We start from the raw sequence: 41,955 nt of genomic DNA, 5'->3' as shown, positions 1-41,955 counted from the left end.
TCACATTCAAACTGATTTGCGAATCCCAGATTCCGCTAAATCACAGCATGCTCTAAGCAACGCTTCCCCGCCCGCGACCGCTTCCAGGCACCCTCGTCGCCCGCATCTGCAGAGCTCGTCGCCGCCTACGGTGATATGTCCGATGTTTCCAGCAGCGCCCTGCGCTCCACGTATCACCCGAGCATCGCTGACGTTGCTTGCAGATGAACTCGTAGCGCGTGAGGCACTTGATTGTCTTCCATCTTCGTCCGAAGTTGTAGGCGTCGATAAAGTCAGTAAGGCGGGGCCTCCGCATAATTGTCCGTCGAGTGCGCTGCAATGAGCTCGGACATACTTTTCTATCGGTCCGAATGCCGACTCCGCGAAACGAGCACTCAATTGAACGGCCGGCCGGCTCCGGCAACGCTCGCATTGACGGGGATTTGACCGGTGCCGGCCATCAGATTCATCTTGTTGATGCCAAACCACTGCGCAGTGGTGACAAACATCTGCGAGCGCCCGCGCAATGCAGACGAAATCCAGACCTGTGCTGAAACGGCCGCACCTTTGCTGGCCACCTCGGGAGCCACGGTTCTCGCGGCCTACTGTCCTCAGGACGTTCTCGAAGGTGCCGCGCCTGAAGGCGTCGTGATAGTCACTATTCCGACCATGGAGGATGCCCGTGCGTTCTATGACGGCGCCGAATACCAAGCCGCCGTCCGATTGTCGAAACGATTGCTTTAGTCGTTCGTCTTCACCTGGGGGCTGTTCCTGTTGAAGGTGATCGAACCTCGCTTTCTTTAGGTGATTGGCCCCGGCCACTCCCACTCTGGGATCAGCTCACGAAGCGTCTTAGTCGTTCGCCATCACGGAGTAAGCGCTGTCCCTCTCTCGTGAGTGGCTGCGCCCGGAACCGCATCATCAAATAAAACTGTTATTTCCGCAGCTAGTCTTGCTCCCATTACCTGCGTGGGAGATGTTAGCGGCGCATCGAAGCGAGCTGAACGGTTGCAGCGGTGGCAGGTTGAGCCATTGCTCTCGCCATCGGGCGAAGAACTCCGGAATGGTTAGGAACGACATCATCGAGCTTGAACTTCCTGACAAGCTCGCGAAGCTTCTGGGCTTCCTGAGCGAGCGAGGCGGAGGCGGCAGTCGATTGTTCCACCATGGCTGCGTTCTGTTGCGTCGTCTGGTCCATCTGATTGACTGCAACGTTGACTTCGCTGAGGCCGACCGACTGCTCTTTGGCAGAGGTTGCGATCGCATCCATGTGGTGATTGATCTGTGCGATGAGACTGCCGATGGTCTTGAGAGCCTGGCCCGTATCACGCACGAGCTTCACTCCGCTCTCCACCTCTTTGGAGGAGTTCTGGATGAGGCCCTTGATCTCCTTGGCCGCGCTGGCTGAACGCTGCGCAAGTTCTCGCACCTCCTGAGCAACGACCGCGAAGCCCTTGCCGGCTTCACCGGCCCTGGCTGCTTCTACGCCCGCGTTCAGGGCAAGAAGGTTGGTCTGGAATGCGATTTCATCGATCACGCCGATGATGTTGGAAATCTGCTGCGACGAAGTCTCGATGCGTCCCATCGCCTCTTCTGCATGAGAAACGACATCGGCAGACATAGTAGCGCTTCGGTTTGCCTCGTTGGCAACTGCCCGGGTCTCCTCGGTGCGCTTGCTGGAATTCGCCACGTTTGCGGTGATCTCTTCCAATGCTGCTGCCGTCTCTTCAAGCGAGGCTGCCTGCTGTTCCGTGCGCTTTGAAAGATCACCCGCCCCCGACGAGATTTCCCGGGTGCCATCGTCGATCGTGGTGATGCTGCTGGAGATCGACATCAGCGTTCCACCAAGTTGGGCGACAGATTGATTGAAGTCATGGCGCAGGGCCTCGAAGTCGGGAGCAAATGCCTGATCGAGCTGGAAGGCGAGATCACCTGCAGCGAGCCGCTTCAAGCCGGCCGCGAGACCTGATGTAGCGACACGTAAACGCTCCGCGGCATCAGATTCTGCTTGCTGTTGCGCGGCGATGCGATCGACCTCCGCCTGTTTCCGACTTTCCGCCGCTTCCATCTCCATTCGCTTGTTTGCGATTGCGGCTTGGCGGAAGATTTCCACCGCGCCCGCCATGGAACCGATTTCGTCGGCCCGGCCGGCAAACGGGATACTGGAGTTGGTGTCGCCTTCGGCCAGTCGCCTCATTGAGGTTGTAATCTCGGTAATGGGATTGGCAATGCCTGTCAGCACGAACGCAATAGCGCCAGCGACCAGCAATCCCGCAAAACCGATCGCCGTAAACAGATAGAACTTGACGGACGCGTAGGTCGTCCTGCTCACCTCGGCAGCCTGTTTGCTGCCGCTGAGATTCAACTCCACCAGAGCCGTCGTTAGTTCCTTCAGCTTGTCTGAATAGGTTCGCATTCCCCCGCCAAGATATCGTCCGGCCTCTTCAGTCTTGTTCTCGCGGGAAAGAGCGAGAAGCTGAGGTTTGCTGGCGATATAACTCTCAACGTTTTCCTTTATTGCGCTGATCAACTGGCGTTCGCGGTCCGACGATGCCAGCGTCACATAGGCATCTACCGACTTGCGAACCGTGTCCTCGGCAACTGTAATAGCCTCTTCGCGCGTTTTCTTTTCGGGTTCCGACTGCGCGATGATGTGATCGCGATAAGCGACGCGCAAATTTGCCATGTTGAGATTGATCGTCCGGGATGCCTGTACGCTCGGCAACCAATTGTTCGCGATTTCTTCGGTGGAGCCGTTTGTCTTGCTAAGACCATCGATCGCGAGATACGCGACAATGCCGAAAAGAAGCGCTACGCCGCTGAAAATAAGGAGCAGGCTGGACTTTATGCTTGGACGACGCATTGAAGGACCCCTTGAGACGTTCGACCCTATGGCCGGCGGACAAGGAGTTTGTATCAAAAACATTTAATGTTTTACTCATATGTAAAGCATCGTTTGCCGAAGATTTCGAGCGACGATGCCGGTCGGCGACCCGACATCGATTCCAACGAAAGTTTCTCTTTAATCACCACGGCTCGTCCTTTTGTCATGAGGATCAGCTAGGCACGTCCGAGCAACTCTCGAAAATCAGTGTCGGGCCAGCCACCCAGTCTGCAAGAAGGACATACGATCTTCGATCCAGGCGTGCCAGGAATGTCAATTTCCGGCATGGCGCTCGCTCGGCTAGGCCAGGTCTATCCAATGCGGCCGATCATCCCACCAATGAACATGATCCGGCGCAGGAAAGGACGGATCGGCGAATGTGCCGCCCGCGATGACGACAGTGCCGGGAAAGTATGTTCCGGATTTCGAGAATCCGCCCCCAGCAAAAACAATGCGATGGTGATGAGATTCTATCGACGGCTTTTATCCACGTCCCACCAGCCGCTCGACGACGCTAATGAGCGGTGCGCGCGGCGTGCCAGCCCGACCATCGGAATGTCGGCATGCCTCCGGCCGAGCTTCGACGCCGCAGACGGCGCGCGGGAGAGCCGGAGCGGACCGTCGGCGGTTGCCGGCAACTTCCTGATTGTCCAAAGGCGTCAGTCACACTGGGTGAACTGGGGGAGCAACGGAGAGGACGAATGCTGCGAGTTCCCGGTTGGCATCGATATAAAAACCGCTTGCCGTCCATTTGCCGACCGTTGGGAGCGTATCGCCCCGCAGAGCGAAACACCGCCGGTGATCGAATCTGACAGCTCCGACCGGTGAAATGACGAAGACTTCTCAACTGCGAACGAAGGGGAATTATGACGCTTCACCATGCAGGCGTGGGCTCGCTTCCTTTCGAAACCAGGGCCGGCATAGGCCCAGCGCTGAACTATTACCGTGACGTATCTCCGGTCTCATCGTCTGCAATTTTACGAAGAAGATACAGGAGCGCAATTCTCTCCGCCGGATTGAGGGGAGAGACGGTCTTTTCGCTGATGAGATATGCGCGAGGATACATGTCCTGAAGCAGCGCCTCACCCTTCGGCAGGAGAGAAATGACGACCTTGCGGGCGTCGGCTTTGTCTTTGGACAGGTCGATCAATCCACGTGCTTTCAGACGCTCGACGATCCCGCGGATGGTCGCCTGATCGACCGAGGTGGCCTTCACCAGTTCGACCTGAGAGCTCGGGCCGAGATCGTGTAGCGCGCAGAGCGTGACGAACTGGACGGATGTCAGGTCTGGGTCACTGGCGTTGGCCTGGAAGATCGAGAGATGCCGCTGATAGGCTTTTCGCAGCAAGTGACCCACCTGCTCGGTAACATCATAGGCGGTTTCAGACACCGCGGCTTCACGTGGGCGTTCGATGTCTTTGACAGTCATGTTAGCGGGTCCATCGGTTGCGGCGTCTAGTGCGTCCATGCAGGAAACACCACAGCATGTTTCACCGGTCAAGGCATACGAGGCTCGGGCTGCTTGGCGTGTTTTCACGCCAAGCAGGTTGGTTGCGATTACGATTTGACGGTGTGCTTCATTTCCTTGACGACGATATCGCCGTTCAGGACCATCGGCTCATCGTCGAGAAAGAGCGAGCAATTGCGCATCGGGATATCGAGATGGCAGGCCGTGTCGTTCGGGCCGCCCAATTCATTGTTCGGGCCGGTCGAGAACATGACATTGCCGTAGAACGAGCGGGCCTCCATGCCCATGCCGCCCGGAAATTCGCCGGGCACCATGCGATGCCACTTGGCGTTCTGATTAAGACCCCAGCCAACATGGCTCATGCCCATGCCACGCGGATCATTGAAACCGTCCATGTAGGACTTGACCAGCTCGGCATCGAGGCCGCCGCGAATGTCGGTGATCCAACCGTTTTCAATGGTGTAGTAGATCGGATCGCGCACGTAGATGTTCTGCGGCAGCAGAATATCGCCCGGGGCAACGACGATCGTACCGTCGACGCCATCATCGTCACCGCCCGTGAAGACAAAGCCGGACGGCCAATGATCCCAGCGGCCCGGCTCGTCGGTGCACGCATATTCCGTGATGGCCGGATAGGTGTTGAGTTTGTAGGTGACATCGGTGCCATGTGCCGAGGTGATCCGCATCACCTTCGCTTTGGAGAGCAGCTCTCCGGCAAATTCGACGCGCTCGCGCAGTTCCTTTGTCGGCAACATGCGGGCGAGAATCTCCGGCGGTTCGACGGCGGTCAGGATACGTGTTCCGGCCGCCTGGATCGCCATCTGCTCCGGGCTGAAGAGCAGGAAGATGCAATCGATCAGCATATCGGCGGCCTTTAGGGCTTCGACCGCGTCAGGCATGGCTGCAAGTCCGGTCTGGCCGACGGCCCATGCACCTGCCGGCGGCACCGGTGGCAAACGCATGTGATACATCTTGGCCCCAAGACGCATGCCCGCCGCCATGAAGGCGTCGGCGTAATCGAGGCGCTCGTTGCCCTGGGTCAGGACGATGAGTTTTTCGCCCTCGTGGACGCCCGACATCTTCAACTGATGTAGGCAGATTTCGGTGAAGCTGAATTGATCCATGCTCGTTCCCCTATCTTACGTGAAGGCTTGGCTGTTTTTGTAAAGTTACAGACAGTCGGACTTGATCTTGGCGATTTCGGCGATGGCATCCTCCCTTGAAACGACATCGCCGTACTTGCTGTCGATGTCGAAGAGGTTGGCATTGTGCGGATCGGGGTGCCGGTCGCCGACGCAATCGCGCACGACGATGGTCCGGAACCCGTGCTGGACGGCATCCACCGCACTTGCGCGAATGCAGCCGCTTGTCGAGCATCCGGCAAGAACGACGGTGTCGATACCCTGCGTGTGAAGTAGAGAGGCGAGACTGGTGCCGAAAAAGGCGCTGGCATATTGCTTGACGATGACCAGCTCGCCCTTTTCCGGCTCGACGCCGTCGCAGAATTCGGCCAGCACGTTGCCCTCGACCATGGCCATCATGACCGGAGCCTTTTTCACCCACATGCCGCCATCGGCGCAGTTCTCGGCGAGATAGAGAATGCGGGTGTGGATGACGGGAATGCCTGCGGCGCGCGCGGCGACCAGAAGTGCCGGTGTTTGTGCCACGGCATCGACGACACCCGGCGCATAGAGCGGCGCGCCTTCCACCGTATAGGCTTTCAGGAAGTCGATCACCAGAAGGGCCGGCCGCTGGCCGAAACCGATGCGGTTGCCCCAAACGCCCTGATAGTTGGTTTCAGCACTCTGCATGGGGCACTCCTTGCTTTCCTCCGCCGCAATGCGGCCGGACACGACAAAAACGTCAGGTTCAATAAGCACCGGACAGAAGCGCACCGGCACCCGGCACGACGGCTTCCAGTCCCAGCGATTTCAGCATGCAATAGGTGGTCGCCACGGCGGCGGTGAGCACCGGTTTGCCGGTCATGGCCTCGACCTTGGCGATGACGGGCAGCGACGGCATCTGCACGCAGGCCGAAAGCACGATGACATCGACATCGGAAAGATCGAGCGTCTGGACGATGGCCGGCAGGTTTTCCGGATCGTGGCGGGCAACATCCAGATTGTCGGGAATTTCAAGCGCCCGCCAATCCATCACTTCGAAGCCTTCCTCGCGAATATAGTTCACGACGAGTTCGGTCAGCGGCTTCATATAGGGCGCGACGACGGCGATCTTCTTCGCCTTCATCACCTTCAGGCCCTCGATCAGCGCGCCGGCGCTGGTGACGACCGGGATGTTCGTGTCGTTTTCCTGCGTGCGGCCGGTCAGGCGCTTTTCCGACTGGCGATGGTAGCCGAGGCCCATCGCCATGATGGCGACGAGGCAGGCATATCCCAGCACGTCGACGCGGGCATCGGACAGTTCGATGGCGCACCGATCGGACTCGGCGTCCATGGCGGCCAGTTCTTCCTTGACCACCTTCTTCATGCGCATGCGGCTGGAATGGAAGGTGAAGCGCTCCGGGCGGATAAGCTGGCGGGCCATCAGCATCGCCGGAATTTCCGTCTCCATCGTCGTGTTGGAACTCGGCACGATCTGGCCGATACGATAGGGTTTCTGCACGGACGGCTCCTTTGATGAGTGAGCGGGCGCACATTGGGGCGCTCTCGCTGCGGCAATAAAAATGGCGGGCCAAAGACCCGCCATCAGAGTTTATCGGGAGAGGAAATCTCCAAGCGCTTCGAAGAAGCCGTCGAGATCGTCCCAAGGGATCATGTGACCGGCATTCGGGACGCGGCTGATCTCGATAGCGGGGTTGAGCCCACGGATTTCCGCTTCATCTTCCGGCGCGATCACGCCGCCACGTCCCGCGACCATCAGCATCGACGGCTGCTTCAGCGTGGCGAAATCCGGGAAGATGTCGTCCCGGTGGAAGTCCTCGAAGGCGGTGACGATGGCAGGCTCGAAGCAGGTGTGCAGCCATTCGGCGCGCAACCGCAGCTGGCTTTCCGACCATGTCGGGCAAAACGCCTTCATGCCCTCGGCATCAATGCCTGCCAGCGCGAGGCGGATGCTATCGACATACCAGGGCAACTTGCTCGGATAAGGCCGGCGGCCCGGCCCGGAGACCGGGGGATCGATAAGGGCGAGGCGGGAGAACTCGCCGCCGGTATTTGCCGCCCGCATGGCGATGCGCGCACCCATCGAATGGCCGAGCAGCGCAGGAGCGCCAACACCGAGCGCCTGGGCAAAGCTGATGACGTCGGCGGCCATGGCATCGAGACCGTAGTCGAGATCCGGACCGGTCGAGGACAGGCCGCGGCCCCGGACATCGAGAACGTAGACGTCATGGCGTTCGGCAAGGCGCTCGGCAACGAAGCCCCAGGTGATCGCCGGGCTGGTGATGCCGGGAATGAGGATGACCGGCCGACCCTTGCCGCCATAGCGCAGGTAATGCTGGCGAATGCCGTTGGCAGAGACATTCGCGCCGTAGAGAAGGCCCGCGCTCATGCGACGCTCTTGTCGAGGATAGGCTCGGCATAGACGTCGTAGCCATAGACCCATGAAGGATCTTCCTGCGTCTGCAGGAACGTATTGGCGTTGGACACGGTCTGGACCTGCGTCGCGCGATCGCGTCGGCTGGCCTCATAGAGGCGGAACGCGGTCGCGTAATCCTGCGATCCGGTTTCCTTCAGGCATCGCGCCAGCATGGCCGCATCCTCGATCGCCATGGCGGCACCCTGAGCCATATGCGGCTTCATCGGGTGGCAGGCATCGCCGAGCAGGACCATGCGGCCCTGGCTCCAGAGCGGTAGCGGGTTACGGTTGAACAGCGGCCACTTGGTGACGTCGTCGGTGGCTTCGATCAGCGCCTGGATGACCGGATGGTATTCGGCAAAGGCTTCCGACATTTCTTCACGGCTGCTCTGCACGAAAGCGCCGTCGAATTCCCAGGCGGGGTGCGGGACGCCGGTCACGTAGTAATATTCGTCGCGGCGGCTGGTGGTGTAGTAGACCATCATGTGGCGATCCGGCCCCCACCACTTGACGCAATCCTCGAAGGTCAGGTCGAACTTTTTCAGCTTTTCCGCCGAGATCATCGCGCGATGACCGACCCAGCCGCTATAGTTCGGCTTTTCGGCGCCCAGCAATGTTTCGCGAACGCGCGAGTTGATGCCGTCGGCACCGATCACGATCGAGGCGCGCGCCGAGGTGCCGTCCTGGAATTCGAGGTAGACATCCGAGCCATTGTCTTCGAGGAGGGTCAATCGCTTGTTGAACTGGACGGTGCCGGGAGTCATGGTGTCCATCTGCAAGGCAGAGAGATCGCCGCGATGGACGGTACAATAGGTCGCGCCATAACCTTCGAGCGGAATGCGGGAGAGATAGTCTCCCGTCAGGCCATCCCGGCTGAACCAATAGGCCGGCGTGCTGCTGATATCGACCAGCTTCTTGTCCATGCCGATGCGCTGGAAGATCTTCAGGACATTCGGTCCCATGTGGATACCGGCGCCGAGGCGGGAAAAGCTCGGGGCCTGTTCAAAGATCTGGACATTGAAGCCGGCATGCTGGAGCAGCGCCCCCGCTGCCGCGCCGCCGAGGCCGGCACCGATGATCGCGATTCTTTCATTTCCGGTAGACATGGCGACCCCTTTTTCCGTTTTTCAACGTATCGCGCTGGCGATAGGCGAATTGGCTTACTTATAGCGTATACGCTTTAAAATGCAATAGCGAGACAAGCATTCGTGGCGGCTGGTTTAGTTGGATATCCCAGCGTACCGCGTTTTTCGACGTTTGCAACAGCGAAATTCGACTTGCCAGCGCTCCATATGAAGCGTATACGCTATTTGTATAAAAAATGAGGGGCAGTAGATGCGTGATGTCGGGGACAGTCGCATCGTTATGATGCGCACGCGCCGCCAAGGCGCCCGCCGTATAGCGATCCGTCCAGTAGCAAAAGGCCTGGCTATTGGCGCGATGCTGGAGGAGCTCCCGTGAAGCCTCCCGTTTCCGTTTCACTGAATGTCAACGACGCTCTTTGGCGCGTTAGCGCGAAACCGGAAACACCGCTTCTCTACATCTTGCGTAACGACCTGTGCCTGAATGGACCGAAATATGGCTGTGGCCTCGGCGAATGCGGCGCCTGCGCGGTTCTGGTCGACGGCCGTCCGGTGCGGTCTTGTACTGTGCCGCTTGGCGCGATCGGCAAACGACGCGTGATCACGCTCGAGGGGCTGGCGGTGGACGGGCTTCTGCACCCGGTGCAGCAGGCTTTCATCGAAGAGGCGGCGGCGCAATGCGGGTATTGCCTCAACGGCATGATCATCGCCACGGTTGGACTGCTTCAGCGAAATACGGATCCCGACGAGGGCGATATTCGCGATGCTCTGCGGCACCATCTCTGCCGGTGCGGAACGCATGTTGAGATACTGGCCGCTGTGCGGCGCGCCGTAACCCTTACCAAAGCCGGCCGGCCAGTCGACTCGATGACCGACGACATGACGGAGGTTTCGCGATGAACCACCGCGAAGCACCCAAGTCCGCCTACATGACAGCCGCCAGCACGCTTCTCATTGTCAATGACGCGTCGATGGGCGACGCCGCCGAGCTTTATATCGCCGTGGGGGCCGATAGCCGGGTGACAGCGTTCAACGGCCACGTCGATCTCGGGACAGGCATCCGCACCTCGCTGGCGCAAATCGTCGCCGAGGAGCTTAGCGTGCCGTTCGAACAGGTGGACATGGTTCTCGGCACGACGACCGCCGCGCCCAACCAGGGTGCGACCATCGCAAGCGAAACCATCCAGATCACCGCAGTGCCGCTGCGCCAGGCCGCCGCGACCGCCCGCCGCCATCTTCTCGCCAAGGCCGCCGAGAAGGTCGGCGTGCCGATTGAGCGGCTGCGGCTGGAGGACGGCACTATCCGTACTGACGGCGGCGAGAACTGGCAGCTGAACTTCGGCGATGTTGTCGTCGGCAGCCATGTCAGGCTGTCGATCGACACCAATGCGGCACTGAAGCCGCCGTCGGACTATAAACTGGTTGGCTCGTCGCGCCCGCGCGTCGATATTCCCGAGAAGGCAACCGGGCGCTGGACCTATGTCCACGATGTGCGCGTGCCTGGCATGCTGCACGGCCGCGTTATTCGCCCGCCATATGCCGGATTCGATCACGGCGAGCATGTCGGAAACAGCCTGATCTCGATCGACGAGACCTCGGTCGCGCATATCGACGGGCTGGTCGGCGTCGTCGCCATCGGTGATTTCGTCGGTGTTGTCGCGACCCGTGAGGAAATCGCCATCGAGGCGTCGGGGAGCCTGAAGGTTGTGTGGCGCGCGCCGCCCGAGTGGCCGGATCTGAACATGCCGGAGAAGGCGCTGCGTGCCAATCCGTCGACGCCACGCAAGCTTGCCGATCGCGGCAATGTCGACATGGCGTTGGCCGGCAGCGCCCGGCCGATGAACCGCACCTATGTCTGGCCTTACCAGATGCACGGTTCGATCGGCCCGTCCTGCGCGGTGGCCGATTACAATGACGCCGGGCTGACCGTCTGGTCGGGAACCCAGAACCCTTATCCCATGCGCCGCGATCTGGCGCTGCTGCTCGACATGCCGGAAGAGCAGATTAGGGTGGAGCGGCTGGAGGCGGCCGGCTGTTACGGACGCAACTGCGCCGATGACGTAACAGCCGACGCGGCGCTGCTGTCGCGGGCCGTCAAGGCGCCCGTCCGGGTCCAGCTAACGCGCGAACAGGAACATGCCTGGGAGCCGAAGGGCGCCGCCCAGATCATGGATGTGCGCGGCGGTCTCGACCTGGAAGGAGGTCCGTCCGCCTATGATTTCCAAACGCGCTATCCCTCCAATCTGGCGCCAACCCTTCCCCTGATCCTCACCGGCAAGCTGCCGCCCGTTTCCGAGGTCGTGCAGATGGGCGATCGTACCGCCATCCCACCCTATGCCTACGGCAACCTGCGCGTAACCGTGCACGACATGCCGCCGATCGCACGCGCCTCCTGGTTCCGTGGCGTGTCGGCGATGCCGAATACATTCGCCCACGAATGCTACGTCGACGAGCTGGCAGCCGCCGCCGGCGTCGATCCGCTCGAGTACCGGCTCCGTTATCTCCACGATCCACGCGCCGTCGACCTGGTGCACGCGCTGGCCGAACGGGCGAAGTGGGTGCCGCATACGACATGGGGCACGCTCGGCGGCGAAGGTGATCTGCTCTACGGCCGTGGATTTGCCTATGCCGTCTACGTCCACGGGCCGTTTCCGGGTAAGGCCGCCGCCTGGGCGGCATGGGTTGCCGATGTCGCCGTCAACAAGAAGACCGGCGAGATCGCGGTCACCAAGGTGACCTGCGCGCAGGACTCGGGAATGATGATCAATCCCGACGGCGTGCGCCACCAGATCCACGGCAACATCATCCAGTCCACCAGCCGGGTTCTGAAGGAAAAGGTCGAATTCTCCTCGACCGCCGTGCAGTCGAAGGAATGGGGCGGCTACCCGCTGATCACCTTCCCGGAGGTGCCTGATATCGACGTGCTGATGGTGCCGCGCCAGGACGAGCCGCCGCTCGGCGTCGGAGAGTCCGCCTCAGTTCCCAGCGCCGCGGCCATCGCCAATGCCGTCTACGATGCCACCGGCATTCGTTTCCGCGAACTGCCGCTGACGCCGGAACTGGTCCTCGCAACTCTGAACGGCAAGACGAACGAAACGCCGGTCACTCCGGTCGCGAAGAGGCGGAAGTGGTGGACCATGGGTCTGTCAGCCGTCGGTGCCGTCGCGGCTCTGTCCGGTATCGTGACCATGGCATCGCCATGGCGCCCGGCGATCGGCACCATCCAGCGGCCGGACGCCAATGTCTACAGCGCCGCCACCATCGAGCGCGGCCGGCTGGCGGCGGCGGCCGGCGCCTGCAATGTCTGTCATGTCGGAAACGACGGAACACCCTTTGCCGGTGGCCGGCGCTTCGACACGCCGTTCGGCGCAGTTTATGCCACCAACATCACGCCCGATGTCCAAAACGGCATCGGCGCCTGGTCCTACCCGGCCTTCGAACGTGCCATGCGCGAGGGCATCAGCCGCGACGGCCATCACCTCTATCCCGCGCACCCCTACACCTCGTTTGCGGGCGCCGAGGATGCCGATCTTCAGGCCCTCTACGCCTACATGATGACGCAGGCGCCGGTCGCCGAAAGAGCGCCGGAGACGAAGCTCAAATTCCCCTACAGCATCCGCGCAATGATGGCGGGCTGGAACGCGCTGTTCCTGAAGGCGCAGCCGTTCAAATATGTCGAGACCCGCGATGCGCAGTGGAACAGGGGGGCCTATCTCGTCGAGACCCTGGGCCACTGTTCGGCCTGCCACACCGAGCGCAATGTGCTCGGCGCGGAAAAGAGCGGCAGCGCCCGGCTTGCCGGCGGCTTTGCCGATGGCTGGGAGGCGCCGGCCCTGAATGCGTTCGCCAACGGCCCGGTCGGCTGGACGGCAGACGCCTTCTATGACTACCTGCGCACCGGACATTCGCGCGATCACGGCAGTGCCGCCGGCCCGATGGCGCATGTCGTCGAGGTCATGCAGCCGCTGCCGGATAGCGATATCCGCGCCATGGCCACATATCTCGCAGGTCTCAACGAGGCTCCCGCCGATAGCAAGGCGCAGAGCCAGGCCGCCCTTGCCGCGAGCGAAGCGGCCAAGGCTTCCGCCGCGCTCATATCGCCGAAGGGCGAGCGCCTGTTCAACGGCGCCTGCGCCACATGCCACACTGGAAACACGATCCTGTCGTCGTTGGCGCTCAACAGCAACCTTCATGCGGCGACCCCGGACAATCTTATCCAGGCAATCCTGAAGGGTGTCGAGGCGCCGGCAATCCTGGCGCAGACCACCGGCCGCCAAGCCCCTGAGGTGATGTCGATGCCGGCTTTCCGCCAGACGCTGAACGACGGCCAGATCAAGGATCTCGCCGATTATCTGAGAGCGCGTTTCGCCCCCGACAAGCCAGCCTGGACGGAAACGACCAAAGCCATGCAACGTGTGACGGCGGCAAGCCACTAGGGAGAGACGAGTTGGAGCAGATCCGAACCGAGCAGGATATCGGCCGCCGCGACTTGTTCGAGAACCCGACAGCTGCGTTTCGCCCGTCGGCCTACTGGTTCTGGCATTCGATCCCGACAGAGGACGTTTGCCACGCGCAGCTCGCCGATTTCAAACAGAAGGGGATCGGCACGATCCTGATCCAGGCCCGTCTCGCAATGTCGCGCGATGACTACCTGTCGCCGCCCTTTCTGGACGCCTATCGTGTTGCGGCTGGGATTGCCGGCAAGCTGGGCCTGAAGCTCGGAATCTACGACGATTACAACTGGATTAGCGGTCACGCCGGCGGCCGGACGGTCGTGGACCGCGACGACCTGCGCGAGCGCCACCTGTTCTGGTCGTCCTTGGGAGAGGCGCGGGGCGAGATCAGCGGCATCCATCCGCCGTTCACCCGGACGATGGGCCCCGATATCGTCGCGTGGCAGTATGAGGGCAGCATCGTCGAGTGGTGCCAATGGACCGTCGAGGCAGCGCTGCTGCATCCGTCGGTCGGCATCGACAGCCTCGACCAGGTGGTCGACGTCACGGCGCGGACATTCGTGGTCGAAAGCGACCGAACGTCGTGCACCTACCTATTCGAGGGCGTGCCCGATGGGGGGCAGGTGCTCACGGTGTTCGTCAGCGCCCGGTCGAGGACCTCGCGGCTGATCAATTATCTCCTGTCGGAGGCTGCGGAGAGGTTCATCGAAGTCGGACTCGATCCGCTGATCGAGGCGCTTGGCGATCTCGTGCCCGACCCCGTCGGCTTCGTGTTCTACGACCAGCCGGCGGCGGGTTTCTACAAATGGGACCAATTATCAGGTCACCTCGGCAACAGCCTGCTCTATGCGCCGACCCTGCCGGACGCCGTGTCGCGCGGCACGGGAGAGACCTTCGCCAGGGCCCTGCTGGCGCTGGTGCGTGACGTCGGGTCCGAGACCCTGCGGCTGCGCGCCCAATTCTACGCCGCCTATTCGGCCCTGATGAACGAGGCCTTCTCCGGCACGTTGCGCCGATGGGCCGAGGGCAGGGGGATCGTCCTCACCGGGCACGAGATCCTGCCGCATGTCAGTTCCTGGTCGCTGAACGGCGGTTTTACCACTATCGACCCCAGGGTGGCGCTTGCAGTGGATTTCTTCGGCATCGATGCCTGCCGGCACGAGACGGCCGTTGATTCCAACAATTTCGTGGCGCAGCTGGCGCCGAAGCTCGGCGATTCCGTTGCCCGTTCGAATGGTCGCAGCCGATGCGTCGTCGAAACCTATGCCAGCGCCGAGCGAACGCCCGTGCGTGCCGCCGGGCAATGGGAACTGACCCTGGAGACGATGCGGGCGCAGGCCATCCGGCTTCACTGCCTCGGGAGCCGACAGTTCCTCTGGCACGGCGTCTACCAGACGGATGGGCGCGACGACGATCCGACGCCGTTTTCCAATCCACGTTTCGATTTCGGGCCGGGCATCAATTTCGAGCCGTGGTGGAGCTACCACGATCTGTTTGCCGAGGAGACGGCACGGATTTCCGCCTTCATCGAGGGGGCCACGCCCCGCACGCCGGTTGCTATCCTTTATCCTCTTCATACAGCCTTCGCAGAAGGGCCGCGCCACAGCCATGCAACCCATATCGGCGCCTGGTGCGAAGGGCTCCTAGCAGAAGGCTGCGACTTCATGTTCGTCAGCGAGGCCGATTTGGCAACAGCTACGATCGTGAATGGCCGCCTGCGCGCGTCCGGCCTTGTTTTCGATGCTGTCGTTCTGCCGTCCGTCACCGTGCTCGAGACGACGAAGACCTTGCACACGCTCGCCGTCTTCAAGGCGGCGGGTGGTGTTGTCTGGTCTTCAGGCGATAGCCTGTCCGCTGTTTGCGACGGTATAACACGCGAGGCTGTCGAGGTTTCGATGCATATCGAGAGGATGCCCGGTGACGGTGATGTGGGCGCTCTGTTGCGGTCGCTTCGATCGACCGGTCCCTATGTGGCCTGCCATTCGGTTGATAAGCCTTGGCAATGGATCGGATACGAAACTGATGGTTGGTGGCGGATCGTGTTGTTCAACGATGGCTCGACGGAACGCGTCAGCGAGATTTCCTTCGGAGATGGCTTCGAGTGCGAGGTCTGGTCGGCGACAACAGGCACGGTAAACGAGGTATTCGCCTTTGAGCATTTGACGGTCGTTCTTGGCCCGCAGGACGTGCGTTGCCTTCGATTGCGGCAGGTGCCGGAGACGGTAGCGCGGGAAGGTCATCTCTCGGATCAGCCTGTCGTCGACGATGGTCGTGCCGTGCCGCTTGTCGACGATTGGAGCTTCGCGCCGGGGCCTGATGCTGAATTCGTGCCGATCTCGGTCGAAACCGGTTGGGAAATGCAGGGCTTTGCCGATTTCTCCGGGACCGGCATCTACCGGTTGACGCTCGAAATTGGCGATGAGGCCGATTGGGTCCTCGAACTGCCCGCCGTCGATACGGTGGTTACTGTCCGGCTGGATGACAGGCAGATCGGTCGCCGCGGCTGGCGGCCCTACAATTTTGCTCTCGGCAGGTTGACCCCTGGCGTCCACAGCCTTGAACTGCACGTCGCTAACACGGCTGCAAATCGGTACTACAAGAATACACCCTACCTCGGCGACAGCCTCGACAAGAGTGGATTGGCCGCAGCACCGAAACTCATCCCGCTGACAAACTGACCGGAAGTCATAGAGCCATGCCACAACATTCGACGATCCCCCTGATGCGTGCCTGGAATAGCTGGTCCAACCGGCCGGCCGAAATGGTCTTCCTGCCGCTCGGCGTGCGGATTACGCCGATCCTTTATTCGACCCGCAGCAAGACAACCTCCGCCATCGAGCCGCGCCGCGATACCGTTCGGCTGGGACGCCATACGATCGACGGCTCGCTGATCGAGCTGGAGACAGATCACAGCGGCACGACCGTAGCCTTCTCGACGACGAAGACCGACCCTTTCGCCATTCGCGGCAGCTGGGACGGCAAGGTGTCAGCCGAATGGGGGCTGCGTTTCTGGCTGACGCTGGCGATCTCTTCTGATGGAGGTGAGGTGGCGGTCCATGACGCAGGACGAAACGTCACGCTCTTGAAGATCGGTACACGGTTCGTGGCGGTCGCGACCACCGAGGTGCCGGTGCATGTGACTGGCCACGAGACGATCGACGCCTTGCGCGCGGATTTCGAGGAAAACGGCTACTTCTATACGGCGACCCGCAAGAACGAAGCGCCGGTCATAGGCTTGCGCTTCAATCTTGAGATGATGCGCCAGGGGGCCTATGCCGCAGGCGTCGCCGATAGTGCCGAACTGGCGATCTCCAAGGCGCAGGCCTGCCTTGCCGCCGGCGCGCCAGCTGCGATCGCCGATGCGCAGACCGGCGTGTTCGAGGGCGCACTCGACGCGATGCGTGACGTCGTCGCCTGGAACACCATCTGGGACGAAATCAACGCGCGTTCCTACACGGCGGTCACCCGGATCTGGAACCTCGGGAAATTCGCCGTCTGGTTCAACGACCAGATTTTCGCTGCCCTTCTTGCGGGCGTGTTCGACGCCGATCTGGCGCGCGAGAACATGGCGACCGCGATGGCCGGCGCGACCCCGCAGGGCAATATCGCCTGCATCGTCACGTCCAACGATGCCTGGGTCGATCGCACCCAGCTGCCGTTCGGCGCGTTGGTCGTCTGGCAGCTCTACCAGCGGACGGGCGAACGATCGATAATTCAGGCAAGTTACGAGGCGCTGGTACGCAATCGGCGCTGGTGGCAGGACAACCGTGATCCTGATGGTACCGGCCTTTTGTCCTGCGGAACCTCCGACGTGGGCGAGGGCCTCTACAAGGGGACGGCCTTTGCCGCGCGCAATGAAACCGGCATGGACAATTCCGCGACCCATGACGAGGCCGTCTACGATCCCGTCACCCGGACGCTGTCGACCTTCGATCTCGGCGTCAACTGCGCGGCCGCTCTCGACGCCGAAATGCTTTCGAAAATGGCCGCCGTGCTCGGCAAGCATGACGATGCCCGCGAATTCGCCGCCTTGGCCGAACGTCAGCGGACGCTGATCTCGCAGACGCTCTGGGACGAGAGCCGCGGCATCTTCGCCAATCGCCAGCGGCGCGGCGGTTTCGTGTGCTCGCTGTCGCCGACCAGCTTCTACCCGCTGCTGTGCGGCGCCGCGACGCCGGCGCAGGCGGCACGTCTGCTCGAGCATCTGAGCGATGAGACGACCTTTGGCGGCGATTTCGTGCTGCCGAACGCAACGCGAGACGATCCGGCCTTCACCGACAACGTCTACTGGCGCGGGCGCATCTGGCCGAACGTCAACTATATGGTCTGGCTTGGCCTGCGGCGCTACGGTTTCGTGGCGGAGGCGAGCAAGCTGGCAAGCCAGAGCTACGACCTGTTCATGAAGAACTGGCGTTACGATCGCATCGCCGCTGAAAATTACAACGCGGTGACCGGCGAGGCAATGGATCAGGGCGATACCGATCCGTTCTACATCTGGGCCGCCATGTTGCCGCTGATGGCTGCCAGTGAGATCGTTGACTTCGATCCGTGGACCGGATGGACGATGCGCCATGCCGGCCGGGATGTGGTGCTCGGACCTATGGTCTCGCCGTCGGGAACGCTCGAGCTGGTCGTCAAATCCGGAACCCTGGTGATGACGTTGAACGGTCACGCAGCGCTGAAGACGGATCTGCGCACCACGCTGTCGCGCATCGTCTTTGCCAACGGGCGGGTGGCCTGCACGATTGCTCCGGTCTCCGAGGCTGGTTACATCGAGTTGCCAGGCTTGGCATTGGGCGATGTTCTTGCCGCCCGTATCAACGGGCAGGACATCAACTATGTGTCGGGCGGCGACGGAATACGCGTCATGATTGCTGGACACGCAGAGGATCGCCGGCTGGACGTCTATTTTACATCGTCAAGCGCTCACTAAAGCAAGGCAGTGCTTGACAGGTCTCGATTCCTCACCGATAGTTTGTGTACATATAAAATAAAAGACTGATGCTAAAGTCAGAGGGTTGAACGAACAGCTTGCAGGAGATCCGTGGATTCATGCCGGCCGCTCAATTAAGTGATGTGCTTTTCTTACAAAGTGGTGTGCCGCTGCGTCGCAGCGCGCGCTTCATTTCGCCGAGACGTCAGCGCCCACGGACAACGCTCATCTGCTTTTAGTATGTATACAAACGATTAAGCGCGCTTTGGCACGTCGTTTGTTTTCAAGCTAGCCGATCCGTTGAGGTCGATGACCGCGGGTCATGATGGTCCATAACTGTGTATCTTCAAGAGGGGTGCCACAATGACTGAACTCACCAGACGCAACACAATGAAGTTGATGTCCGCAGCACTGATTGCTGGCGTCAGCATCTCCACCTTGCCGCGCAAAGCCCTTTCGGCCGGATCCATCACGGTCCTCAACTGGCAGGGCTACGGAACCGACGAAGCCTGGTCGCTGAAGGCTTTCACCGAAAAGACGGGCATCACAGTCGTCCATGACTACTACAGCTCGGAATCGGAAATGCTGACCAAGATGCGCACGAATCCGGGCGCCTATGATCTTGTTATCCTCAACGCTGCGCGTTGCGCCCAGGCGGTTGCCGAAGACCTGCTGCAGCCGATCGATTTCAGCAAGGTTCCAAACGCGTCAACAGTCGACGAGACCCTGCGCGCCAACCCGAACTTCAGCAAGGACGGCAAGGGTTATGCCGTTCCGTGGGTCTGGGGCATGACCTCGCTTGCCATCCGTGAAGGCATGACCGTTCCCGACAGTTACGCGGTGCTCGCCGACCCGGCCTATAAGGGCCGTGTTGCCATGGACGACGACGCCATCATCAATGTCGGCGTTGGCGCGCTGATGAGCGGGCAGGACATCAACGATCCCAAGGATCTGGCTGCTGTTACGGCCGCGCTGAAATCGATCAAGCCGAACGTCAAGTTGCTGTGGTCGACGGAAGATCAGTGGAACAAGTCGTTCGCCGCCAAGGAATTCGACCTGTCGCTGTTCTGGTCGGGCGGCTCGGTGCGATCCAAGCGCGTTTCTAAACTTCCGGTTCAGTTCGTAGTGCCTAAGGAAGGCGGCGTCGGTTGGGTCGATGGTCTCGGTGTTCCGACATCGGCTCCGAATCCAGAAGGTGCTCTTGCGTTCGTCAACTGGATGATCGATCCGACATTCTATGTCGAATGGGCAACCAAGATCGGGGCCCCTGCTTCTTCAAATTCGGCAGCCCTTTCAGCACTTCCTGCCGACGATCTCACCCGCCTGGTCCACAAGACCGAATATTTGAAGACGACGTCCTTTGTCTCGGGCATTCCCGACGACCGGCGCGAAGCCTTCAACAATATCTGGCAGGAAGTGAAAGCCTTCTATGCAGAATGATCGTCTGACATCAGCGTCAGAGCGCGGACCTTCGGGTCCGCGCAGCCGGCGCCCACTCCCGCCATGGGTTTCGACGACGGCGTTGCTGCTGCCGACCTATGGTTGGCTGACACTTGCCGTCTTTCTGCCGCTGCTGACCATGTTCGTGTTTAGCTTCATGTCGGCGACACCGATGGGCAAGGCCCCGATCATCTTTACGCTGAAGCAGTACCGCGCGTTCATCGATCAACCCTATCTGGTCGGGATCGGCATCACGTCGCTGCTGATCGGCTTCTGGACGACGCTGTTCTGCGCGGTGCTTGGTTTCCTGGCGGCCGTGGCACTGGTCCGCTCGACCTTCGGCAAGACGCGAGAGATGTTGTTGATCCTCATTCTCCTGCCATTCTGGACCAACGGTCTTGTGCGCGTCTTTTCGTGGACCATGGTGCTGCGCGAAAACGGCTTTCTCGACAGTCTGCTGCATATGATTGCTCCGGACGCGGGTTCCATCGGCTTTCTCTACACGCGCTATGCCGTGGTGGTTGGTCTTGTTCACGGCTACCTGCCGTACATGATCCTGACCTGCTACATAGCGCTGGTGGCCATCGACGACGCGATCATTGAGGCCGCTTCAAGCCTCGGCGCACGCTGGTGGACCATCCTGTTCAAGATTTTGATGCCGCTTGCGGCCCCCGGGCTGATCTCCGGCGCCGTTTTGATCTTCATTCCGGTCATCGGTTCCTTCATGGAACCGCGCATTCTGGGCGGTCGTGTCGGCGTGACCATGGGAACGGTGATCGAGGATCAGTTCACCCAGGCCTTCAACTGGCCCTTGGGCGCATCCTTGTCCTTTACGCTGCTGGCTGTCGTGCTCGCAATTTTCGCAACCTTCTCCGGTGTCCTGCGCCGCGGAACGGTCGCTTGAGGAAGGGATCATGAAAACGCTCGGTCCAATCTATCTCATCGCCATCCTCATCTTCCTCTACACGCCCATTCTCGTGATGATGGCGATGGGGTTCAACGCTTCGCCACTTTACGAACTGCCGTTCCATTTCTCGCTGCAATGGTACGACGCGCTCTGGGACAACAGCATCCTTCTGACGGCGGGCCTGAACAGCCTGGTGATCGCGAGTATCACCGCGGTTCTGGCGACGGCTTTGGGTACCATGGCTTCCGTTGCGCTGTCGCGCCGGACCTTTCGCGGCAGAAGTCTCCTGCAACTGATGCTGCTGCCGCCGATTGCCATTCCCTGGCTGATCACCGGCACGGCCATGCTGATCTTCTTTTACTGGACCGGTATCGGGCGCGGCATGCACGCCCTGTTGATCGGCCACGTGGCGCTCGCCATCCCCTACGTTGTTCTGGTCGTCGGCACGGGCTTCAAGACAATCCGCGCCGACCTTGAAGAAGCCGCGATGAGCCTTGGTTCGACACCGGTTCACGCCTTCTTCTCGGTGACGCTACCGCTGCTTTATCCGAGCATCCTTGGCGCCGCGCTCTTCGCCTTCGCCGTGTCGCTCGACCAGTTCGTGATTTCCTACTTCCTCGCAACGCCCGGATACACCACCCTGCCGGTGCAGATCTACTCCTCGATCCGCAAGGGCTTCACCCCTGAAATCAACGCGATCTCCACCGTGCTTCTGCTCGGCTCGATGACGATCATCCTGATTTTTGCGCGCTTCGCCAAGCCCGGAGACACAAGTGACAAACGTTAAAGTCAATTCCGTTGCCAAGACCTACGGCACCACACCGGTCCTGTCCGATATCACCACCGAGTTCCCTGAAGGCTCTTTCACCAGCCTTCTCGGCCCATCCGGCTCCGGCAAGACCACACTGCTTCGCATCATCGCGGGCTTTATCAAGCCCGACCAGGGCGTCGTCACAATCGGCAACAATGATGTCACCGACATTCCGGTCTGGGGCCGTAACATCGGCATGATGTTCCAGTCTTACGCGCTGTTTCCGCATATGACGATTGCCCAGAACGTCGCCTTCGGTCTCGAACGCCGGGGCATCAAGGGCGCCGCCGCTCGCAAGGAAGTCGACCGTGCGCTGGAAATGGTGCATCTGCCTGGCTTTGCCGATCGCATGCCCAAGCAGTTGTCCGGGGGCCAGCAGCAGCGCGTTGCGCTTGCCCGCGCCATGGTCATCAAGCCGAGCGTGCTGCTCCTCGACGAGCCGCTGTCGGCGCTCGATCGGCGCCTGCGCCAGGAAATGCAGGTCGAACTGTTGCGCATCCAGCGCGAAAGCGGCCTGACGACGATCTTCGTCACCCACGACCAGGAAGAGGCGCTGACGCTGTCCGATAAGGTAGCGATCCTCGACAAGGGCCGCATCGTCCAGATCGGCGAGCCGGAAACCGTCTATGAGCGACCGCTGACGCGCTTTGCCGCCGAATTCCTCGGCGACTCCAACTTCCTCACAGGCACCGTGGAGAACGGCGCTGTGCGTCTCGCCGATGGGACGGTAGTTCAGACCACCGGCACGTTGCCCGCGAGCGGTTCGAATGTCACGCTCGCCGTGCGACCGGAGAAGATGTCGATCGCATCGGGTCCGACGGATGGCAACGGCCTGACCGCACGCATTACCACCGTCATCTATGCAGGTCCCGTGCTGTCCTATCTGCTGGAAACCGCAGACGGTCTGCCGCTGAAGCTGTTTGCACAGAACCGTGATGGCAAGGTCCTGAGTGATGGCGACACCATCACCCTGACCTGGGCCGCGGAACACACCGTCCCGGTGGCCGACTGATGATGGCACCCGCGCCACTCTCCAGGAATGCGTTGCATGTCGTCATCGACATGCAACGCCTCTTCGCTGAGCAAACGGCGTGGTATACGCCAGCGATCGAAGGCATCCTTCCCAATGTGGTGGCGCTCAGCAAAGCGCGGCCCGCTGAGACTGTCTTTGCTCGCTTCATGGTGCCCCAAAGTGCCGAAGATGCTACCGGTCGCTGGAAGACCTACTATCGTCGCTGGCCATCGGTGACGCTGGATGAGCTCGATGTCGCCATGCTGGATCTGGTGGCGCCGCTTACAGCGATCGCCGCTCCAGGCTCCATCGTCGACAAGGAGACCTACTCGGTCTTTGGCTCGCTCGGGTTTACTGCGCGTTTGCAAGGATCGGCAACCGACACGCTGATTTTCTCTGGCGTCGAGACCGACGTCTGCGTCTACGCCAGCGTTCTTGATGCGGTCGACGCCGGCTACCGGGTCATTCTGGCCAAGGATGCGGTGGCAAGCGGCGACATGAAGGCACATGCCATGGTCATCGAGATCCTGGCGCCAAGGCTTTCGGAGCAGATTGAAATCCTGACGACAGAAGCCATTCTGAATTTATGGCGAGAGTGAATTCGGCAGCGCCATTGCCGGTCATCACGAGGAACAGGCAGATTTGAGAGATCCGATGGACGTTCCGTTCAAAGAAAAAGACGGCCGACAAAAGACCGCAGCGACCGAGGCGCAGGGCCAGCAGGCCCAGTATACACTTGGCGAGCAGATCGGCTTCTACCTGCGCCAGGCCAACCAGCGGCACGTGGCGATCTTTGCGAGCCTGATGGCGGAAAAGCTGACCACCACCCAGTGGGCGGCGCTGGTCAGGCTGAAGGACCTGCAGCCCTGTTCGCAGGGCAATCTCGGCCGCGAGACCGCCATGGATATGGCGACGATCAAGGGCGTCGTCGATCGACTGGTGAAGCGTGGCCTCGTTCACACCGCCCCCGACGCGACCGACGCGCGCCGGCTGGTGCTGACGCTGACGCCGGAAGGCGAGGTGACAGTCGCCCGCAACCTGTCGGTCGCGCTGCAGATCTCGCAGGAAACGCTGAGCACGCTGACGCTTGCCGAGCGGATGATGCTGATGGAACTCCTTCAGAAGATCTGTTGACACACGCCTGATCCGCAGTACCGGAGACCAATCATGTTCCAGCCGAGCGACGCCGACATTCGAACGCTTGTCGATCAGATGACGGTGACCGAAAAGATCGAACTCCTGAGCGGGCGTGGCCTGTGGAAGACGGCATCGATCAAAAGGCTCGGTGTTCCTTCCATCGTCATGACCGATGGGGCCTATGGGGTGCGCTATTCGACCACCCAGATCGACGCCGGCGACAACGACGAAGACAGTCTGCAGGCGTTCCTCGATCTCGTCGGGCAACAGGGCGACGGATCGGGCGGCATGTTCGGTGCCACCCGTCCAGCCACGTGCTTTCCCAACGGCAATCTGCTGGGCTGTTCCTGGGATATTGATCTTGCCTATCGCATGGGCGCTGCGCTGGCGGCGGAGTGCCAGGATTTCGGGGTTCATCTGCTTTTGGGCCCCGGCATCAACATAAGGCGCACGCCGCTGGCCGGTCGGGCCTACGAGTATTATTCCGAGGATCCTGTCATTAGCGGCGACATGGCATCAGCCGTCATCTGCGGATTGCAGGATAACGGCGTCGGGGCGTCGCTCAAGCATTTCGCCTGCAATAATTCCGAAATCGAGCGAACCACGACCAGTTCCGATGTCGATGAGCGCGCCCTGCGCGAAATATACTTGGCAGGCTTCGAGCGGGCCATCGAAAAGAGCGCGCCGTGGACCGTGATGAGCGCTTATAATCCGCTGAATGGCATCCAGGCCGCCGAACATCATTGGCTGCTGCGCACGGTGCTGCGCGAGGAATGGGGCTTTGACGGGCTTGTCGTGTCCGATTGGCATGCGATCAAGGATCGTGGCGCAGCACTCGATGCCGGCACCGAACTCGACATGCCGGAAAGCAAGCCCCGCAAGGCGCGTCTCCATGCATCGATCAACGCCGGCGACGTGGCGCCCGAGGTGGTCGATGCCGCCTGCGCGAGAGTTCTGGCGTTGGTGCGCAAGTGCAAGTTGGGCGAGCGGCGCGGCACGCCGGCGGGTCTCGAGGCGCATCATGCGCTGGCGCGCGACATCGCGGCGGAATCGATCGTGCTGCTGCGCAACCAAGACCAGGCGCTGCCGCTCGATCCCGACCGGGCGGGTGAGCTTCTCATTGTCGGCGACGGCGCCGTCACCCCTGTAATCCAGGGCTCCGGTTCGGCGACTACCAATCCCTATCGCGTCGACAGTCCGTTCGTTCGGATCGCTGCGCGGGCAGGAGACAGCCTGAAAGTCCGGCATCTGCCCTTCTCGCCGGTCGCGCAGCCCGACGTGACGGCGTCGATCGAGGTGATCGTCGAAGCCGCGGAGCGTGCCGATGTCGTTGTCGTATTTGCGGAAAACGAGAAGAGCCGGCACGGCGAGGGCAACGACCGCGACACCCTGAAACTCGCTGCCAGCCACGATGCGCTCATCACGGCGTTGGCGGCGACAGGTCGCAAGCTCGTCGTCGTGCTCTCGATGCCAGACACGGTCGAGATGCCATGGATCGGGGATGTCGACGCCGTCCTGGCCAGTTTCTATGCCGGGCAGGGCGGTGGCGAAGCACTGGCCCGCATCCTGTTTGGCGAGCAGAACCCGTGCGGCAAGCTCTCCGCCAGCATGCCGGTTCGCATGCAGGATATTCCGGGCTGGCACACCTATCCGGGCGAGCATGGCCGGCATGTCTACAGCGAGGGCATTTTCGTCGGTTACCGGTTCTACGATCTGAAGGCGATGACGCCAGCCTTTCCGTTCGGACATGGGCTCAGCTACACCACGTTCGCCTATGAGGATCTCAGGCTCGATACGCAGGAGATCACGCCCGGCGCCGGCTGCACCGCCGCCCTTACCATCCGCAACACAGGTACGGTTGCCGGCAAGGAAATCGTGCAACTCTATGTCCGGCCGATTAAGCCGGGTCTCAAACGACCCCTCCGTGAGCTTAAGTCCTTCACCAAGCTTCATCTGGCGCCAGGAGAAGCGAAGACGGTAACGCTTGGGCTGGCGCAGCGCGATTTCCAGTATTTCGACACGTCGCGTTCGGCTTGGGTTCTCGATGCCGAGGCTTTTGTCATCGAAGCGGCTGCATCCTCCAGAGACATCCGCTTGTCGATCACCTTGCCATGCAGGTCGGAGGCTCCGGCCCTGCCGACGATTTCGGCCAACTCTCCGACAGCGCTTGTATTTGCCCACCCGAACACCGAGCCCGCTCTCGTTCGTTTCTTCGTCAGCAGGCTTTCGATCTCCGCTGCCGAAGCCATGGTCCTTCTTGCCAAGACAAAGGGCTCCTTTCTCGGCTTCTACGACACTTTGAGCTGGTATGTCGGAGACAGCGTCAAAGAGGCGGATATTGCCGAAGTCTTTTCAGAACTGAACCAACACTAGATTGAGGCCCGCGGGAATGACCATCCAGACGAACCTGACCGACCCGCTGCTGACGGCCGAGCTTTGGATGGAAGCGGGCCGAGCTGTTGCGATTGCGACGGTGATCGAGACGTGGGGTTCGGCGCCGCGTCCGGTTGGGAGTCATCTGGTGGTCGATGGTGATGGCAACTTCGAGGGTTCGGTTTCCGGTGGCTGCGTCGAGGGTGCGGTGGTTACCGCCGCTGCCGAAGTGATTGCCGCCGGCAAGGCGCAGATGCTGGAATTTGGCGTTGCGGACGAGACCGCCTGGCGCGCCGGGCTGTCGTGCGGCGGGCGCATCCGTGTCTTTGTCGAGAGGCTCGGCTGATGCGCCGCGACAGCCTGCAGCGTTTAAACGCCGCGCGCCGGAAACGTCTCGCCGTCGTGCTGCTGACAGATTTTCGGGGAGAAGAGCATGTCTTCCTGGAAGGGGATCCAGTCGAGCCGCCATTTGCCGCGCTCGTCGAAGGCGCCTTTCGGTCTGGCCGCTCGATGGCTTTCGACACGATAGATGCCAGCGGCTTCCTCAATGTCTACATACCTGCCCCGCGCATCGCCGTCATCGGCGCCGTCCATATCAGCCAGTATCTGACGCCGATGGCAAGGTTGGCCGGCTTCGATGTGCGCATCATCGATCCGCGCACAGCCTTTGCGACGCGTGATCGCTTTCCCGATGTGCAGATGTGCACCGATTGGCCCGTCGATGCATTGATGGCGGATCCACTCGACCGCTATACCGCCTTAGTCGCACTCACCCACGATCCCAAGATCGATGATTTTCCCCTGGCCGAGGCATTGCGCACCGGCTGCTTCTATATCGGCGCGCTCGGCAGCCGAAAGACCCACGCAGCGCGGAGGGGCCGCCTTGCCGCATACGGCTTCGGTGCCGATGCGCTTTCAACGATCCACGCGCCGATCGGGCTCGACATCGGCGCATCCAATCCAGCTGAGATCTCCGTAGCGATCCTTGCTCAGGTCATCAAAGCGCTTCGCACCTACGGAGAGGCTCACCCTCCGACGATGACGCAGATGGAAAATAGCTTGCCCAGACGCTAAGCTGCTGCAAGGCGTTGTTTCGAAAACGCATTGCTGCCGAGGTAAAAGCCGCTGCACGTTCGCGACCTCGCAACCGGGAGCTTGTCGACGGAGGACGCTGCGGCGTTGGTGGGAAGGAAAGAGATGGGAGCAAAGCCGAATGTATCAATCGTCGTACTGGCGGCTGGCTTGGCAACGCGCATGGGCTCGAATGGCGGGCACAAGCTGTTGGCCATGTTTGACGGAATGCCGCTCGTGCGTCGCTCGGCTTTGGTCGCCAACGCCAGTGCCGCCCTTTCCATCATCGTCGTCCTCGGCCATCGGCAGGACAATATCCGCGACGTTCTCACCGGCCTGCCCGTGCATATTATTGTCAATCCAGACTACCGAGCGGGCATGTCGAGTTCACTGGCGGCCGGATTTGCCGCTGCTGTAGCCGACGGCGCCGATGGTGTTCTGATTTTGCTTGCCGATATGCCAGGCATTTCCACGGACAATCTGAATCAACTGATTGACGCGTTCCAAGTCGCGGACGGCGCCGCAATCGTTTGCGCCGCTTCTGAGGGTATGCGAGGCAACCCGGTAATCTTGCCACGGTCCCTTCACGACAGCGTTCTCCGCTTGAGGGGCGATATCGGTGCCCGCGACCTGATCAGAACATCGGGGCTGCAGGTCATTGAGGTCGAGATAGGAACCGCGGCGCTAACCGATGTCGATACCGCCGAGGCGATCGTCGCTGCCGGTGGCATTCCTGTTGAGGACTGCTAAGCGATGCCGCCGCTCGACCCAGCGGGTTCTCACGGCGTTTGGACGCCTACGCTCATTGCAGCCAGCCTGCTTCTGAACAGCTCATCGAACCCCGTCTGGGACGGGTAGAAGCCTTTGCTCGCCGACGAATTGCCTTTATTGCGGACGGCGGCTACCAAGGACACATCGCGGATGATGGCTCGGATCGCTGAAGAGTCATTCCCTCAAAGCCCGCGATCCATTCTTGATCTTTCGAGCGATTATCCCTTTATCCCGGCGGAGAGCATGATGGCGCGCGTGATCTGCTTCTGGAAGAGGAGGTAGAGTATGGCGACGGGAAGGCCTGCCAATACCGCCGCAGCCATGTCCTTGGCAAAGCGCACGCCGAAAACGTCCTTCACCTGGGTGATGCCGACGGGAATGGTGATCGTGGCGTCCGAAGTCGCGACCAGGAACGGCCATAGGAAATTGTTCCATGCCGCGATAAAGGTCGTGATACCAAGCGCGATGATCACGCCCCAATTCATCGGCACATAGATCTTCCATAGCGTTCGCAAATGGCCCGCATTGTCGAGCATCGCCGCCTCGCGGAATTCCTTCGGGATCTGGTCGAAGAACTGTTTGAGGATGATAATGACCGATGGCACGACGAGTTGCGGCATGATGATGCCGCCCCAGCTATTGATCAGCCCGAATGAGTTCATCAGCACGAAATGGTTGATGATAAGCGCCTCCGCGGGGACCATCACCGAGGCAATCAGTGCGCCGTAGATCAGGCGGCGGCCGGGAAACTGAATTTGGCTCAAGGCATAGGCACAGCAGACGCTGGCTGCCAGCACCACCAACGCAATGATCGTCGATGTGCCGACCGAATTGATATACCATTGCACGATACTGGAGCGCTCGATCACGTAGAGATAGGGCTCGATCGTCGGTTCTTTAGGCAAGAACCCGGATGCCGGGCTCGCCACCTCAGTGTCGGATTTGAGCGAAGTCACGATCGCCCAGTAGAGCGGGAAGAACCAGATCAGCGCCCCGAGCACAGTCAGTGCGGTCAGCGCGCGGCTACTCCGACTGCTTGCGGCAATGCTACCGCTTGTCCGCGCCAGAGCCGCTTGTTGATCGGTTGCCAGTACGCTCACTTTTCACCTCGCGCGCGCAGGAATTGGTATTGGAAGACGGACGTAATCAGGATGATGATGAACAGTATGGTAGCGACGGCCGCACCTTCTCCACCCTTGTTCTGCTTGAAGGCGAGATCGTAGATGACGGTCATGACTACGGATTGCGCGTCAGCCGGCGTGTGGGCGAAATAGCCGAGCAGATACGGCTGCGAAAAGATCTTGAACTGCGCAATCAGCTGCAGCGTCAGTACCAATGCCGTGACCGGCCAGATCAGCGGCCAGGTTATTTTTGAGAACACGCGCCAGCGGCTAGCATTGTCGAGCGCCGCCGCTTCGTAGATGTCGGGCGAAATGCTGCGCAAGGCGGCAAGAAACAGAAGAATGTTGAAACCGATCGTCCACCAGATCGTGACGACGGCGACAGAGGGCATGAAATAGGTCGGCGAACGCAGCACCGGCAGCGGGCGGCCACCGGTAAACAGCCCGATGACATTCTGGATGACGCCATATTGCATGTTTGCGATCCAGGTCCAGATCTGGGTCACCACCGAAACCGGCAGAATGGAAGGCAGAAAAAAGCACGCCAGGACTAACATCTGTATGCGCCCGGTCAGACGATTGACCCCCATAGCAACGAACAGCGCCAGAGACGTGCCGGGAATGACGGTCAGAATGATGAAGTACAGCGTGTTCAGAAGCGCCTTCTGAAATTGAGGCGAAAAGAGTTGGCGCGCGTAATTGTCGAGGCCGACCCACTCGCCGGGACCGATCAGCGGCGCATTGGTGAAGCTCATCGCCACCATGCGCCACGTCGGATAGGCAAAGATCACCAGAAACGCGATGACGGCCGGTGCGACCAGCAGCGCTGCGATCAGGCTGTCCTGCTTCTTGTTGCTGACTGCAGCCATCTATCACCTGCCTCGGTTATGCGGTCCCGGGGCAGGAGCTGCCCCGGGTACTGTTGAAGGAAAACGTCACTGCGAGTTCATGTGATCGCGGAACGTCTCCAGTGTCTCCTTCAGTTCGCCGTCGCCGTTCAGCGGTCCGGACGCCATGTTCTGCCAGTCGTCGTCGAACTTGGACGCAGCGCCGGTGAGCGGCGTCTTCGGCATATAGAAGGCGTTGAGCGCCATGGCGGCATAGTCCGCTTGCGGCTTGAGTGCCTTATAGGCATCAGACGTGCTGACCGGCAAATAAGCCGGGATATGGCCGGCGCCGGCCCATTCCAGTGAGTTCACATTCATCCATCTGATGACTTCGAGAACTGCGGCACGCTTTTCCGGCGTCATGGTCACGCCGACATTGTTGGGCATGACAAACGAGTGCGAGTCCGCCCAGTTGGCGGGCTTGCCCATCCAAGCCGGAATGTTCACCATGCCGTAATCGAAGCCGCTGCCCTTGGCCACTTCGGTTTCCATGGTCGGCAGCTCCCAGTTGCCGTTCAGGAAGAAGGCGGATTGTCCGGCCAGGAAGGTCGGAGTGATGGTTTCAGGGTCGATATAGGGCTGCGCCCAGCCTTGCTTCACCCAATCGGTGACCTCGCCATAGGCTTTTTGTATCTTGTCGAAATTGTCGCCCTGCAAGAATTTGCCATCGGTGGTCAATTGACCGCCCAACTGGCCGAACAAGGTATAGATGTCGCGCAAATCGCCGCTGGACGACGCGATGACGACGCCGTTCTTGCCGGCTTCCTTGGCCTTGGCCAACAGCGCACGCCAGCCTTCCAGCGTATCGATGCCGGTCGGCTTGCCGTCCTTGCCCAGTGCTCCAAGTTCCTTCAGCACATTCTTGTTGTAGTAGAGCACCTCACCGTGCACGTCGAACGGTACGGCGTAGCGCAAGTTGTCGACCGTCGAGGCGGCAATTGCATTCGGCGGATAGTCGCTGTCCTTCAAACCGACAGCTTCAAGCTCCTTCGGATCGATTGGCGACACGGTCTTGGCCGAAACCGCACCGGCAAGGCGCGACAGGTGGTAGGTGGCGATGTCAGGTCCCTGGCCAACAGCAGTTGATGTCTGCAGCTTGGTGTAATACGGGATGCCCCATTCGAGGGTGGTGCCCTTGATTTGGATCTTGTCCTTATGTTCGTCGTTGAAGCGCTGGATCAGCGCCTTCATTCGCACGCCGTCGCCTCCCGACAGAAAGTCCCACCAGACGACATTTTCGGCTGCGAATGCCGGGAAGGCAATCATGACGGCGAGCGCCGCAATCGATGTTCTCAACAGGTTAGGCATTCTCACTCCTCCAGAATGATCAGTTTTCCTGCCGGGACCTCCTTCGGAGGGCGGCCTTACTGTTTTCCGCAGCCTAGCCGGCCGCGTGATACCCTTTGCCCATTTCATCAAATAGCATCGCCTTCGCTCCTTCGACGGCAAACGCGATTTCGGAACCACCACGGGCCGTGGTGATTGGGGCGTCAACGCCGATGACCTGCGTCCCGTCGGCGAGTTCGGCGTGGACGAGAGAGCGGTCGCCCATCTGCTCCACTGTGACGACTTTGCCCCTCAGCGTGCCGTGCGGCGAGACCGTCAGATTCTCCGGCCGCAAGCCAAGCGTGAGGTTGGCACCGGGTAACCTGTCGGACGGAACCGAGGTTTGAAGCCCGACGCCGCTGCCGGTTGTGACAATCGCGCCGTCCGGACCGCTCTCAATCCGTGCCACTGGCAGGAAATTCATCGGCGGCGAGCCGACGAACTGGGCGACGTAGCGTGTGCTTGGGCGGGCATAAATATCCATTGGCGCGCCGACCTGCTCGATCCGTCCTTTGTTCAGAAGAACAATCCGGGTCGCCAGCGTCATCGCCTCGATCTGATCATGGGTTACGAAAACCATCGTGGCGCCAAGACGATCATGCAGCTGTGACAGTTCGAAACGGGTGCGTGTACGCAGGCCGGCGTCCAGGTTCGACAGGGGTTCGTCAAAGAGGAAGACTTTTGGCTCGCGCACGATGGCGCGGCCAATCGCGACGCGTTGACGCTGGCCGCCGGACAGCTGCGCTGGCTTGCGGTCGAGGAGATGGTCCATCTCCAGCATCCTGGCCGCCGTCGCAACGCGGGTCGCAATCTCGGCTTTCGGCGTACCGACATTGACCAGTCCAAAGGCAAGATTTTCTCGCACGCTCATATGCGGATAGAGCGCATAGGACTGGAACACCATGGAAACGTCACGCTGGCCGGGGGCAAGCTGGTCGACACGGCGCCCGCCGATCCAGATTTCTCCGCCCGAAACCGTCTCCAGTCCGGCGATCATGCGCAGGAGGGTGGACTTGCCAGAGCCGGAAGCGCCCAGGAAGACGATGAACTCGCCGCTGTCTATCCCGAGCGAGATGTCGTTGAGCACTTCCACCGTCCCAAAGCTCTTGGCAACGTTGCGGATGCTCACGCCTGCGTCTGTCTTGGCCACTTAAACCTCCTCCCGGTCATGTGCGGCGGTTCAATTCTACAAACGGCCTATCCCGCGGCCGCCGTCTCGATGATGCAATCAAGCAAGGTCGCTGCGACCGGATCGGCGCCCGCGGGTTCGCGCATCAGGCCGAAGGTCGTGGCCACGATACGACCTGAGCCGACCCGCCGTTCGGCAATGGTCGCGCAGGGCTTGTGAATCCAGCCCGCCATCGTGCCGGCATGGACCAGCCCGTCGAAATGGATCGGCCGGAAGCCGGTGATGACGCGGTTGGGGTTGACGCCGACAAAGGATAGGTCGGTGAGCGGGCCGCCCGGCAGACGTTCAAATACCCCGGAACGCTTCACCCAGCTGAAGCCGGTGACCCAGTTGCCCTTCCAGATGGTGCCGTTGCGTTCGGTGACGCGCATCTGCGGCATGGGCTGCCCGCGATCGCCTCCTGTCGGATAATTCCAGTTTGGCTGGTCGTTGCGCAGATTGCCAAATGGCAGGGGCGCAACATCGGCCAGCGACACGTAATGGGCGCCATGCTCCATGGCATCGATATCGGCCTGGCTCAATGTCGACACAACCCGCACATGCGCCTTGTCGGCGTTTACGACCTCATAGCCGAGCGCGGCCAGATAACCTGCGATCTCAGGCTCTGCGGACGAAACCGAAAGCACAGGCTTGGGCCGGCGGGCATAGACGCTGATATCGAGGCTGTTGCGTGCCAGCTCCTTATCGCCGGCGGTCAGCGTGAATTGGACACTGACCTGATTGCCGGCTTTTTCTGCGGCGAAGGATAGTTCAATTGCCGGCAGGCGGCACACTGACGTTGCATCCACCGCTTCGACCGCCATCTTGCCGGCGGCTGTACCATCGACATTCCAGCTCAACTCGGCCGCTGGCAGCGCCTTGCCGCCCGTCGAGATTTCGAGCTCGATGCTGGCTGTGTCGCCCGCCCAGACCGCATAGCGCTGCATGCGCGGCACGATGACCACGTCGGTGTTAATCTCGTGGAAACGGTTGTGATAGGCGCGCGTATTGCGCTCCATGTCCATGAGGCCATTGGCTTCCCAGTGCAGATCGGTCAGCTCGGTGATGACATAGCCCTGGATCGAGGCATGGCGGCGCATTTCTTCGATCTCGAATTTGAGGGCATTGAACTGATGCCATTGCGTGTCCTCGATGAAGGAGCCGAAGGACGGAAAGACCTTGTCGAACTGAAAGGTGCGGAAGCGCTGCTCGACACCATGCGGATAGGTCGCACCTTCGCTGTCCCACTCCAGCCCGTTGATGAACCAGAACGGCTCCTTGCCGTCCTGCAGCAGCTTGTCTGGATGCGGCAGGCCCCAGACGCCGAACTCGGAGACGACGAGCGGCTCGTCGCCGCGCCGTTTTGCATCGCCGTTCGGCGAATAGGACCAGTCGGGCCGCTTGGCGAAGGCCGAAACCCAATCGGCCCACTCGCGCGCCATTTCCGGAACCGAGGCGTAATAGTGGTAATCGTCGATGTCGGAGACGACATGGAAGTTCGGAATGCAGGCGGAATTGTCCACCACCAGCCGTGTCGGATCCTTCTTTTTCAGCCAATGATAGGCGTTGTCCAGCCAGCTGCGCTGATCGGCACTTTCGACAAGACGCGTCCCCCAGTCTTCGTTGATGATGGTCCAGATCACGATAGAGGGATGGTTGCCGTCGCGGCGCAGGATCCCTTCCATCGTATCGAGCAGGCGCTGCGCCGACTTCTCGGTGAACGTCTGGACGTTGGGGATTTCCGTCCAGACCAGCAGGCCAAAGCGGTCAGCCACATCATAGTAGCGCGGATCAGGAACCTTGATATGGCAGCGCAGGAGGTTGAGGCCAAGCTCCTTCGATTTACGCGCCTGGTCTTCCAGAAATTCCAGTGACGGCGGGGTGTAAATGCCCTCGGGATAGTAATCCTGATCCAGCGCGCCGCGCATATAGAATGGCTGGCCGTTCAGGAAAAACTTTCCATCTCGCGCTTCAAACGTCCGAAAGCCGAAATCCTGGACGTCGGCATCGATGACGACGTCGCCCTGACACAGTTCGACGACAGCCCGGTAAAGCGCAGGATCATCGAGCGACCAGGCCTCGACCTTGGCGACCTTGAGCGCGACCGAGGCGTGTGCCGCGCCGTTGAGAGCAAGCTCGGCGGACGCCGCCACCGCGCCATTGCGGTCGAGAAGCCTAATGTTCAACGCACCAGTGAAGGCCGCGGCCAGTTCGACATCAACCGTCACGCCGCCGGTGGCGAGGTCGGCGCGAATGCCCTGGTGAGCGATATGGGCCTCAGAGCGGCACTCCAGCCAGACCGACTGCCAGATGCCGCCCAACATACCGTACCAGCTCTGCTTGCCGTGCGGGATTTCATCGAATGGAAAGTCGGGGAAAGCCCGTCCGTCAGAACTCGGCAGCGCGACCCGTACGTCAAGACGCATTTCACCGCCCAGCAGATCGGCGGGGATGACAAATTCAAACGGCAGATAGCCGCCTTCGTGAGAGCCGAGGCGCCTGCCATTGACCGACACTTCGGCGAAATAGTTCACCGCGCCGAAATGTACGATCACCTGGCGATCTTGCCACTTCTGCGGCACGGTAAGCGTGCGCGAATAAGTTGCCACGCCCGCGGCGGCGCGTAGATCCGGAAAGTGCGCCTGCCAAGGAGCGGGCACGGCAATCGTCGCGGGCTCGTGTCCCTCCAGCTGAAAGTCCCAGGTCCCGTCGAGAGACAGGCGCGCACGCGGCCCGGAATGGGTGTCGGCGAAACGGCGGGAGGCGATGGTCATGAGCCGCAAGCTTTCCAGTTGGATGTAGTCACAAAATAAGTTACAGATAGGTTTCGTAACTTAAAAATGTAACTCCCGCAAGCCCGCCGCTTCACATTGTCCGTTAGATTTTCTAACGTGCATGCCAACTGTTTGAGAGAGAAACTGCGTGAACGACAAAATAACGAAACGACCGACAATGTCCGACATCGCTGCAAAGGTCGGCGTTTCGCACGCGACGGTTTCACTGGTGCTGAACGAGGCGCCCGGCAAGCGCGTTTCCCAGAAGATGCGCACTCATGTGCTGGCTGTGGCCGAGGAGCTTGGCTATCAGAAGACCACGCCCGTCAATGGCCCGATCGGCGGCATCATCGTGCTTTTGATCGACGATCTGATGGCTTCGCATCACGCCGCGCCGCTGATTGAAGGCGTGCGTGAGGCAGCAGAAGAACGGGGCTTGGCGGCGATCACCGTCGTTACCGGCGGACAGGTCGAATTCGCAGAGGTCATTCTCGACTATCTGGGTCGGCGCCAGATCATCGGAGTGGTCTACGCCACCCTCATCACCCAGTTGGCGCCGGTGCTGCCCTCCAAACTTGCCAACTACCCGACCGTGCTCTTGAACTGCCATCAGCAAAGGGCCGAGTTCTCGTCGATCATTCCTGGCGATCTTGCCGGCGGTTTTGCGGCGACGGAGACACTGATCAAGGCCGGACATCGTCGCATAGCCATGATCGACGCAGGCAAGGAGCGGCTTGAAGCGTCCCGAGATCGTTTAAGCGGCTATCGCCAGGCGCTTACCACCTACGATATCGCTGTGGATCCGGAGCTGATTGTGTCCGGCGCATGGTCGCTCGATCTTGGGCGTGAGAAAATGTTGCAGCTGCTCGACCTGCCGTCCCCGCCGACAGGAGTGTTCTGTTTTTCAGACCGGGTGGCGATGGGCGCCTATGATGCAATCAGACTGCGTGGCTTGAAAATCCCCGAAGACATTTCTGTCGTTGGCTTCGATGATGACAGCCTTGCCCGAAAAATCCTGCCGCCACTCACCACGTTGAAACTGCCGCACGAGGACATGGGCCAATGGGCCGTGGCTGAGCTTCTAGAAAAGGTGGCGCAGCCGAAGAAGCCGCCAGTACGGTTAAAGATGGAATGCCCGTTAATCTTGCGCGCTTCCGTCGCCCGCCTCGTGAAGGCACGTGGGGATTCTTCGTGATTTGATACCTCTAAAGTTGTCCCGTCGAAGTTAACTGGGGCGACCCGCAGTGTTCTAAAAAGGTATGCAAACAGATCATAATCCATAATATGATCTGTAAATAGATCAATTGCCTTGACTACTTGAAGGAGTAGAGATATGTAAACGTAACATTCAATGGGCGATGATAGGTTTAGAGATCAAATGATTGCTGAGTCAGAGGCTTTGCTTGCGATCGGCCGGCTGTTGAAAACGGCACGTAAAAACTTGGGGCTCACTCAAGAGCAGGTCGCCGACTTGGCAGGCATATCGCGTCCTCGCTATCGCGAGATCGAGGCTGGAAGCGCCGCTGCTCGCACAACGACCTTGATCAACATTTCTCGGGCGCTCGGTCTTGAACTGATGCTCATCCCGCAGGCTATGATCCCGGCGGTTGATGCCCTGCTGCAGCCCGATGGTGCTGAAGACGACCTTCCGGCGTTCGTGGCCAGCGCCGATGGTGATGCAAATGCCTGAGGCTCCTCTCTATCCAAGATCCATATCGTTACTTGAAGTGCTGCTGAATGACCTGAAGGTTGGCACGATTGTCAGAACGCCCGGCGACTTCAACGCGTTCAGCTTCGAGGATAGCTATCGCGCAACGGGCGGCTTTCCGGTGCTCAGCCTGTCTTTCCGCGCAGCCACCGGCGGTCTGCGCAAAGACCCCAAGCCTGTTGCCAGAGCGTTGCCGGCGTTCTTTGCCAATCTTCTTCCCGAGGACAAGCTGCGTGAGGCGATGGAAAAGCACCACGCTGGCAGTGTTCGCGCCGGAAACGACTTTGATCTGCTGGTTGCACTCGGGTCGGATCTGCCGGGTGCCGTCCGCGTTGTGCCAAGCGAAGGAACGGTTGCTCGCGTCGACGATCCGTCACCTCTCAAATCAAAGGCCCGCTTTTCGCTCGCCGGCGTGCAGATGAAACTTTCCGTCATCAAGAACACGGGCAAGGGCGGCGGTCTGACGCTGCCACTGGGCGATGAGCAGGGATCCTATATTGCCAAATTTCCGTCGACGTCGTTTCCCGGCGTCTCGGAAAATGAATATGCCAATCTCGCTCTGGCTGAAGCGATCGGCATGGAAGTGCCGGAACGTGAACTCGTCGAGCAAGCAGAGTTCGAGGGCATCCCGGAGGAGTTCGAGACGTTGTCGGATGGAAAAGTCCTGCTCGTCAAACGTTTCGATCGTGGCGCTCGTGCCGAACGAATTCATATCGAGGATTTCGCTCAGGTGTTTGGCATCTATCCCTCACGCAAATACGAGGGCGCAGCCTATCACGATATTGCTGCTGCTCTCGGCATCGCCGTATCGTCGGCGGCGCCGATTGAATTTGTCCGTCGACTGGCGTTGGCCGCCATCACCGGCAATGGCGACATGCATCTCAAGAACTGGTCTCTGATCTATCCTGGCGCGTGCGATAAACCCGAGCTCGCTCCAATTTATGATGTGCTGTCGACCATTCCCTACATCCCCGCGGATGCCATGGCGCTGTCGCTCGCCGGCGAGCGTTCCTTCAAGGCGATGAATGCACAGCGATGGAAAGTCTTCGCCAATCGTGCACGTTTGCCGGAAGCGGCGGTGCTCAAAGCGGTGGTCGATACCGTTGAACGTGTCAACGAGCTTTGGTGGTTGCTGCCGGAGCGTGAGGTCGTTCCGGCAAAAGTACTTGAGCGGATCGATGCTCATGTGAAGTTGATGATACCAATCCTCAGCACGTGCGCGGATTAGCCTAACGGCGTCGTCTGTCCGAACGGCACAGGGCCCGCACTAGCCGGCACGCAAATTTTCCTGGCGCATTTTCACCCGTTGCCAAAGGGCATCGTCGACGATCCTGAGCGACCGGACTTTCCTGGATGACATGCAGCGCGGCGGCATTCTCTCGCGATAAGGCACGACGCGCTTGAAGGCGTGCATTGTGACCGATCTCCCTGTTTTGAATGGCGGTCACCATGGTAGAGATTGCACATGGGATTCGGGGTTTTCATTCACCGCACAGATTCGATCTACGACGACAGCCCGGCTGAACAATATCAGTTCCCGAGCCAATATCTCGGTCGCGTCCAAGCCTGTCTTAGCGACTGGGTCATCTACTACGAGCCCCGAAAAGTTGCAGCAACGAGAGGATATTTCGCGGTCGCTAAGGTCGCGCAGGTCATTTCAGACCCCAAGACACCTGGAATGTATTTGGCGTTGATCGAACCCGGCAGCTATCTCGATTTCGTCAATGCCGTTCCGTTCAATGGGCCAGACGGCGTCATCGAGCGAGGTGTGTTGAACGAGGAGGGTCGGATTTCAGGGCGGGCACAGGCGGCAGTGCGACCGGTATCGGCGGCAGATTTCAATCGCATCCTATCGCTAGGTCTGGCGGAAGATCAGCCTGAGTTACCCCGATCGGGCGAGCCGATAGAGACGCTATTGCCGAGTGGTTTCTCGGATAGAGTTCAGGTCCCCTTCATGGTCGAGCAGGAGAGGGATCGGGTTATGCAGCTTTCGTCGCGCATAGTTCGTAATCGTCTGTTTCGTCGTCTCGTCCTGCAAGCCTACGACAAGAGATGCGCGATTACGGGATTAAAGCTGATCAATGGTGGCGGTCGTGCTGAGGTGGATGCGGCCCATATCCGCCCAGTCGAGGCAAATGGCCCTGATATTCTCTCCAACGGGATAGCGTTGTCCGGGACCGCCCATTGGATGTTTGATCGAGGCCTCATCGGCCTGTCGGATGATCTCGAAATCCTGGTTTCGCGCCATGCAAACGATCGTAACAGCATACAGGGTCTTATCAACAAGACAGGAAGGGCGATCGTGCCGAGTGGAATTGTTGAGCGGCCGCATCCCCAGTTCATTCATTGGCATCGCGAGAATACCTTCAAGCACTGAAACGAGCGACAGGTTGTAATCGGCCTAAGGAATTGTCTCATGTCGCTCTCCAAGGCTTAGGATCTGATCAGGCTGGCGCGGCTAGCCACCACGCGGCGCACAGGGGTCAGCCTGGATGAAATCTGTGAGGAATTTGCGGTCTCGCATCGAACAGCACAGCGCATGACAGAAGCGCTGGAGACCGTTTTCACGAATGTCGAGGCGGTAGATGGTCCGGACCGCCGACGGCGCTGGCGCGTCGCCGACCCAATGCTCGACCGGCTGCAGATCCGTTAGGAAGCCGCGATCGCGGCCCTAGAGATCGCCAGCGGGACGGCGCGCGGCGATGACCGTTTGCGCCATGGTGCCGCGCTGGATGATCTGCGCGATGCTTTGTTGGCGCGCTTGACCCCTAAAGGTGCCTTGCGCACCGAGAGTAACCGCCCGATTGCTACCGCGGCGATTTTGCTTTGATGCGAGCGACGAGCAGCTCGTCGTCAACAAAGCTGTCGAGGAAGTCGTTCCATTCTTGGGATGTGCGGCGGGCATCTTTGAGCATCTGCTCCAATTCGTCCATGCCGTCGTCCGTCAGTGCGGTCACGGATTCGTCGTCTCCGGTGTACACGGAGATGATGCTGCCGTAGCTCAGATTATCATCGTTGGAGACGATTGCCTGAAGAAGTTCCGGGTCCTCTTCGAGAATTTCGGCAACAAATTTGATCGTACGGACGTAGGTGACTGTCGCCATCAGGCTGCCTTTGCGTCGATTGCGGTGATCGTCAACCAGTTCCACGGAAGGAGTTCGTCGAGTCGATTGATCTTGTGATCGTGGATGCGATCGAGCACGTCAGTCAGATAGGCTTGCGGGTCAAGACCATTCATCTTTGCCGTCTCGATGATCGTCATGGCGCGTGCCAAGGTCTCCGCTCCTGTATCGGCTCCTGCGAACAGCCAATTGCGTCTTCCGACGCCGATTGGGCGCAGTGCCCGTTCGGCAGCATTGTTGTCGATCGCGACACGGCCGTCTTCGAGGAACAGACAGAGTGAAGACCATCGGCTCAAACCGTAGCGGAAAGCTGTCGCCAGATCGCCTTTGCCCGGAATGCGCGTTAGTTGAGCTTCAGCCCAGTGGCGGAATGCATCGACCTTAGGCTTGCTCTGGGTCTGACGCGCGGCAAGCCGGATCTCAGGAGGCTGGCCGTTGATGCCTCGCTCGATGTCGTAAAGCGCTCCGATGCGATCGAGAGCCTCTCGCGCAATCTCGGACTTGTTTGATGTCCAGATATCGTGGAAGTCTCGTCGCCAATGAGCCCAGCAGGCGGCTTCCTTGAAGCGAGATTCTCCCTTTTCTCCAGGCGAGTATAGCTTGCCATATCCTTTGTAGCCGTCAGCCTGAAGGATGCCGCTTGATTGCTTGAGGTGGCGGTGGACGTGCTCTTCTTTCCAGTCAGGAGCAAAATAGTAGACTGCACCGGGCGGGGAACTGCCTGCCCATGGACGCTGATCGCGGACATACGTCCAGATCCTGCCCTTCTTCACACCCTTGCCCAACCCCTTGTCTCGCAGCGAGCGATCCAGCACCCTGATCGGGGTGTCGTCCGCATGAAGCAGGTCACTTGCCATGACCGCCGTTTCGATCCGCTCGATGAGAGGCTGCAGAACCTGCATGGCGCGACCACACCAATCAACCATCGTGCTGTCGGGAATGTCGGCGCCCATGCGGGCGAAGATCTCGTTCAGACGGTACAGTGGCAAATGGTCGTCGAACTTCGAGACCAGAATGTACGCCAAGAGGCCAGCGCCGGCCATGCTGCCCGGTATCGGGCGGCTGGGTGCTGCCACCTGCACCATTTTCTCGCAGCAGCGGCAGGACTTCTTCAGTCGAGCAACTTCGATGACTTTCATCTGCGCGGCGATCATGTCGAGGATTTCGCTGACGTCCTCACCGACAAGACGCAATTCACCTCCGCATTCCGGGCAGCAGGAGCCAGGATCGAGCTCTCGGCGCTCGCGAACCGCCTTGTCCGAGACGCGTGGGCGCCGGCGCATGATCTTTTCAGACGTATCCGCCAAGGGAACAACAGACGCCGCCTCATCAGGTTCATCGATTGGCGCCGTACTGCCTTCAGCGGCGGCGATCAACAGATCCTCAACCGCCAGTTCCAACTGCTCGATTTCACGCTCAATCTTTTCGGAGGACTTGCCGAAGACCTGTTTCTTCAGCTTGGCAATGCGCAGCCGCAGCGTTTGGATTAACTGATCATGCGCTTGCGTGCCACTGTCATTGTCTCCCTGTTCCACCATCAGCGATCGGCCCAGCGCCATCAGGACAATGACCGCACACGATCGCATGCGCAGATGCTGCAGCGATGGGTGCATGTCGGCTACTCGCAAATCTGCGCGTGGAAGCAACCGGGTGAACGGCTTACGAGGTCATCGGGAGATTGCCGCGTGCTCCCACCAGTGCCCGAAGGCGCGAAGCGACGAAGGCACAAGGGCGCACTTACGAGTTGCGGGGCAACTCAAAGCGCGGGCCGGCGGCCCGCTAACAAAGGGGAGGGCGATGGCGATCTATCATCTCAGCATGAAGCCGATCGCCCGCAGCGGTGGCCGCAGCGCCGTGGCGTCGGCCGCCTATCGTGCGGCCGAGCGGCTGACCAACGAGCGCGATGGGCTGACCCATGATTTTAGTAACCGGCAGGGTGTCGAGCATGCCGAGATCGTCTTGCCGGCTGGGTCTTCTGCTTATTGGGCGA

Annotated in this window: 34 protein-coding genes and 3 pseudogenes; 21 read left to right on the top strand and 16 right to left on the bottom strand. The window is 60.4% G+C overall.

Annotated elements, in window-relative coordinates:
- Positions 1-6: 6 nt before the first annotated feature.
- Together C3Y91_RS38205 and C3Y91_RS38785 are read right to left on the bottom strand one after the other, a co-directional pair.
- A pseudogene (locus C3Y91_RS38205) lies at positions 7-180 on the bottom strand (ROK family protein); the annotation flags it as partial.
- 13 nt (positions 181-193) lie between these two features.
- Positions 194-289, bottom strand: a pseudogene (locus C3Y91_RS38785) (IS481 family transposase); the annotation flags it as partial.
- Between the two features lie 140 nt (positions 290-429).
- Between C3Y91_RS38785 and C3Y91_RS29700 the strand changes: the two are divergent.
- Complete coding sequence (locus C3Y91_RS29700) at positions 430-723, top strand: DUF1330 domain-containing protein (RefSeq protein WP_245484694.1); 294 nt, start codon at positions 430-432, stop codon at positions 721-723.
- A 235-nt stretch (positions 724-958) separates the two neighbouring features.
- Here C3Y91_RS29700 and C3Y91_RS29695 read toward each other — a convergent pair whose 3' ends face one another.
- Complete coding sequence (locus tag C3Y91_RS29695; protein WP_168576129.1) at positions 959-2,842, bottom strand: HAMP domain-containing methyl-accepting chemotaxis protein; 1,884 nt, start codon at positions 2,840-2,842, stop codon at positions 959-961.
- A 291-nt stretch (positions 2,843-3,133) separates the two neighbouring features.
- Between C3Y91_RS29695 and C3Y91_RS37600 the strand changes: the two genes are divergently transcribed.
- On the top strand, positions 3,134-3,691 hold the full coding sequence (locus C3Y91_RS37600; protein ID WP_174827159.1) for a hypothetical protein: 558 nt from the start codon (positions 3,134-3,136) through the stop codon (positions 3,689-3,691).
- Positions 3,692-3,803: 112 nt separating this feature from the next.
- Here the strand turns inward: C3Y91_RS37600 and C3Y91_RS29685 are convergent, their stop codons facing one another.
- The 6 genes from C3Y91_RS29685 to C3Y91_RS29660 form a co-directional block, all read right to left on the bottom strand.
- Positions 3,804-4,292, bottom strand: coding sequence for a MarR family winged helix-turn-helix transcriptional regulator (locus tag C3Y91_RS29685; RefSeq protein WP_018483767.1), 489 nt, complete (start codon positions 4,290-4,292; stop codon positions 3,804-3,806).
- A gap of 128 nt (positions 4,293-4,420) precedes the next feature.
- Positions 4,421-5,455: a 2,5-dihydroxypyridine 5,6-dioxygenase NicX family protein gene (locus tag C3Y91_RS29680; protein ID WP_168576128.1), complete on the bottom strand. Its 1,035-nt coding sequence runs from the start codon at positions 5,453-5,455 to the stop codon at positions 4,421-4,423.
- A gap of 45 nt (positions 5,456-5,500) precedes the next feature.
- Complete coding sequence (locus C3Y91_RS29675) at positions 5,501-6,142, bottom strand: N-carbamoylsarcosine amidohydrolase (protein ID WP_018068298.1); 642 nt, start codon at positions 6,140-6,142, stop codon at positions 5,501-5,503.
- 58 nt (positions 6,143-6,200) lie between these two features.
- Positions 6,201-6,953, bottom strand: a complete 753-nt coding sequence (locus C3Y91_RS29670; RefSeq protein WP_003554953.1) for a maleate cis-trans isomerase family protein — start codon at positions 6,951-6,953, stop codon at positions 6,201-6,203.
- 90 nt (positions 6,954-7,043) lie between these two features.
- A complete protein-coding gene (locus C3Y91_RS29665; RefSeq protein ID WP_130772787.1) occupies positions 7,044-7,841 on the bottom strand; it encodes an alpha/beta fold hydrolase in 798 nt (265 codons plus the stop codon).
- Positions 7,838-8,974: an FAD-dependent monooxygenase gene (locus tag C3Y91_RS29660; protein WP_075226044.1), complete on the bottom strand. Its 1,137-nt coding sequence runs from the start codon at positions 8,972-8,974 to the stop codon at positions 7,838-7,840. Before C3Y91_RS29660 ends, C3Y91_RS29665 begins: the two co-directional genes overlap by 4 nt.
- Before the next feature lie 351 nt (positions 8,975-9,325).
- On the opposite strand from C3Y91_RS29660, the gene C3Y91_RS29655 reads away from it, so the two are divergent.
- The 14 genes from C3Y91_RS29655 to C3Y91_RS29590 all read left to right on the top strand — a co-directional run bounded on the left by C3Y91_RS29655 (position 9,326) and on the right by C3Y91_RS29590 (position 27,838).
- Entirely contained in the window at positions 9,326-9,850 is a 525-nt protein-coding gene (locus tag C3Y91_RS29655; protein WP_018068301.1) for a (2Fe-2S)-binding protein, read from the top strand.
- Positions 9,847-13,386, top strand: coding sequence for a molybdopterin cofactor-binding domain-containing protein (locus C3Y91_RS29650; RefSeq protein ID WP_131589426.1), 3,540 nt, complete (start codon positions 9,847-9,849; stop codon positions 13,384-13,386). Before C3Y91_RS29655 ends, C3Y91_RS29650 begins: the two co-directional genes overlap by 4 nt.
- Positions 13,387-13,397: 11 nt before the next feature.
- The gene (locus C3Y91_RS29645; RefSeq protein WP_168576127.1) at positions 13,398-16,082 is read left to right on the top strand and encodes a carbohydrate-binding protein; all 2,685 of its coding nucleotides are present in this window, start codon (positions 13,398-13,400) and stop codon (positions 16,080-16,082) included.
- A gap of 17 nt (positions 16,083-16,099) precedes the next feature.
- The gene (locus C3Y91_RS29640) at positions 16,100-18,337 is read left to right on the top strand and encodes an MGH1-like glycoside hydrolase domain-containing protein (protein ID WP_168576126.1); all 2,238 of its coding nucleotides are present in this window, start codon (positions 16,100-16,102) and stop codon (positions 18,335-18,337) included.
- Between the two features lie 363 nt (positions 18,338-18,700).
- Complete coding sequence (locus C3Y91_RS29635; protein WP_130666410.1) at positions 18,701-19,777, top strand: ABC transporter substrate-binding protein; 1,077 nt, start codon at positions 18,701-18,703, stop codon at positions 19,775-19,777.
- Positions 19,767-20,681, top strand: coding sequence for an ABC transporter permease (locus C3Y91_RS29630; RefSeq protein WP_018068306.1), 915 nt, complete (start codon positions 19,767-19,769; stop codon positions 20,679-20,681). Before C3Y91_RS29635 ends, C3Y91_RS29630 begins: the two co-directional genes overlap by 11 nt.
- A 10-nt stretch (positions 20,682-20,691) precedes the next feature.
- Positions 20,692-21,471, top strand: coding sequence for an ABC transporter permease (locus tag C3Y91_RS29625; RefSeq protein WP_003554934.1), 780 nt, complete (start codon positions 20,692-20,694; stop codon positions 21,469-21,471).
- Entirely contained in the window at positions 21,458-22,507 is a 1,050-nt protein-coding gene (locus C3Y91_RS29620; RefSeq protein WP_027688568.1) for an ABC transporter ATP-binding protein, read from the top strand. The genes C3Y91_RS29625 and C3Y91_RS29620 overlap by 14 nt, the downstream gene beginning before the upstream one ends.
- Positions 22,507-23,106, top strand: a complete 600-nt coding sequence (locus tag C3Y91_RS29615) for a cysteine hydrolase family protein (RefSeq protein ID WP_130666412.1) — start codon at positions 22,507-22,509, stop codon at positions 23,104-23,106. Before C3Y91_RS29620 ends, C3Y91_RS29615 begins: the two co-directional genes overlap by 1 nt.
- A gap of 55 nt (positions 23,107-23,161) precedes the next feature.
- Positions 23,162-23,641, top strand: coding sequence for a MarR family winged helix-turn-helix transcriptional regulator (locus tag C3Y91_RS29610; protein WP_018068309.1), 480 nt, complete (start codon positions 23,162-23,164; stop codon positions 23,639-23,641).
- Between the two features lie 33 nt (positions 23,642-23,674).
- On the top strand, positions 23,675-26,017 hold the full coding sequence (locus C3Y91_RS29605; protein WP_168576125.1) for a glycoside hydrolase family 3 C-terminal domain-containing protein: 2,343 nt from the start codon (positions 23,675-23,677) through the stop codon (positions 26,015-26,017).
- Between the two features lie 16 nt (positions 26,018-26,033).
- Complete coding sequence (locus C3Y91_RS29600; protein ID WP_018068311.1) at positions 26,034-26,363, top strand: XdhC family protein; 330 nt, start codon at positions 26,034-26,036, stop codon at positions 26,361-26,363.
- On the top strand, positions 26,363-27,091 hold the full coding sequence (locus tag C3Y91_RS29595) for an XdhC family protein (protein ID WP_168576124.1): 729 nt from the start codon (positions 26,363-26,365) through the stop codon (positions 27,089-27,091). Before C3Y91_RS29600 ends, C3Y91_RS29595 begins: the two co-directional genes overlap by 1 nt.
- 123 nt (positions 27,092-27,214) lie before the next feature.
- Positions 27,215-27,838 carry a nucleotidyltransferase family protein gene (locus C3Y91_RS29590; RefSeq protein ID WP_131589423.1) on the top strand — a complete coding sequence of 208 codons (624 nt, stop codon included), beginning with the start codon at positions 27,215-27,217 and terminating at the stop codon, positions 27,836-27,838.
- A gap of 239 nt (positions 27,839-28,077) precedes the next feature.
- Here the strand turns inward: C3Y91_RS29590 and C3Y91_RS29585 are convergent, their stop codons facing one another.
- The 5 genes from C3Y91_RS29585 to C3Y91_RS29565 form a co-directional block, all read right to left on the bottom strand.
- Positions 28,078-28,905, bottom strand: a complete 828-nt coding sequence (locus C3Y91_RS29585) for a carbohydrate ABC transporter permease (RefSeq protein ID WP_050566532.1) — start codon at positions 28,903-28,905, stop codon at positions 28,078-28,080.
- Positions 28,906-28,955: 50 nt separating this feature from the next.
- On the bottom strand, positions 28,956-29,849 hold the full coding sequence (locus C3Y91_RS29580) for a carbohydrate ABC transporter permease (RefSeq protein ID WP_168576123.1): 894 nt from the start codon (positions 29,847-29,849) through the stop codon (positions 28,956-28,958).
- Between the two features lie 66 nt (positions 29,850-29,915).
- Positions 29,916-31,175, bottom strand: coding sequence for an extracellular solute-binding protein (locus C3Y91_RS29575; RefSeq protein ID WP_168576122.1), 1,260 nt, complete (start codon positions 31,173-31,175; stop codon positions 29,916-29,918).
- A 73-nt stretch (positions 31,176-31,248) separates the two neighbouring features.
- On the bottom strand, positions 31,249-32,343 hold the full coding sequence (locus C3Y91_RS29570; RefSeq protein ID WP_018068317.1) for an ABC transporter ATP-binding protein: 1,095 nt from the start codon (positions 32,341-32,343) through the stop codon (positions 31,249-31,251).
- A 47-nt stretch (positions 32,344-32,390) separates the two neighbouring features.
- On the bottom strand, positions 32,391-35,135 hold the full coding sequence (locus tag C3Y91_RS29565) for a glycoside hydrolase family 2 TIM barrel-domain containing protein (protein WP_130657917.1): 2,745 nt from the start codon (positions 35,133-35,135) through the stop codon (positions 32,391-32,393).
- Positions 35,136-35,313: 178 nt separating this feature from the next.
- Here C3Y91_RS29565 and C3Y91_RS29560 point away from each other — a divergent pair, with 178 nt between their 5' ends.
- From C3Y91_RS29560 to C3Y91_RS29545, 4 genes are all read left to right on the top strand, one after another.
- Positions 35,314-36,330 carry a LacI family DNA-binding transcriptional regulator gene (locus C3Y91_RS29560; RefSeq protein ID WP_075226037.1) on the top strand — a complete coding sequence of 339 codons (1,017 nt, stop codon included), beginning with the start codon at positions 35,314-35,316 and terminating at the stop codon, positions 36,328-36,330.
- 183 nt (positions 36,331-36,513) lie between these two features.
- Positions 36,514-36,825, top strand: a complete 312-nt coding sequence (locus C3Y91_RS29555) for a helix-turn-helix domain-containing protein (protein WP_024323610.1) — start codon at positions 36,514-36,516, stop codon at positions 36,823-36,825.
- On the top strand, positions 36,818-38,071 hold the full coding sequence (locus C3Y91_RS29550; RefSeq protein ID WP_020397306.1) for a type II toxin-antitoxin system HipA family toxin: 1,254 nt from the start codon (positions 36,818-36,820) through the stop codon (positions 38,069-38,071). Before C3Y91_RS29555 ends, C3Y91_RS29550 begins: the two co-directional genes overlap by 8 nt.
- A gap of 237 nt (positions 38,072-38,308) precedes the next feature.
- Positions 38,309-39,220, top strand: coding sequence for an HNH endonuclease (locus C3Y91_RS29545; RefSeq protein ID WP_018068323.1), 912 nt, complete (start codon positions 38,309-38,311; stop codon positions 39,218-39,220).
- A gap of 430 nt (positions 39,221-39,650) precedes the next feature.
- On the opposite strand, the gene C3Y91_RS29535 is transcribed toward C3Y91_RS29545, so the two are convergent.
- Together C3Y91_RS29535 and tnpC are read right to left on the bottom strand one after the other, a co-directional pair.
- The gene (locus C3Y91_RS29535) at positions 39,651-39,947 is read right to left on the bottom strand and encodes a hypothetical protein (protein ID WP_018067892.1); all 297 of its coding nucleotides are present in this window, start codon (positions 39,945-39,947) and stop codon (positions 39,651-39,653) included.
- Positions 39,947-41,470: pseudogene (gene tnpC / locus C3Y91_RS29530) on the bottom strand (IS66 family transposase); the annotation flags it as partial. The pseudogene tnpC and the gene C3Y91_RS29535, both read right to left, overlap by 1 nt.
- Positions 41,471-41,762: 292 nt before the next feature.
- On the opposite strand from tnpC, the gene C3Y91_RS29525 reads away from it, so the two are divergent.
- Positions 41,763-41,955, top strand: a 193-nt coding sequence (locus C3Y91_RS29525) for a MobA/MobL family protein (RefSeq protein ID WP_168576121.1), incomplete at its 3' end; no start/stop codon positions are given.

The organism is Rhizobium ruizarguesonis (assembly GCF_012349115.1).
Taxonomy (GTDB): Bacteria; Pseudomonadota; Alphaproteobacteria; order Rhizobiales; family Rhizobiaceae; genus Rhizobium; species Rhizobium ruizarguesonis.
Note: the sequence above shows the minus strand (reverse complement) of the source record. Positions and strands in the feature narration are given on the sequence as shown.

What these genes read in the sequence shown, in the direction of transcription:
- C3Y91_RS29695 (WP_168576129.1), bottom strand. Translation starts at nt 2,842, where the DNA reads ATGCGTCGTCCAAGCATAAAGTCCAGCCTGCTCCTTATTTTCAGCGGC.
- C3Y91_RS37600 (WP_174827159.1), top strand. Translation starts at nt 3,134, where the DNA reads ATGTCAATTTCCGGCATGGCGCTCGCTCGGCTAGGCCAGGTCTATCCA.
- C3Y91_RS29685 (WP_018483767.1), bottom strand. Translation starts at nt 4,292, where the DNA reads ATGACTGTCAAAGACATCGAACGCCCACGTGAAGCCGCGGTGTCTGAA.
- C3Y91_RS29680 (WP_168576128.1), bottom strand. Translation starts at nt 5,455, where the DNA reads ATGGATCAATTCAGCTTCACCGAAATCTGCCTACATCAGTTGAAGATG.
- C3Y91_RS29675 (WP_018068298.1), bottom strand. Translation starts at nt 6,142, where the DNA reads ATGCAGAGTGCTGAAACCAACTATCAGGGCGTTTGGGGCAACCGCATC.
- C3Y91_RS29665 (WP_130772787.1), bottom strand. Translation starts at nt 7,841, where the DNA reads ATGAGCGCGGGCCTTCTCTACGGCGCGAATGTCTCTGCCAACGGCATT.
- C3Y91_RS29660 (WP_075226044.1), bottom strand. Translation starts at nt 8,974, where the DNA reads ATGTCTACCGGAAATGAAAGAATCGCGATCATCGGTGCCGGCCTCGGC.
- C3Y91_RS29650 (WP_131589426.1), top strand. Translation starts at nt 9,847, where the DNA reads ATGAACCACCGCGAAGCACCCAAGTCCGCCTACATGACAGCCGCCAGC.
- C3Y91_RS29640 (WP_168576126.1), top strand. Translation starts at nt 16,100, where the DNA reads ATGCCACAACATTCGACGATCCCCCTGATGCGTGCCTGGAATAGCTGG.
- C3Y91_RS29635 (WP_130666410.1), top strand. Translation starts at nt 18,701, where the DNA reads ATGACTGAACTCACCAGACGCAACACAATGAAGTTGATGTCCGCAGCA.
- C3Y91_RS29630 (WP_018068306.1), top strand. Translation starts at nt 19,767, where the DNA reads ATGCAGAATGATCGTCTGACATCAGCGTCAGAGCGCGGACCTTCGGGT.
- C3Y91_RS29625 (WP_003554934.1), top strand. Translation starts at nt 20,692, where the DNA reads ATGAAAACGCTCGGTCCAATCTATCTCATCGCCATCCTCATCTTCCTC.
- C3Y91_RS29615 (WP_130666412.1), top strand. Translation starts at nt 22,507, where the DNA reads ATGATGGCACCCGCGCCACTCTCCAGGAATGCGTTGCATGTCGTCATC.
- C3Y91_RS29610 (WP_018068309.1), top strand. Translation starts at nt 23,162, where the DNA reads ATGGACGTTCCGTTCAAAGAAAAAGACGGCCGACAAAAGACCGCAGCG.
- C3Y91_RS29605 (WP_168576125.1), top strand. Translation starts at nt 23,675, where the DNA reads ATGTTCCAGCCGAGCGACGCCGACATTCGAACGCTTGTCGATCAGATG.
- C3Y91_RS29600 (WP_018068311.1), top strand. Translation starts at nt 26,034, where the DNA reads ATGACCATCCAGACGAACCTGACCGACCCGCTGCTGACGGCCGAGCTT.
- C3Y91_RS29595 (WP_168576124.1), top strand. Translation starts at nt 26,363, where the DNA reads ATGCGCCGCGACAGCCTGCAGCGTTTAAACGCCGCGCGCCGGAAACGT.
- C3Y91_RS29590 (WP_131589423.1), top strand. Translation starts at nt 27,215, where the DNA reads ATGGGAGCAAAGCCGAATGTATCAATCGTCGTACTGGCGGCTGGCTTG.
- C3Y91_RS29580 (WP_168576123.1), bottom strand. Translation starts at nt 29,849, where the DNA reads ATGGCTGCAGTCAGCAACAAGAAGCAGGACAGCCTGATCGCAGCGCTG.
- C3Y91_RS29575 (WP_168576122.1), bottom strand. Translation starts at nt 31,175, where the DNA reads ATGCCTAACCTGTTGAGAACATCGATTGCGGCGCTCGCCGTCATGATT.
- C3Y91_RS29565 (WP_130657917.1), bottom strand. Translation starts at nt 35,135, where the DNA reads ATGACCATCGCCTCCCGCCGTTTCGCCGACACCCATTCCGGGCCGCGT.
- C3Y91_RS29560 (WP_075226037.1), top strand. Translation starts at nt 35,314, where the DNA reads ATGTCCGACATCGCTGCAAAGGTCGGCGTTTCGCACGCGACGGTTTCA.
- C3Y91_RS29555 (WP_024323610.1), top strand. Translation starts at nt 36,514, where the DNA reads ATGATTGCTGAGTCAGAGGCTTTGCTTGCGATCGGCCGGCTGTTGAAA.
- C3Y91_RS29550 (WP_020397306.1), top strand. Translation starts at nt 36,818, where the DNA reads ATGCCTGAGGCTCCTCTCTATCCAAGATCCATATCGTTACTTGAAGTG.
- C3Y91_RS29545 (WP_018068323.1), top strand. Translation starts at nt 38,309, where the DNA reads ATGGGATTCGGGGTTTTCATTCACCGCACAGATTCGATCTACGACGAC.
- C3Y91_RS29535 (WP_018067892.1), bottom strand. Translation starts at nt 39,947, where the DNA reads ATGGCGACAGTCACCTACGTCCGTACGATCAAATTTGTTGCCGAAATT.